Origin of the sequence: Bacillus sp. ISL-51 (genome assembly GCF_018613535.1) — a bacterium.
Classification (GTDB): domain Bacteria; phylum Bacillota; class Bacilli; order Bacillales; family Bacillaceae; genus Bacillus.
The window spans coordinates 114,254-171,672 of the sequence record NZ_JAGGQB010000004.1 but is presented as its reverse complement, the minus strand read 5'-3'; the positions used below and the strand labels follow the sequence as shown (position 1 = coordinate 171,672).

Here is a 57,419-nt window from a genome sequence, read left to right as displayed (position 1 = left end):
CAGATGATCGGCCAGGTCAACCGCTATATGTTTTACGCGATCATCGGCACGCTGATCATCACCATTTTGTTAAGCTGGCTGCTGTCTAAGTTTCACGTCAGACGGATTCAGACATTGCGTGACGCGACCGGAAAAGTGGCGTCCGGCGATTACGACATTTCCCTCAAGAGCAGCGGCAGGGATGAAATCGGCATGCTGGCATCTGATTTTAATATTATGGCGAAGAATTTAAAGCAGTCACGAGAGCAGATTGACCGCCTTGAAAAGCGGAGGCGCCAGTTTATCGCGGATGTCTCGCACGAACTGAGAACCCCGCTTACGACCATTAACGGATTGGTGGAAGGGCTGAACAGCAATGCCATTCCCGAAAAGGATAAAGAGAAGTGCTTCTCGCTGATCAGTGAAGAGACGAAGCGGATGCTGCGGCTCGTGAAGGAAAACCTGGATTATGAAAAAATCAGATCCCAGCAGATCAAGCTGGACAAGCTGAGTGTGCCGCTTATCGAGGTGTTTGAAATTATTAAAGAGCATCTCAATCAGCAGGCCGAAGAGAAACAAAACAAGCTGCTGATTCAAGTGGATGACGGGATAAAAGTGTATGCCGATTATGACAGGCTCATCCAAATCCTCGTCAACATTACGAAAAACAGCATTCAATTTACGCAAAACGGAGAAATCCGGCTGCGCGGTTATGAAGGCTATAAAGAAACGATTATCGAAATTAAAGACACAGGAATCGGCATTTCCAAAGAGGAAATCGAGCACATATGGGAACGATTCTACAAGGCGGACGTCTCCAGAACGAACACGGCTTACGGCGAATACGGCCTCGGCCTGTCCATTGTCAAACAGCTCGTCGAATTGCATAAAGGCACGATAGACATTGAAAGCGAAAAAGGAAAAGGCACGGCCTTTAAAATCCGCCTTCCGTTGAATACGAAAACTGAATAAGCATCAAATCGGCGGCCTAAAATGGCTGCCGTTTGTTTCATTTTGACTTCGGCAATTGCGCTCTGCCGAAACAAAGTTTGCGTGTTTTTCGGGATGGAAAGACACGGAAACGTGATAAAATAACTGTTAAACAGGTCTTGGATGGGGAGGGTGAAGGAATGAAGAGCGGGTTAATTCCTTCTTCAGCAGTCGGGCAGAAGATTAACGAGTGGTATCAATACATAAGAACATTCAGCGTGCCGGATGCAGAGATTTTGAAAGCCGAGATCAAACAAGAACTTGACCATATGGAGCCAGATTCCAACTTGGTGCTTTATTACTCACTCATGGAATTTCGTCATCAGCTGATGCTGGACTATCTGGAGCCGCTGGAAAAACTGAAGATTGAAGATCAGCCGAGCCTATCAGAAATCTTAGACAACATTGATAACAGCCAGGCCGGCCTGAAAGGGCTTCTGGATTATTACGTCAATTTCTTCAGAGGCATGTTTGAATTTGATAAAAGAGAATTTATATCGGCAATTACTTATTATAAACAGGCTGAAAAAAAGCTGGCCTTCGTGTCGGACCATGTGGAAAGGGCAGAGTTTTATTTTAAAGTGGCCGAAGCGTATTATTATATGAAGCAAACGTATTTTTCCCTGATACATATTAAAAACGCTTATGAAATTTATGTGGAGCAGGACACATATCATGTGAGAATCATCCAATGCCATTTCGTGTTCGGCGTCAATTTGATGGATGAAAGGCGCTTTGAACAAGCGGCGAAGCATTTTGAACACGCTTTAAAAATGGCCGAAAAAGAAGAAAAAGCGCAGCTGGTCGGAAGAGCGCTGTATAACCTCGGATTATGTTATTACAATCAAGACCGCATTGATTCCGCCATCCCGTACTTTGAACAAGCGGTTGATACATTTGAATCACACAGAATCGTCAATTCACTTCCTCAAGCTTACTTTCTAATCACACAAATTTACTTTAAACTCGGAAAAAATGCAAAAGCGGCGGAATATCACAAACGGGGTTATGAATATGCTAAAGAAACAGACGATCCCGATTACGCGGTAAAATTCGAATGGCTGCACGCTCTGTATCAGGCGAAACCGGACGAAGAAAAAATCAACACCTGTTTTCGCTACCTAGCAAATAAAAATTTGTACGCCGATATAGAGGATTTAGCACTAGAAGCAGCTAAATATTACTATGAACAAAAATGCTTTGAGATGTCTTCTTACTATTTTCTCAAAGTCGAAGAGGCAAGAAAACAAATACAAAGGAGTGAGGGTTTGTATGAAATTGAAATCTAAATGGTTTGTCATTTGTTTAGCGGCCGCCGCGATCTTTACAGCTGCAGGAGTAAGCCAAACTGACCAGGCTGAATTCCATGTAGCAGAAAGAGGAATGACGTAAGAAGAAAAGCCCCCTACAAAGGGACGGACTGCCTGGGAACAATCTCGGCAGTCTTTTTTATATTCTTCCTTGAAATGCTTTTAGTTACTAAAGTTCCCATCTTTCATTTTTAGATTGAATGTATCATAATCCTCTTTGTCAAAAGAGACAGTTACTCTAGCCACTCTTTCTGAATTTGGGTAAAGGTATAATTGCTGAGTGAATTTCAACCCTGAACGTCCAGTGATCCGGTAAATAAAGTTTAAAATTTTAAAACACTCTAAGTCTATTCCATCTTTTAAATGGTTCTTGATACTAATAGATACGATGTTATCAGTGATTTCAAATCTGGGTTTCCGGGGAGAAATATTGTTTATTTTACAAAGTCCCTTTACAGCCTGTTTAAACATATCTGAATCCCCACTGTTTTTCGCCAAAAAACTTCCTCCATTCCAATTATTCACTGAATATTACCATAAAAACAGCATGTATAGCTCTTCGGAATGGAAATTGTTTGCAGAGGCAGAGAGGAACCAAAGCCGCATAAGAAAACAAAAAAGAAGACGCCGCAGGATAATTTCCCGCAGCGCCTCCAATAGACGGAGTGATTTTAGAAACCGCCTACAAAGGCAGTTCCCACAATTACTAATAGGATAAACAACACAACAATCAACGCGAAAGAATTGTGATATCCTGACATTAGCTTCACCTCCATATTGTCTATACCATACTATATGTGAGTGAAGCTATTCTGTAAGGGATAATAGTGGACAGAGAAAAAAAGAGGCGGTTTCCTATGAGATTAAGACTCCTGCGAAAAATTCTTCATACAGCGCCTGAACCGCCCGTTTTTCCTGCTCTTCCTTGACGCCGAACATCATGCTCACCTCAGAAGAGCCTTGATTAATCATCTCAATGTTGATGTTCGCTTCTGATAACGCTTTTGATGCCCTTGCCGTTGTGCCGACATTATGGCGCATCGCTTCACCGACGACCATAATCAGCGCCAAATGGTGCCGGACGGTGACTTCATCGGCCTGAAGCTCTTGTTTCAGCCTTGCGACAAGCCTTTGTTCCAATGCAGGGTCCATTTGATTGTGCCTGAGAATAATCGTGATGTCATCAATCCCAGACGGCACGTGTTCATACGTTAAACCCTCATCCTCTAAAATCTGAAGGGCTTTGCGTCCGAAACCGATTTCTCTGTTCATTAAATATTTGCTTATGTACATGCTGCAAAAGCCCGTGTCGCTTGCGATGCCGATGACAGGTCCGTTTGTATGATCGCGTCTGCTGACGACACGGGTTCCCTTCGCGTCCGGGTTGTTCGTATTTTTAATCTGAACGGGAATGCCTGCCCGAAATGCGGGAATGAGCGCCTCATCATGAAAGACGGAGAAGCCGGCATACGAAAGCTCGCGCAATTCCCGATATGTCAGTTCATTGATTTCTTTCGGATTTTGAACGATCGACGGGTTGACGGAATAGACGGCGTCCACGTCCGTGAAATTCTCGTACAGGTCGGCTTTTAATCCGTTTGCGAGAATAGAGCCGGTGATATCAGAGCCGCTCCGGGAAAAGGTCAGGACGCAGCCTTCTTTGCTGTATCCGAAAAATCCCGGGAAAATGATCAGGCCTTCACGATTTCGCAGGCGGTACAAATGATCATAGGCTTCAGGAAGCACCTGCGCGTTGCCCGGCTCATTCGTCACAAACAGCCCGGCTTCCTTAGGGCTGACATATTCCGCTTTAACCCCCTGATGCCTGAAGTATGCCGCGACCAGCTTCGCATTGTTATCCTCGCCGCTCGCTTTAACCGCGTCCATATACTGTTCGGGATTGCTTTTATCGCCGTTTAAGAGCGTGAACAAGTCATCGCGGATTCTTTCAATAATAGAGGAATCCAAGTTCAGCTCACGCGCGATGCTTGCGTACCGTTCGATGACCGCTTCAGCAAGTTCGGGCGCTTTTCCTTTCTGCAAGTAATGCTCTGCACAGGCGATCAACAGATCCGTCACCTTTGTATCGTTCGAGAAGCGCTTTCCCGGCGCCGAGACGACTACTGCTTTTCGTGACGGATCAGCCGTCACGATGTGAAACACCTTTTCAAGCTGTGCCCCTGACGCGAGGGAGCTGCCTCCGAATTTTACAACTTTCATCATTTTACATCCCCTAATGTTTAAATTTTCTCACAAATTTAATTTTTATTATCTCTCTTTCATTCGTGTAAATCAAGGGGTTTTTCTATACTGGGTGAACATTTGTATTTACAGAAAGGAATATCAGCGTTGTTTGTCAGATTTACTTCCTGACAAGTGGGCATGTATTTGGAAAATATGATAACTGTCCAAACAATGGTTATAGAAAATCCTGCAAATTATTGATAGACTTATTGTAAAACAGTTAATGTACGAACCCGGGAAGACCGTTTGTGCACGCAAAACCATATTGACTATGCCCGGAAAGATGATAAGATTGTAATTGCAGTTGATAATGATAATCATTACGAGTCGGGCTGTATCGGAGTTGCCGTACAAGGGGTCTTACCGTTTGAGAAGGGTGCAGGGAGGCAGCATGAAGCTACGTTACTTACTTTTGTTACTGGCGGTATTGGCGGTTGCTTCTACCTTTATCGGAGTAGAAGATCTGTCGCCGCTGGATGTATTTCATTTAAATAAAGAACAGGCCGGTACATTATTTGACAGCCGTCTGCCGCGTCTGGTGAGCATTATTATCGCCGGCATGAGCTTGAGCATCTGCGGATTAATTATGCAGCAGATCAGCCGAAATAAGTTTGTTTCGCCGACAACCGCGGGAACAATGGATTGGGCTAGACTCGGCATTTTAATCTCATTAATGCTGTTTACTTCAGCGAGTCCGCTTACGAAAATGTTTATCGCTTTTATATTCGCTTTGGCAGGAAATTTCCTCTTTATGAAAATCCTCGAGAGAATCAAGTTTAATAATACGATTTTTATTCCTCTCGTCGGTTTAATGCTAGGGAATATTGTCAGCTCAATCGCCACATTTATCGCATATAAATACGATTTGATTCAAAATCTCTCATCATGGCTGCAGGGGGATTTCTCGCTGGTTGTAAAAGGCAGGTATGAGCTTTTATACCTGAGCATTCCGCTTGTGATCATTGCTTATGTTTATGCGGATAAATTTACCGTGGCGGGGATGGGAGAGAGCTTTTCCGTCAACCTCGGCCTGAAGTATAAACGGGTTGTGAATATCGGTCTGATCATCGTGTCGCTCATTGCCTCACTCGTGATTCTGACCGTCGGGATGCTGCCGTTTCTCGGATTGATCATTCCCAATATGGTTTCGATCTACAAGGGAGATAATTTGAGGAGCAGCCTCCCTCATACGGCTCTGTTAGGCGCCGTTTTTGTGCTGTTTTGCGATATATTGGGGAGATTGATTATTTTCCCGTACGAAATTTCAATCGGCCTGATGGTCGGAGTTATCGGCAGCGGCATCTTCCTGTATATGCTGTTAAGGAGAAAAGCATATGAGTCATAATAAAAAAATTACGCTGCTGGCGGCACTCGCCATGTTATGTATCGGATTATTTTTGTTTTACGGTCTGGGCAATTGGGAGTATTCACTGCCGAGACGCTGCTTCAAAGTGCTCGCCATGATGCTGACGGGCGGAGCGATCGCGTTTTCCACGGTGATCTTCCAGACAATTACGAATAACCGCATCCTGACACCGGGTATTTTAGGCCTTGATTCCTTGTATATGCTCATTCAGACCGTCATTGTTTTTCTGTTTGGATCAATGAATATCGTCATGATGAATAAGAACCTGAATTTCGCCATCTCCGTCGGGCTGATGGTTCTGTTATCTCTCCTTTTGTATCAGCTCATGTTTAAAGGGGAAGGGCGGAATGTGTTTTTCCTTCTTCTTGTCGGTGTCGTGTTCGGGACTTTGTTCAACAGCTTGTCATCGTTTATGCAGATGCTGATTGATCCGAATGAGTTTCAGGTGGTTCAAGACAAATTGTTTGCCAGCTTTAACAATATCAATACGGATCTTTTAGGCTTTGCCGGCTTGATATTCCTTCTTACCGGCATCTATGTCTGGCGGTTTACGCGGTTTTTTGACGTGCTGTCGCTGGGAAGGGAGCACGCCGTCAATCTGGGAATCGAGTACGATAAGCTGGTGAAACAAATGCTCATCGTAGTCGCCATTCTTGTTTCTGTATCAACGGCTCTTGTCGGGCCGATCATGTTTTTAGGGCTGCTCGTCGTCAATTTGGCGAGAGAGTTTTTGAAAACATACAGGCACACGTATTTAATCGCGGGCTCTGTCCTGATCAGTATGATCGCGCTTATCGGAGGCCAATTCGTGGTGGAGAAAGTGTTCACCTTTTCCACGACGCTGAGCGTCATTATTAATTTTGCCGGCGGGATTTATTTTATCTACTTGCTGTTAAAGGAGAATAAATCATGGTAGAGGTCAAAAATGTAAGCAAACAATACGGAGGGAAGATTGTCCTTGAGGAAACGTCTTTGGTGATACAAAAGGGCAGGCTCACCTCGTTTATCGGTCCTAACGGCGCCGGCAAAAGCACGCTGCTGTCTATCATGAGCCGGCTGATTAAGACGGATTCGGGAGAAATCACCGTCGACGGACAGGAGATCGGGGCGTGCAAAAGCAATGAACTGGCTAAAAAAATCAGCATCCTGAAGCAGGCGAACCAAATTAATATCCGGCTGACCATTAAAGACTTAGTCAGCTTCGGCCGTTTTCCCTATTCGCAGGGGAAGCTGACGGCTGAAGATTGGACGCATATTAACCAAGCCATCGGTTATATGAAGCTTGCCGATATTCAGGATAAATACCTCGATCAGCTGAGCGGCGGACAATGCCAAAGGGCGTTTATCGCGATGATCATCGCCCAGGATACGGATTACATTTTTCTCGATGAGCCGCTGAACAATTTGGATATGAAGCACTCGGTTGAAATGATGAAGCTTTTGAAGCGGCTTGTGAAAGACTTTGGAAAAACGGTCGTCGTAGTGATTCACGATATCAACTTCGCATCGGTATATTCAGACCATATCGTTGCCTTAAAAAACGGCCGTGTCGTAAAAGAAGGGCCTGCTGAGGAGATCATTGAGACCTCCGTGCTGGAAGAGATTTATGATATGACCATTCCGATTCAAGAGATTGACAGTCAGCGGATCGGTGTTTACTTTTCTTAATAACAGATGGGGTGAAGATAATGAAAAAATTCGCATTGCTATTCATAGCGCTCATAACGGTTTTCGTTGTTTCTGCGTGCGGAAACGGAAGCGCGGATAAAACATCCGGCAAATCAAAAAAAGATACAATCACGATTAAGGATGACCTGAACAAAGAAGGAGTCAACGTGCCGAAGAATCCGAAAAAGGTTGTTGTGTTCAACCTCGGAATGCTTGACACAATGGACGAACTCGGTTTACAGGACCATGTAGCGGGGCTGCCGAAGCAAAGCCTGCCAAAATACTTATCTAAATACAAAGATGATAAATACGCCAATACCGGAAGCTTAAAGGAACCGGATTTTGAGAAAGTCGCAGAACTTGATCCCGATTTAATCATTATTGCTCACAGACAATCTGATTCTTACAAAGAGTTTTCAAAAATCGCACCGACGCTTTACCTTGATGATGACTATACAAACTACGTTGACAGATTCAAACACAATACTGAAGTCATCGGCAAAATCTTTAATAAAGAAAACGAAGTGAAAGATAAAGTTGCGAAGATCGATCAATCCATTTCTGATCTGAAGAAAAAAACAAGCAAAATGAATAAAAACGGTTTGGTTGTGATGGCGAACGACGGTAAAATCAGTGCGTTCGGATCTAAATCAAGATACGGCTTCATTCATGACGTATTCGGCGTCAAACCGGCTGACAAGAATATTGAGGCCTCATTACACGGACAAAGCATTTCTTATGAATACATCGCCAAAACAAATCCAGACTACATGTTTGTCGTTGACCGCGGAACCGCGATCGGCACAACCTCTTCGACAAAACAAGTGGTTGAAAACGATTATGTAAAATCCGTTAACGCGGTGAAAAATAACCATGTCGTGTACCTTGACTCAGCTGTCTGGTATTTATCCGGCGGCGGACTGGAATCCATGGCGCAAATGGTGAAAGAAGTAAAAGACGGAATCGAGAAGTAAAAAAAGAACCCGATCACACGAGAGCTGTGATCGGGTTCTTTTGGTTTTAAATGAATTATTATCGTGTGACCGGCTGCTGCTCGGCGGGACGCGGTTTTTTCTTCAAGGTGAAGGATAGCAGGAAGCCTGCGAGCGCGATGCATGCGGCCACGATAAACGCGGCATTCATGCCGTGCAGGGCGGCGTTTGCCGGGCTGTGTGCATCTGCGTGCGCCGCCTGATTGCTCATCACGGAAACGAGCAGCGCCGTTCCGATAGAGCCGCCGACTTGTCGGACGGTATTGTTCATGGCCGTTCCGTGCGGGATTAAGTGGCGCGGCAGCGCGTTAATCCCTGCTGTCGTCACAGGCATCATAATCATCGCCGTTCCCAGCAAGCGGGCGGTATAAACGACGACGATCCAAATGAGAGACGTCGTATCAGTCAGATTCATAAACGGCAGAGAGGTGAGCAGGATGATGAAGAAACCGCCTATCGCCAGCCCTTTTCCGCCGATTCTGTCAAAAATCCGGCCGATAAACGGCGACATCATACCCATTACAATCGCGCCCGGCAGCAGCATTAATCCCGTATCAAACGCCGATACTCCTCTGACCTTTTGTGTGTAAAGCGGGAGAATGGTTTCCGTTCCGATCAGCAGAGCGAAAACGAGCGTACCAAGCAAGGTGGTCAGGCTGAAAATCCCAAAGGAAAACACGCGGAATTCCAGCATCGGTTTTTTGAGTTTCATCTGTCTTGTGATAAATAAGATGAGCGCAGCAGCCCCGACCAGAAGCGAGATCAGCACTGTGGAGCTGCCCCATCCGTATGATCCGACGCTTGAGAAACCGTACAGCAGCCCGCCGAACCCTAAGGTAGACAGGATGACTGATAAAATATCAATCTGTGTTTCTCTTAATGTCGTCACGTTTTTCATCAGGACAATCGCTAAGATTAAATCAATGACCGCCACCGGGAAGATGATATAAAACAAAGATCTCCAAGAGAATGCTTCGACAGCCCACCCGGAAAGCGTCGGGCCGATAGCCGGCGCAAATGAAATGACCAAGCCGACCATCCCCATGGCGCGGCCGCGTTTTTCAATCGGAAAAATCGTGAGAAATACCGTTTGCATAAGCGGCAACATAATCCCGGCGCCGGCTGCTTGGATGATCCGCGCCGTTAATAACACCGGAAAGTTTGGGGCAAAGGCGCCGACAATGGTTCCCGCCGTAAAAATACTCATAGCGGTAATCAGCAGGGTGCGGCTCGTGAATTTCTCAATTAAAAATGCGGTAATCGGTATTAAAATTCCGTTTGTCAGCATAAATGATGTCGTCAGCCATTGGGCTTTGTTGGCGTCAATATTGAAGTCAGTCATAATGTGCGGCAGCGCCGTGATTAACAGCGTCTGATTTAAAATGGCGACAAACGCGCCCGCCAAAAGAATTCCGACAATGACGGAGCGGTTATATGGTTTAGGTTCGATACTCGTATTCAAACAGATTCCTTCTTTCTTTATAGAATAAGCAGTGTTTTAACGGTTGCGAGCGGCGGCTGCAAAGGTCCGGTTTGCTCTAAATAACCGATGAGCGCTTTTAAGAGAAAGTCCCGCGGCTCTTCTTTGGCTGTTTCTTCCTCCAGCATGCACACCGCGGATGTCAGGCCGCAGACATCATATTTTTCCCCTGGAAGCACTGAAACGGTTTCTTTCAGCTCCTCCAGACTTTCTGCTAACAAGGCCGTTTTGTTTTTCGGCTGAAAGGAGGAAGCAGAGGTGACATAAAGGTCGATAATGTCCTGAGGCAAGGTGTTACCGGTTTGTCTGTTTTTGACGATGAGATTCAGATGGCGGATGATAAATTCCGTCAGCGGCGTCAGATCAAGAGGCTCTTCTTCCAGCTTAATTAACGTGATGCACTCTCTCAGCATGCCCTGCAGGACAATGACCAGCTCCCACACATAGGGCGTGATGCCTTCGCCGTACGTCTGAACTAATGAATCGCGGTGCCAGCAGATAAAGGTGGAACGCGCCCTGTGAATATGCCGTTTCACCCGCTCATTAATAGAGGAGGGGCTTCCGTACATCAGCATATTGAAAAACTGCTGGTTGCGCCTGAAGCCTTCAAGCTCAGCCATCAGTTTTTTGGCAAACCGTTCTTCGGGGGTCAGGCTTGTTTCTTCATTCAGCATGGAAGCCGTTGCGACCATCTGCTTTTGATTGAAATCCAGCAGCTCCAGCAGCAAATCTTCCTTTGATTCGAACAGCTTATATAAGGACGCTTTGGAAACTTTGCACTCCTCCGCAATCGCCTGCATCGAAACCGACGTAAAACTCTTCTCGGAGAAAAGCTTCCTTGCCGCCAGCAGAATATCCGTTTTCTTATCGTTCATGTGGCTATTTCCTTCCTTCGTAAACAATAGAAAACCCACTGGTTCACAGAAAACCAATGAGTACATGATGAAAATATTAACAAATGCATTCGAACGGTGTCAACGCTTTTGCCTGAGAAAAAGAAAAAACCTGCCGGATCAGATCCGGCAGGCTGTTATCTTATTTATCCGTCTTAAATCCTTGCTTTTCAAGCATTTCGCGAATATGAGGATAATAGAGCTGTTTGTAGTAGGCTGTGATGCCTTGTGACCAGTTTCTTGTTTCCTGTCCGTTGGTGCGCTGCTTCATGTACTCGGACATTTGCTTGTCATAGGCTTCAATATGTGTTCTTAAGTCTTCCTCTTGGTACGTTTCATGATGCAGTACAGCGGCTTGCGGCAGGCGCGGTTTTTTCGCAGAACGGTCTGCCGGGCGGCCGACGACGAGGCCTGAGACAGGGAAAACGTATTTCGGAAGCTTCAGCAATTCAATCAGTTCGTCCGGCTTGCCGCGCACGGCGCCGATCGGCACAGTGCCGAGGCCCATTGATTCCGCCGCAGCGGTTGCCGTTCCGAGCGCGATGCCGACATCTACGGCGCTGACAAGGACGGACTCTAATCCGTTCGTAATTTCAAGCGGTGTATCATTATATTCTTCAAGTGCAATTTTGGCGCGGTTAAAATCAGCGCAGAATAAAAGGAAAACCGGCGCTTGGTCAATCCATGGCTGTCCGCCGGCCAATTCGGAGATTTTCTTTTTTCTTTCTTTATCCCGCACCGCGATCACGGTAAACTGCTGTCCGTTAATGGAAGTGGGGGCAGCCTGTGCGGCTTGGATGATCAGGTCGAGCTCTTCTTCGGTTACCGGTTCATCAGTGTAACTCCGTATGGATCGGTGATCTGTTAATAATTGAAGCACTTCGTTCATGTCAGCCATCCTTTCGTTAGTCCGCCAGCTCTGTGCGAACGACATCAAGCGGAGCGTTCAGCAGTTCTTTTCCTTTTGCGACGAATCCTTGGAAATGCTCTGTTCCGTTATGGAATTTCATTGCTTCTTCATCTTTCCATTTTTCGAGCATGACGAACGTATTTTCTTCGCCGGCCTTTTCAAACAGATCGTACTGTACATTTCCTTCTTCCGCGCGTGAATGATGAACAAGCGATTGAGCCTCTCCTAAAAATTCCTCGCGTTTTTCTGGTTTTACTTTCATGTAAGCTTGTAAGACGATCATGACAATTCCTCCTGATTGGGTTTATTTGTTATAGTTCGAATATTATCGAACTAACTGTAACATGTTTAACGGCGTAAGGCAAAGAAAATACCCTCCTGCCTAAATTGTCACCCGCAGCTGATATGTGTTACATTTGATTTATGAACATTCCAAACCATCCTGAAACCAATCATTTGCAGCTGACAAAAGTTCTTCACGCTCTCAGTGATCCGCTCCGCTTAGAGCTGGTCAAGCAATTGGCTGAAACAGCAGAAAAAACGTGCAGCACATGCGCTGATATCCGGGTTGCGAAATCAACGCTGTCTCACCACTTCAAAGTGCTGAGGGAAGCGGGAATCGCCCAAGTGCGCATAGACGGGAAGCATCGCTATTATTCCCTGCGCAAAGGTGATTTACAAGAGGCGTTTCCAGGTTTGCTGGAAGCGGTGCTGCAAATAGAGCCAACCCGCTGGTAAACCAATCCCCGGAACCGGGGGTTTTTTTATGCTCCGAAAACCGCCCGATAAAGCCTTGTCACGCCTTCTTCGATATCGTTCTGCTTCAGGCGGGCGAATCCGAGGATCAGCTTCGGTTTTTCTGACACGCCGCCTGCTTCCAGCCGAAAACGGCTCATTGCGAACAGGTCAAGCTGTTGGGCAGCTGCGCGGGCCAATATGTCTTTTTCTGAACGGGCGCAGTCAAATTCAGTGACAAAATGCAGGCCCGCGTTCGCGCCTATTAAGGTGATTGTTTCTCCGAAAGCTTCTTCTAAAGCCGAAATGAGGCGCTCCCGTATGTCCTTATAATGCTGCTTCATTTTTTTTATATGCTTCTGATATTCACCGGAATCAATGAACTCCTTAAGCGCCAGCTGGGCAAGCGTGTTGCACGTATGCAGATCATACGTCCTTTGTTTGAATACCCGCAAAAGATCAGGCGGCAAGACCATATAACTTATGCGCAGGCCGGGAAGAAGTGATTTCGAAAATGTCCCCATGTAGATGACATTTTGAAATCGGTCCAGGCTTTGAAGCGCGGGGATGGTGTCCGCGTCATATTTAAATTCACTGTCATAGTCATCTTCAATAATGCAGCGGTTTTCTTGCTCAGCAGCCCAGTTCAAAAGCTGAATCCGCCGGGAAACGGGCATGATGACGCCGGACGGAAATTGATGGGACGGCGTGGTGATCAGCACATCGGGCCGGCGCCTGTCAATTTCCGTCATTGACATGCCTTTCTCATCAAGATGAATGGCAGCGGTCTGTTTTCCGAGGCTTTTCAATAGCCGGTACATCCTCATATAGCCCGGCTCCTCCATGGCGTACAGCGCGTCTTTTGGCAGCAGTTCGGTCAGAAGCTGCATCAGCATTTGCGTGCCCGCCCCGATCACGATCTGCTCCGGGCGGCATTTGACGCCTCTTGTTAAAGAAATAAGCCTTGAGATCGTTTCCCGCACCTCATATAAGCCTTGGGGATGGACGAGTTCACCGAGTGTGTGAAATGAGCGGGCCGCGGCTTTCTGCTCACAGCGGAACCAGCTTTTTAACGGAAAATGCGCCGTGTCCACGCTCATATGCGAAAACGAAATCCAGCCGCTCTTATCCGGTTCCTGCTCCTTTAAATCGTCAGGCAATGCCGATCCAAAAGGCTTCTCTTCATGATAAAACGTATCAATTTCTTCAACGAAAAATCCTTTTCTCTCAATGGCATATAAGTAGCCTTCCGAAAGCAGCTGCTGGTAGGCGGAATTCACTGAATTCACACTGACCTTTAACGTATCGGCGAGCTCCCGTTTAGAAGGCACCTTTGTGTGGGGCGGGAGGCTGCGGTCTAAAACGGCCGCTTTTATTTTCTGATAAATTTGCTGATAAATGTAATCCGCCGTTTCCGAATGATCAATCGACATCGTTATCATAACCCGGTCACTCCGTTTCATCTGATACCATGGAAAAATTAAAATTGGTACTTTTTATCATACCAAAAAGAAGTCAGAATGATAAGAAAACAGTGCAGGGGGATGAAATAGATGAGTCAAACAACAGCATCGGGAAGAACGACAGCCCAGTGGCAGGAAAAACGGGATCAATTTGTATCAAACGGCGTCGGCAACGGAAACCGCAGCATGGCGGTAAAAGGAGAAGGGGCGCTTTTATATGACTTGGACGGCAGAAAGTTCATTGATTTTGCCGGAGCGATCGGAACGTTAAATGTCGGCCATTCCCATCCGAAGGTGGTTGAGGCTGTGAAGAAGCAGGCTGAGGATCTGATTCATCCCGGCTTTAACGTCATGATGTATCCGTCCTATATTGAATTAGCCGAAAAGCTTTGCAACCTTGCGCCGGGGGATCATGACAAAAAAGCGATCTTCCTGAACTCAGGAGCGGAAGCGGTTGAAAACGCCGTGAAAATCGCCAGAAAATATACGAAACGCCAAGGCGTTGTCTCCTTCACACGGGGATTTCACGGGCGCACCAATATGACGATGAGCATGACAAGCAAGGTAAAGCCTTATAAATTCGGCTTCGGCCCATTTGCCTCAGAGGTGTATCAGGCGCCGTTTCCTTACTATTATCAAAAGCCCGCCGGGATGAGCAATGAGCAATACGATGACTTTATTATAAAGGCCTTTGATGATTTCTTTATCTCCTCAGCCGCGCCTGAAACCGTTGCTTGTGTCGTGATGGAGCCTGTTCAGGGCGAAGGCGGCTTTATTATTCCTTCGAAACGTTTCGTTCAGCATGTCGCTGATTTCTGTAAGGAACATAGCATCGTGTTTGTGGCGGATGAGATACAGACCGGTTTTGCCAGAACGGGCACGTACTTTGCGATTGAGCATTTCGGCGTTGTGCCTGATTTAATCACAGTTTCCAAATCGCTTGCTGCCGGACTGCCGCTCAGCGGAGTCATCGGGCGTGCGGAAATCCTTGATGCAGCGGCGCCGGGCGAGCTGGGCGGCACGTATGCGGGAAGCCCGCTCGGCTGTGCGGCTGCGCTCGCCGTACTGGATATTATTGAAGAAGAAGGTCTTAATCAGCGGTCAGAGGAAATCGGGCAGATCATTGAAGAGCAGGCGCTTGAATGGAAAAAAGAACACGCCTTTATCGGAGAAGTGCGCAGACTCGGGGCGATGGCCGCCATTGAAATTGTCAAAGATCAAGTTACGCGTGAACCGGATAAAGCTAAAGCCGCTGCTATCGCCAAAACAGCCAACGAAAACGGACTGCTTCTCTTAACAGCGGGAATCAACGGCAACATTATCAGATTTCTGACGCCGCTTGTGATGACGGATGAGCAGCTTGCAGAAGGCCTTGAGATTATTGAAGCAGCTCTGTAAGCTCATTGTTGGAAAGCTCAAGGATGAGTCTGCTATCATGAGAAGTAACACACATAGCAGAGAAAGGAATGTTCAATATGCCAGAACAATTAACGGTTTACAATCCGGCGACGGGAGAGGCGATCGAAAGCATCCCTCAGCAAACGGCTCAGGAAGTTGAAGAAGCGATTGAACGTTCACATCAAGCGTTTCAATCATGGTCTAAAACATCAGCCGGAGAACGTGCGTCACTTTTAAGAAAATGGTATGAGCTGATTGTTGAACATAAAGAAGAACTTGCGGAATTAATTACGAAGGAAAACGGGAAACCGTACCAAGAGGCGGTCGGCGAGGTATTATACGGGGCAGGCTACATCGAATGGTTTGCGGAAGAAGCGAAACGCATATACGGCAGAACGGTTCCTGCGGCGGCGGGCAAGCGGATTGTCGTCACGCGCCAGGCGGTCGGCCCGGTTGCGGCGATTACGCCTTGGAATTTCCCGAATGCGATGATCACAAGAAAAGCAGCGCCGGCTTTGGCGGCAGGCTGTACGTTCATCATTAAACCGGCAGAGGACACGCCGCTTTCTGCTTACGCACTTGCGCGTCTTGCTTATGAAGCGGGTATTCCGAAGGACGTGCTGCAAGTGGTGATAGGAGACGGAGCAGAGATCGGAAACGTCTTTACCAGCAGCCCGAAAATCCGCAAAATTACATTTACCGGTTCAACGCCGGTCGGCAAAATCTTAATGAAAAACAGCGCCGATACGGTAAAACACATGTCTATGGAGCTTGGCGGGCATGCGCCGCTGATCGTAGACGAGGACGCTGATCTTGATCTCGCGGTAAAACAAACCATGGCCTCTAAATTCAGAAACGCAGGCCAAACGTGCGTCTGCGCGAACCGTTTAATCGTTCACGAGTCCATTAAGGATGAGTTTGCGAAAAAACTGAGTGAAGAGGCGGCAAAGCTCAAAGTCGGCAACGGCCTTGAGGAAGGCGTAAACGTCGGACCGGTCATCAACAAAAAAGGCTTCGACAAAATCGTCGGCCAAATCAATGACGCCGTGGAAAAAGGCGCAAAAGTGCTGACCGGCGGAACATTTGACCAAAACGATGAGAAAGGCTGCTATTTCGTTACGCCGACTGTGCTGGCAGACGTGGATACATCCATGAACATCATGCATGAAGAAACCTTCGGCCCGGTTGCGCCGATCGTTACTTTCTCTGATATTGATGAAGCGATTAAGCTTGCGAACGATACGCCGTTCGGGCTTGCGGCTTATTTCTTCACAGAAAATTACCGCCGCGGCATTTATATTTCAGAACAGCTTGAATACGGCATTATCGGCTGGAACGACGGCGGCCCGTCCGCAGTTCAAGCCCCGTTTGGCGGAATGAAAGAAAGCGGCATCGGCCGTGAAGGCGGTACAGAAGGAATTGAGCCTTATCTTGAAACAAAATATATGTCTATCGGACTTTAATTTCTGTAAAGGAAAGCCCCGCTTCAAGCGGGGCTTTTTTGATTGTGCAGGCAGGGCAAAATACGTATTGCGCCGTGTATGCGCCCGTAGTATATTTCTCATATATGTTTTCTGAATGTTAAGACAAGGATGATGAAAGATGAAACAGGACATGGAAAAAAGGAGATCGATCGGGCTTCCGCTTGTGATTTCCATTATCGCGATTTCTTTTTCTGCAATTATCGTGAAATGGTCGGGGGCGCCTGCCTCAGTGTTGAGCATGTACCGTATGCTTTTTGCCGCTGTTTTAATGCTTCCGTTTGTTGCAGGAAAGCGGGAGGAATTTTTGGGCATCCGTATGAGAGAGTGGGCGCTTTTAGGGGTATCGGGCTTTTTCCTCGGTTTGCACTTTGTGCTGTGGTTCGGGTCATTAAAGCTGACAACCGTTGCCAGCTCGACGGTTATTCTCGCGCTGCAGCCGATCATATCCCTTCTCGGGGGATATCTGATCTATAGAGAAAAAACGAGCGGGCGCGCCCTTTTAATTATGTGTGCTGCCGTTATCGGTTCCGCCATGATCGGCTGGGGCGATCTCGGGCACAGCCGGGCGGCCATTTTAGGTGACGCGCTGTCATTTTTCAGCGTGATAGCAGTGGTTTGTTATTTGTTAATCGGACAGCAAGCGGTCAAAAAAGTGTCACACTGGGTGTACAGCTTTTGTGTTTTCTTATTTGCCGGCTTTTTTCTGGTGATCTATAACGTAAGCGTGTCCGCCCCGTTCAGCGGCTATGCTGCGAGAGAGTGGGGTATCTTTTTGCTGCTGGCCGTCATCCCGACGATGTCGCATGTCATTAACAATTGGCTCTTGAACTTTGTGAATGCGACCACTATTTCTATGAGTATTCTCGGGGAACCGGTCGGAGCGACGATATTTGCTGTGCTTCTGCTTGGAGAACGTGTAACCTCCATTCAAATGGCGGGAGGCGTGCTCGTTCTGTGCGGCGTCTTTTTCTTTTTACTGCTGCAAAGACAAGGAAGCGCTATAAAACATACTGCTTAAATTTTTATGCTTGCCGGTGAGATTCGCCGGCAGGCTTTTTTTATCTTGTTTAGAGAATAATCGATATGATTCCAGACAAAATAACAGCAAATACGATTGAAAGAAGGTCGCCATCATGGATATATTACTGGCTCTTCTCCCGGCTTTATTTTGGGGGAGCATCGTGTTATTTAATGTCAAACTGGGCGGCGGGCCTTACAGTCAGACACTGGGAACGACAATCGGGGCGCTTATCGTTTCGTTTGTGCTTTACCTGTTTGTCCATCCGGTGCTGTCGCTGCGCATTTTTATTGTCGGAATCGTATCGGGGCTGTTTTGGTCGCTCGGACAAAGCAATCAGTTAAAAAGCATCCAGCTGATGGGTGTTTCAAAAACGATGCCGATCTCAACGGGGATGCAGCTCGTCTCGACTTCTTTGTTCGGCGTTATCGTGTTCAAAGAATGGTCAACGCCTATCGCGATTACGTTAGGTATTCTCGCCCTTATTTTTATCATTGTCGGAATTGTGCTCACATCGCTGAATGATAAAAAGGGACAGGCGGACGGAGAACCGGGAGACTTGAAAAAAGGGATCGTTATCCTGCTGATCTCCACGCTTGGTTATTTAGTCTACGTCGTCGTTGCCCGGCTGTTCGGCGTATCCGGCTGGTCAGCGCTTTTGCCTCAGGCGATCGGGATGGTGATTGGCGGTCTGGTGCTGACGTACAAGCATAAACCGTTTAATAAGTATGCGATCCGCAACATTCTGCCGGGAATCATCTGGGCGCTCGGAAATATGTTTCTGTTCATCTCACAGCCGAGAGTCGGAGTTGCGACAAGCTTTTCATTATCACAAATGGGAATTGTCATCAGCACGCTCGGCGGGATCTTCATTCTCCGTGAGACGAAAACGAAACGCCAGCTGGTCGCCATCGCCATCGGTATTATTCTGATCATTGCGGCCGCGGTATTCTTAGGAATCGCAAAATCAAATTCATAACAAAACGCAGGAGGTTCGAATATGTATACGGATTTAAAGGGAAAAGTCGTTGCCATTACGGGAGCGTCATCAGGATTAGGAAAAGCGATGGCGATCCGTTTCGGACAGGAGCAGGCGAAGGTCGTCATTAACTACTTTAATAACGAAAAAGAAGCCCAAAACGTAAAAGAAGAGGTTCAAAAAGCGGGCGGGGAAGCGGCAGTCGTTCAGGGTGACGTCACAAAAGAAGAAGATGTCAAAAACATCGTGCAAACCGCGGTCAAGGAATTCGGCACACTTGATATTATGATCAATAATGCCGGCATGGAAAATCCGGTTCCTTCCCATGAAATGCCGCTTAATGATTGGAACAAAGTCATCAGCACCAACCTGACCGGCGCTTTTTTAGGAAGCCGCGAAGCGATTAAATACTATGTGGAAAACAATAGGAAAGGCAACGTCATTAACATGTCGAGCGTACATGAAATGATTCCGTGGCCGCTGTTTGTTCATTATGCAGCAAGTAAAGGCGGCATCAAATTAATGACAGAAACACTGGCTCTTGAATACGCGCCGAAGGGCATCCGTGTGAACAATATCGGGCCGGGCGCCATCAACACGCCGATCAATGCGGAGAAGTTTGCTGACCCCGTCCAGAAAAAAGATGTGGAAAGCATGATTCCGATGGGATATATCGGTGAGCCGGAAGAAATCGCGGCTGTCGCCGTCTGGCTCGCATCTGAGGAATCGAGCTATGTCACGGGCATTACACTGTTTGCCGACGGCGGAATGACGAAGTATCCGTCATTCCAGGCAGGACGCGGATAAGAAAAAAAGCGATCGCAGACTCAATATGAGCCGGATCGCTTTTTTTTACGCGCGTTTTTTCTTCAAAAGCGCCGCTATGGACAAGATAATGGCTGCGGCTGAAAGAACGATGGCCGCAATCTCAAGCGCTGATGTGCCTGATTTGCTTTCTTCCTTTGTTTGTGAAGCTCCGTGTGCATCAGTGACGTTCGCCGCTTTTGTGATTTTTGTAATCGAATGCGGTGTGTCGGCTTTTTCGTCTCCCGTCCATTCTACAATGCTGCCGTCTTTATAATATTGATAGGCATCCCAAGCCGCATCTTCGGTCTTTTCAGGGTTTTTTGCAACGAATGTGAATTGCTGGAATTGGCCGGGCTTAATGCCGCCTGCTGTTGCTTGCCAAGTGACTGACACGTTTTTATCATCATGTTTTGAAACAGAGGTTTTCCAGCCTGGAATCGGCTGATACTGCTGGAATTCAACACCCGAGGGCATTTTCAGCACAACCTTTGTGGTCGGTTCATTTTTTTCGACAGGCACTTTCATCGTGTACGTTTCCCAAGAGCCGGCAGCTGATTCCGCTGGTTTCACTGAAACGTGGGCGCTTGCCGAAGCCGTAAAGCATACGAGTGACATAATCACGGCCGAAATGAATGATAAAGCATTTTTTTTCAACATGAGACACACTCCTTAGTTTGTGGTAGTGAAGATTTGGTTGATCTCGTTAAAGTCGCTTGTCAGTCCGTGGACTTTGATTTTCCAGTTTCCTTTTTCAGTAATAGAAAGGTTATCAGCTTCAAATACGCCTTGCTTTGTCTTTTTCAAATCAAAGGTGCTTTCGTTTTTACTGCCGCTGAAGCCCGTCTGATATACGGTCACCGTGAATTGCTGAATATCTTTGACAAGCCGGCCGTTATGATCGGTGACTCTCACTTCAAATTCATTTTTACCCGGCTGATTCGGGCTGATACTGATAGACAATGTTTGTCCGCTGCCGATCATTTCTGAACCGTTAAACGGCTCCGGCGCCGGTGCCGGCGGGCTTGGCAGACTTGTGAACACAGCGGTTATAAACAATACCGCAATGCCGATCACCCATTCAGCCTTGACCGTCCGGCTGATGCTGCGCGTCTGCCGGTATTTTGTGATCCACACATGAATGCCGCCGAGCGCAAGCATAATAACAAACAGGCCGATTTTCACCAGAAGCGTTTTGCCGTAAGCGGTGTGAAAGAGCGAATCAAACGAGCGGATAATGAAAAATCCATTCAGCACGCCTGAGAACAAAAGCACGCCGACAGCACTGAATGCCCAAGGGGAGAACCGCTTGACCGTTTCCCGCGCTGCCGATTTATCGGGCTTTCTCCACTCTGGGGAAAGAAGCAGCACAAGCGCCGCCATTCCGCCCGTCCACACAGAGGCCGCTGATAAATGGAAAAAATCCATCGTGATGCCGACCGCTTTTTCTTCAATAACCGCAGCATGCCCGGCAAATGCCTTAGCCAAAAGCGATCCGAAAAAGAAGAGAAGCGGCGCCGTCCAGAATGTAAAAGAACGAAATTGTTTCTTTTTTAACACCGGAATCATGGATAAAACAAGCAGCACGTATAAGCCGATTTGAATCATCCAGATCGATCCGCCCGCCGTTTGCAGAAGCGTTTCTTTTATATAGCCAGGCTGAAAAGCGGCGCTCCACGAGCCTCCCGCATTTTCCTTCGTCTGAATCGGAAGCTGGCAGATCAGGGCCAGCCCTAACAAAGACAAGGAGACGATATACAGCTTGACGGTTCGCTTTGCAAGCGTTCCTGACAAGCCTGCCTTCGATCTGTACCAAAGAAGGTGGAAAAAAGCCGTTCCGATAAACAGAGAAAAGGCCGTGTACAAGATGCCGCGGTCGATTGCCGTTTCGGGATGAAGCGATGCTCCGGAAGCCGTTTTGTCTTGAAAGGCTCCGTCCGCTTTTCCGACGCTGAAAGGTATGACGCCGGAAACCGGATGCCCGTCGGCTGACACCGCGTTCCATTCTGCTCTGTAAATGTCATGCGGCAGTTTTTTTTGTAAAGCGGCGGTCATGACACGGTTATCATTTTTTTTCATTGCTGTCCGGCCCGTATCGACCCGTTCGCCGGATGAATTATACACTTTGATGGAATGGAAGCCTTCCTCGATCGGTTCATTAAACTGAATCTCGACCTGCTTCGGCGCTTGTTTTAACTCGCTGTTCTCACCCGGTGTTGAGCTTGTGATATAGGCATGGGCAAAGCTTGTTTTCGGAAACAAAACAAGGAACAGCAGAAGAATGAGCCACAGTTTATTTCGTCTCATGGCTGAAGACACCGTCCTTCCGGTTGGTTGTTGTTACGTCTTGGTGCAAGTGCATCCCTTTTGCCTGTCGTGTAAGATAATTTCCGCTGCCTGGTCAAATGTGCAAATGACCCCGCCGAACCCTTTTTGAAACCGTTTCGCGTAATCGAGCGTTGAAAAGGGAATCGCCTGCGGCTGGCAGCAGTGGAGATCGATTTCGGCGTGTAATAAAAAGTGCGCAGAGGCGGCCGTAATCGTCGTCTCCAGAAGAAAATCCTTACATATGACATGGGACACTTCTTCTTTTTTATCTTCATACCGCAAAATCGCGCAATGAATGCAGCACATCTGCTCGACGGCTTGCGAAGCAGTGATAAGCTGAACAGAATAGGAGTGCTGAATCGGCCGCAAGCAATAGCCGCATTGATTGGCGTTTTGCTCTGAAGCGGATGGGAGCGTAATGCCGCCGGGTGTTTTAATAATCCGGTTCGACTTAGCCAGCTGATTGACGTCTCTGTAAACAGTCATTTCAGAGACACCGAATCTCTCGCTTATATCAGAAATTTTTAACACGCTCTCTTGCTTCAGCCATTCAAGCATTTTTTGCTGTCTGTTAATCGGAAGCAATTCTGCATCCCCCTTTTTATGCGAATGAGTGATGATCCTCATTTTCAAGAGTAGATGTTTTCATCGGAGTGTACAAGAGCCTGATGATAAAATATGTGAAAATATGTTGAACAATCACAAGTTCAAAACGGCCGGGACATTCTTTGTTATAATAGAAGTATTGAATGGAGGAATAAAGATGAAAGAAACGACCTGCCCGAACTGCGGCAAGCCGATTACAGGCGACATGGTCAGATCCTCAATGATCCCGTGCCAGTTTCAATGCGGGCATTGCCATGTAAAGCTGCGTGAATATAAAGTGTCGGCTCCGATTATGGCGGTGGCGATCGCGATAACGGTGCTGTTGATTTATCTCGTGCAGATGGCCAGAACGGCTGTCATTCCGGTTTTTCCTGCCGCCCGGTATGTGCCGGCCGCCATATTTGCGCTCGTATGCGCGTATCCGGTGTTTATCGTGAGTGAGCGGTTGATTGCAAAACTGGTTGTTACGAAAGGACACATTATATACAGAAAGCGGTAAGGCACCTGAACAACAGGTGTCTTTTTTTATTTAAAAATTTGTCACAGTCTATGTGCCAAACTCCCCTTTACTTTTCATTGAATAGGGATTGTAAGCGTTTTATGATGAAGACACAGGGGAGAAACCAGTCCCCCGTGTCTTTTTTTATTTCATGATCAGACAGCAAAACAGGGAGGGAATATACATGCAGCAAGAACAGCAGCAATCAGGCGTAAAGGTTAAGATTCAGCGGTTCGGCAGTTACTTAAGCGGAATGATTATGCCGAACATCGGTGCGTTTATCGCGTGGGGAATTATCACGGCGCTGTTTATTCCGGCGGGATGGGTTCCGAATGCGCAGCTGAACACATTGGTCAATCCGATGATTACGTATCTGCTGCCGCTTTTAATCGCATATACAGGCGGAAAAATGATTTACGACCACCGCGGGGGAGTCGTCGGCGCGACGGCAGCCATTGGGGTCATTGTCGGTTCAGACATCCCGATGTTTTTAGGCGCAATGATTATGGGCCCGCTCGGCGGATATCTCATTAAACAAATAGACCGTTTATTTAAGGATAAAGTCAGACAAGGCTTTGAAATGCTGATCAACAACTTTACGGCCGGCATTATCGGAGCGGTGCTCACGATTATCGCGTTTTATGCGATCGGCCCTGTCGTTCTGTCTCTGAATAAAGTGCTGGCAGCCGGCGTGGAAGTGATTGTTCACGCGAATTTGCTTCCGATTGCAAGCGTTTTCGTTGAACCGGCAAAGGTACTGTTCCTGAATAACGCGATCAACCACGGTATTTTAAGTCCGATCGGAATCGAACAGGCCGCGAAAACAGGAAAATCCATTCTGTTTTTAGTTGAAGCGAACCCAGGACCGGGACTCGGAATTTTACTGGCATACATGTTCTTTGGAAAAGGCTCTTCAAAATCCACTGCTCCGGGAGCGGCGATCATTCATTTCTTCGGGGGGATTCATGAGATTTACTTCCCGTACATTTTAATGAAGCCGATGCTGATCCTTGCGGCGATTGCCGGAGGAGCAAGCGGACTGCTGACATTCTCGATCTTCAATGCGGGCCTTGTTGCGGCATCATCACCGGGCAGCATCATCGCCATTATGGCGATGACTCCTAGAGGAAGCTATTTCGGCGTGCTTGCAGGCGTCATTGTCGCAGCAGCCGTATCGTTTATCGTATCTGCGCTTATTCTGAAATCGTCAAAAGCGGGTGAGGAAGATCTCACAGCCGCTGCGGAAAAAATGCAGGAGATGAAAGGGAAGAAAAGCGAGGCAGCGGCCGCGCTGGCGGACAAAGAGGAAGAGCCGGCTGAACAGCCTGCCGACATTTCTGCTGAACAAGTCAGCCGCATTATCTTCGCTTGTGATGCAGGAATGGGATCGAGCGCAATGGGCGCCTCCATTTTAAGGAATAAAGTGAAAAAAGCAGAACTGGACATTGATGTCACGAATACGTCGATCAATAACCTGCCAAATGATGCGGATGTCGTCATTACGCACAAGGATCTGACAGATCGGGCGAAAGCCAAGCTGCCGCAAGCGGTGCACATCTCGGTTGATAATTTCTTAAACAGTCCGAAATACGATGAACTGATTGAAAAGCTTAAAAACTAATCAAACAGAAAGAGGGATAGCCCATCATGGAAGTATTAGCTAAAGCAAATATCAAACTGAATCAAACGGTAAAATCAAAAGAGGACGCAATCCGGTTAGCGGGACAGACGCTGATTGATAACGGCTATGTGAAAGACGGCTACGTGGCAAAAATGTTCGAACGGGAAGAAACGTCTTCCACCTTCATGGGGAACTTCATCGCCATTCCCCACGGCACAGAGGATGCGAAGGAGGACGTTCTTCATTCAGGCATCTCCGTCATTCAGATTCCTGACGGCGTCGAGTACGGAGAAGGCAATACAGCGAAGGTTGTCTTCGGCATCGCCGGAAAAAACAATGAACACTTAGACATTTTGTCAAACATCGCCATTGTTTGTTCAGAAGAAGAAAACATCGAACGGCTGATCAATGCAAAAACGGAAGAAGAACTGGCCGCTATTTTCAGCGAGGTGAACTGACATGATTGCCCTTCATTTCGGAGCGGGAAACATCGGGCGGGGCTTTATCGGCGCCCTGCTCCATCAATCCGGCTATGAGGTCGTATTCGCCGATGTCAACGAGTCGATAGTCAGCCTTCTGAATGAAAAGCGGGAATACACAGTTGAGCTTGCCGACGGCGGGAAAAAAACGGAAAAAATCGGCCCGGTTTCAGCCATCAACAGCGCAGTTCAAGAGGAAGAGCTGTACAGACTGATCAATGACGCGGCCATCATTACGACAGCGGTGGGGCCGGGCGTGCTGAAATTCATCGCCCCGTCTATCGCGGAAGGATTAAAGCGCAGAACAGCCTTTCAGCCTCTTAACATCATTGCCTGCGAAAATATGATCGGCGGAAGCAGCTTTTTGAAAAAAGAAGTTTATGGGCATTTAACGGAAGCTGAGCAGGAAAAATTGAGCCGGACGGTCGGTTTCCCGGATTCTGCGGTGGATCGGATCGTGCCGATTCAGCATCATGAGGACCCGCTGAAGGTATCAGTTGAGCCGTTTTTCGAATGGGTCATAGACAGAACAGGTTTTAAAGGCGAACCGCCGGTGATTGACGGGGCATTGTTCGTTGAGGATCTCACGCCGTTCATTGAACGAAAGCTCTATACCGTCAATACGGGCCACGCGGTCACGGCGTATGTCGGCTATCAGCGCGGATTAAAGACCGTAAAAGATGCGATCGATCACCCTGAAATCCGCCGTGTCGTTCACGCCGCCCTTTCAGAAACGGGCGAATACCTGGTGAAAACCTATGGCTTCAAGCAAACCGATCATGAGCAATACATTAAGAAAATTATCGGCCGCTTCGAAAACGAGTACATCACTGATGATGTGACGAGAGTAGCCAGATCTCCGCTCAGAAAGCTTGGGCCGAATGATAGATTAGCAGGACCGGCCAAAAAAATTAAAGAGCCGAACGCTCTGGCAGAAGGCATTGCCGCCGCCCTGCGTTTCGACTATAAGGACGATCCGGAGGCCGCCGAACTGCAAAAGCTTATAGCAGAGAAAGGCACGAGCGGCGTGCTTCAAGACGTCTGCGGTATTCAGCCGCATGAACCGCTGCACGGCATCGTGCTGAAAAAATTAAATCAGTAAAAAAAGCTCCGCGTCATCGGGACGCGGAGTTGTTTATATCCGGCCGTCAGTCAAGGACAGGGGCATCGCTGCCTCATCAGCGATGACAGACAGCGTTTCGAGAAAAAGCTGTTTATTGAAATGAACTGAATCCGGATTAGCAAAGCCGTGTCTGCCCTTGAACTGATACACCCGGAAACGCCTTTTCGAGCTGGCGGTTCTTTACAAACCGGTGATATGCCGTTTTTTCCTCTTCTAAATCATATACCTCCCGCTCTTCGAGAAGAATCGGCGTGATCACCTCAAAGCCCGCCTTTCTGACCAGCCGGGCCATTTTTTTCATATGGGCATTCTTTCCGTATATTTCATGAATCAGTATCACGAGCGGCTTCGCAGCCATCAATATCACCCTTTCAATCTCTTTTCCGTTATATCCTATCGGCGTTATAATAATGGAGAAAGGGATGAGGAAACTATGAATCAGAAGCTTTTGCCCCATCGCTATCCGTTCCTGCTGATTGACGGCGCAAAGGAAAGTGAACCCGGAAAACGTGCGGCGGCATATAAGCTCGTCAGCGAAAATGACTGGTTTATTACGGAGTCACAAAGGGAAATGCCGTTTTCGCTCGTGATTGAAGCATTGGCTCAAACCGCTGCATACGCCGGAATTACAGGTGAAAACAGCCTCGGCCTGCTGTCTGCGGTGAAGAAAGCGGAAAGATTAGGTGCCGCTGTGCCCGGAGACCGTCTGGACCTTTTTTTCGAAGTCACGCGGAGCAGACGCGGTTTTGTGTTCGGACAGGCGAAAGCGTCTGTGGACGGGAAGCCTGTCGCGGAAGCGGAGATCAGTATTTTTATTGAATCGCAGAAAAAATAGGATGCCGCTGTCCAAAAGGACAGCGGCTGACTGCGTCAAGCCTGTTATTTTGTATCGTAATCTCGTTCGCTTTGTGAATTGTCCCGCTGATCGTGCTTGTGTTTTTCATCGTTGGCGTTTTCTTTCAGCTCTTCCAGCGGAATCGGATCTGTTAAGTCATGATGTTCAGGATTTTCATTTACTTTGTTTTTCTGCTTTCTTTCTTTCATCCAACATCACCTCACCATTTGTTTTCCTCAACGGCGCCCTCGCCAAACGTCAGGGAGCGGGTTTTTGTCTGCGTGGGTATTATGTATTAAAATAGAGACGACTACATTATAAAAAGTGAGGTACATATATGCCGATACAAAGAGAAGACGCAGATATCAAACTGATTGCGATAGATATGGACGGAACACTGCTGAATGACGAGCAGCTCATTCCGGAGGAAAACCGGCGGGCAATCAAGGAAGCGGAGGCAAAAGGCGTTCACGTGGTCATCAGCACCGGCCGGACCTTGATGACGTGCCGTGAGCTGGCTGAGTCTCTTGAGCTGTCATCCTTTTTAATTACGGCAAACGGCAGCGAAATCTGGGATTCAAACTTTCAATTGATTGAGCGCAAGCTTCTCCATACGGATCATATTCAGCAAATGTGGGATTTGAGAAATAAGCACAACACGAATTTTTGGGCCTCTACTGTGGACAAAGTGTGGAGAGGGGAATTCCCTGAAACGATTACGGATCACCAGTGGCTCAAATTCGGTTTTGACATTGAGGATGACGAGGTTCGGAATGAAGTGCTGAATGAGCTGAAAAAAAACAAAGAGCTTGAAATCACCAACTCCAGCCCGACAAATATCGAAGTGAACGCCCTCGGCATTAACAAGGCGGCGGCACTGGCGAAGGTATCGGAAAAACTCGGCTTCACGATGGAAAATGTCATGGCCATGGGCGACAGCCTGAATGACATTGCCATGATTGAAAAAGCGGGTGTCGGCGTCGCGATGGGAAATGCCCAGGACATCGTCAAAGAAACCGCAGACTGGGTGACCGATATCAACACAGAAAACGGCGTTGCCAAAGCGATCCGGCATTGGGTGCTATAAGCAGAAAAGAGAGTCTCACCAGTGAGGCTCTCTTTTTTTATGCCGGCTAGGTCCATGGTAGGTTTTCTGACAAAACGATGTTCAAAGCCGTGAGAATTGTTATAATAAGAAGAAGTCCAATAATTCGGAATAGTTATTCCGAATAACGGAATAATAATATAATAAAGCGTTTTCATTATAGCGGGAGGGATTTTATGTTTCAGATTGACGTCAATTGTGATTTAGGAGAAAGCTTCGGCGCTTATCGGATCGGGCTCGATGAAGATATTCTGGAATTTGTCACATCTGCGAACATCGCCTGCGGGTTTCATGCGGGAGACCCCGGCGTCATGCGCAAAACGGTGGCGCTTGCAGCCGGCAAGGGCGTGAAAATCGGCGCTCATCCCGGGCTTCCTGATCTTCAAGGGTTCGGTCGGAGGCCGATCGCAATTTCTCCGGACGAAGCGTACGATATGACAATGTATCAGATCGGCGCGCTGTCAGGATTTTTAAAAGCCGAAGGACTCAGCCTGCAGCATGTAAAGCCGCACGGAGCCTTATACAATATGGCGGCGGTCGATCAAAAGCTTTCAGAAGCAATCGCCAAAGCCGTATACCGCTTTGATCCGGAGCTCATTCTTTTTGGGCTTGCCGGGAGCGAATTGATTAAAGCTGGAGAACAGATCGGGCTTCAGACGGCAAGTGAAGTATTTGCGGACCGCACCTATCAAGCGGACGGCACACTGACGCCGCGCTCACAGCCGGTCGCGTTAATTCAGGATGATTCAAAAGCCGTGCAGCAAGTCATTCAAATGGTCAAAGACGGAACCGTAACTTCCCAGCAGGGACAAGCTGTGCGCCTGCAGGCCGACACCGTATGTATTCACGGAGACGGCGCCCACGCGCTCACATTCGCAAAAACGATCAGAAAAGAATTACAAGCCGCCGGCATTCATATCAGTGCACTGGCACAGAACTGACCACAGAGGGAGGAAGACAGCATGGAGCAAAAAAAACAACCGGCAGTGAAAAAAGCGGGAACTTGGTCATTGCTGATGGGAGCTGCTTTCTTAATGGCAACTTCAGCGATCGGGCCGGGTTTTCTGACACAGACGGCTACTTTTACAAATACATTGGCGGCCAGTTTCGGATTCGTCATTTTAATCTCTATTATTTTAGATATATTTGCCCAAACCAATGTATGGCGGATTATTGCCGTTTCCGGAAAAAGAGGGCAGGAAATCGCAAATATGGTGCTCCCCGGGTTAGGCTATATCATCGCCACGATAATCGTTCTTGGGGGCCTTGCTTTTAATATCGGAAATATTGGCGGGGCGGGACTCGGCCTTCAGGTGCTGTTCGGCATTTCTCCCGAAACGGGCGCCGTTATCAGTGCGGTTATTGCCGTCCTCATTTTTATGATTAAAGAAGCCGGAAAAGCGATGGATCGGTTTACGCAAATCGCTGGGTTTATCATGATTTTATTAACGGTATATGTGGCTGTCACAACGGCGCCGCCGGTCGGCCATGCCATTGCCAAAACCTTTGTGCCCGATCATATCAGCGTGCTTGCCATCGTCACGCTTGTCGGCGGAACAGTCGGCGGCTATATCACGTTTGCCGGAGGCCACCGTCTGCTTGATGCCGGGATTAAAGGGAAGGATGCGATTCCCGAGGTCACAAAAAGTTCTGTAGCGGGAATTCTGATTACTTCTATTATGAGGATCGCTCTTTTTCTTGCCGTGCTCGGCGTCGTTTCGAAAGGACTGAATATTGACAAAAATAACCCCGCTGCTTCAGTGTTCCAGCTTGCGGCAGGAAATGTCGGTTATAAAATATTCGGATTAATTATGTGGTCCGCAGCCATTACATCGGTTATCGGAGCTGCTTATACGTCTGTTTCCTTTTTTAAAACGTTTTCTCCGAAAATCGAGAAGCATTCTAGAGGTATTATTATCGGCTTTATCATCGTTTCAACACTCGTTTTTATCACCGTCGGACAGCCTGCGAAAATTCTTGTATTTGTCGGATCTCTGAACGGATTCATTTTGCCGATTGCTTTAGGCACGATTTTATTTGCCGCACATAAGAAAAAAATCGTCGGCGACTATAGGCATCCGATCTGGCTGACTGTTAGCGGCGCCATCGTTGTTGCGGTAATGGCCGTTATGGGAGTTTATACATTATTTACACAATTGCCGCAGTTATGGAGCTGATGAGATGAAACCGCTTATGAGTGATATGAGTCCGCATGAAGTCAGGCTGCTGATTCGCAAGGAGCAGATCACCGGTCCGACTGCGGGAATGGCCGCTTCTTATGCGCAAGCCAATCTCGTCATTTTAAAAAAAGAGTCAGCTTTTGATTTTCTCTTATTCTGCCAGCGCAATCAAAAGCCCTGCCCGGTGCTTGACGTGACGGAAGCAGGTTCGCCCGTTCCGGCAATCGCCGCGCCCGGTGCCGACATCAGGACGGATTTTCCGAAGTACAGAATTTATGAACACGGTGTGCTCACCGAAGAGGTGACGGATATTACGCCGTATTGGAAGGATGATTTTGTCGGCTTTTTGATCGGCTGCAGCTTTTCATTTGAACAAGCGCTTATCAATCATCAAATTCCGGTCAGGCATATCGAGGAAGGTTCAAATGTTCCGATGTATAAAACCGATATCGGCTGTGTCCCGGCAGGTCCTTTTTCAGGAAAGATGGTGGTGAGTATGAGGCCGGTGCCGGAAAGGCAGGCCGTCCGTGCAGCGCAGGTCACGTCCCGTTTTCCCGCCGTGCATGGCGGACCCGTCCATATCGGAAATCCGAAAGGCATCGGTATCAGCGATCTGGACAAGCCGGATTTCGGAGATGCTGTCACTGTGCGTGAAGGTGAGGTTCCCGTGTTTTGGGCCTGCGGCGTCACACCGCAGGCCGTGGTGATGGAGGCCAAACCTGACATCGTGATTACACATTCGCCGGGGCACATGCTGATCACCGATATAGAGAATGAGTCGCTGGCCGTTCTGTAATAGAGAAAAAGATATTTTACAACGAGGTGATGACAATGATGCAGTATAGCGGCAATACCGCACTTGATATCCAGCCGCTCGGTGATTCCGCCGCTATCATCCGTTTTGGCGAAAAAATCAGCGAGCAGGTCAACGGCCGCGTTCATGCGGCAGCCGCTTGTATGGAAGAACGGCCGTTTCCGGGATTCATTGAATGTATCCCGGCCTTTACAAGCTTAACCATCTTTTATGATGTATACGCCGTCACCGAAATTCAGAAGGGTGTCTCACCGTTTGAACTGGTGAAAAAAGAAGTGGCGGAACGCCTGAGCGATCTTACGGCGGAGCAAAAAGATGGCCGCCGGATCATCGAGATCCCTGTTTGTTACGGCCGGGAATTCGGACCTGATTTAGAAGAGGTCGCCAAGCTTAACGATCTGACGCCTGAAGATGTCATCCGCATTCATACCGAAGGCGAATATCTTGTTTATATGCTTGGGTTTGCACCGGGATTTCCGTTTTTAGGAGGAATGTCTGAGCGGATCGCCGCCCCGAGAAAATCGTCGCCGAGACCCTCAATTCCAGCGGGTTCAGTCGGCATCGCCGGGCTTCAGACAGGTGTGTATCCGATTTCCACCCCAGGCGGCTGGCAGCTGATCGGCAGTACGCCGCTTAATCTGTTTCAGCCTGAAAAAAATCCGCCGAGCCTGTTAAGATCCGGTGACACGGTGAAATTCGTCCGAATCACAGCGGAAGAATACAGCCGCCGGAAGGAGGGAGCCAGTTGAGTATGAAAGTTTTGAAACCCGGCCTGCTGACAACGATCCAGGATACGGGCAGAACCGGTTATCAGAAATACGGCGTATTAGGAAGCGGCGCCATGGATACCATTTCCCTGCGCATCGCCAACATGCTCGCCGGAAACGAGGAAACAGAAGCGGGGCTTGAAATCACGCTCATGGGGCCGGGGCCTTCGTTTGAAATGACAGAACCTGCGGTCATCGCCGTAACGGGCGCTGAATTTGCCTTACACATTAACGGAGAGCCGGCCCCTCTGTGGAAGCCGGTTTTCATCAAGGAAAACAGCACTCTTTCATTTGGGCCGTGCAAGCTGGGAAGCCGCGCTTATCTCGCTGTTGCGGGAGGATTTGACGTGCCCGCCGTCATGGAAAGCAAAAGCACCTATGTCAGAGCGGGGATTGGCGGTTTTCACGGCAGAGCGCTGCAAAAAGATGACGAGTTGCCGCTCGGCAGCATGACACAGCTATCGAAAACCATAGCAGCCCGTCTGAGCCGCTTTGCCGGGCAGCGCGGTTTTTCAGCACCTGATTGGGCCGTCAGCCGCCGGGGATTTTTACCGCTGAAAAAAAATCCGGCTATTCGCGTTTTGGAAGGCACCCAATTTAACGCCTTTACCGAGGAGGCGAAAACGCGTTTTTATCATGATCCGTTTAAAGTCACACCGCAATCCGACCGGATGGGCTATCGGCTGAAGGGCGAACAGCTTGAATTAGAGGAGCCGCTGGAAATGGTGTCAGAGGCCGTGACATTCGGGACGGTGCAGGTGCCGCCGGACGGAAATCCGATCATTTTGCTGGCCGACAGACAAACGACGGGAGGCTATCCGAGAATCGCGCATATTATCTCTGCCGATCTTCCTCTCGTCTCGCAAATGATGCCCGGTGAACATATCACCTTCCGGCCTGTTTCAAGAGAGGAAGCGGAAATGCTGATTCTGCAAAGAGAAGAGCAGGTGAAGGAGCTGCAAGTAAGGCTTAAAATGGAATGGCTGACATAACAAAGGGGCTGAGAACGTGGAGAACAAAAACAAAACCGTAGTCAAATCAATGGAATTGCTTCATTTGTTTTTGACAGAGCCGAGTCTGACCTTAAATGAAATGGTATCACAGTCAAGGATGCCGAAAACCTCCGTTCACCGGATGGCCTGTTCATTGGAGGAAATGGGATTTCTCACCCGCGGCGCCGATGGCCGTTATCAATTGGGTCTGATTTTTTTACAGTTCGGGCAGCTCGTCTCCGAACGCCTTGACATCAGAAAAATTGCAAAACCTATCATGGAAGAGCTGTGCGTCGAAGTGGATGAGGCAGTTCAGCTTATTATGAGGGACGGCGATGAAGCCATTTATGTCGAAAAAATAGAAGGCACACAAACCGTTCGTCTCTATACGGCAATCGGCCGGAGATCCCCCTTGTACGCGGGAGCGTGCGCCAGAAGCATTTTGTCGTTTCTGCCAAGAGCTGAGATTGAAGCTTATCTTCAGCAGACAGAGCTTAAGGCGATCGGCTCAGGCACGATCACAGATCCGGCTGCATTGCTTCAATCGATTGAAACGTCATTAAAAACGGGGTATACACTCAGCTGCTCAGAATTGGAGAACTATACCGCGGCGATCGGAGCGCCGATTTTCAACCATGAAGGCAAGGTGGCGGCGGGGATCAGCATTGCCGGCTTTGAAGCCAGGTTTTCAGAGGACCGCCTGCCGTATTTAACGGATAAGGTCAAAAGCGCCGCGCAGCATATTTCTGAGAAATTGGGGTATTGACCGAGCCAATTTATCTTCACTCGCGTACATTACAATATCGACAGTAACGAGTGGAGGAAAGAAAATGGCACTTGTTTATACGGCGCTCGGCGATTCTTTGACCACCGGAAGGGGAGCCTGTCCGTTTTCAGCCGGCTTTGTTCAGCGTTTCGGGTGTATGATGGAAGAAGATTTACAGACAAAGATCGACATTTCTGTTTTTGCGAAATCCGGCCTTGAGACGGGAGAAATCCTGGGACTTATGTCTTGGCCGTATATTCAAAGGCGGATTCAAGCAGCAGATATGATTACGATCACAGGCTGTGGCAATGATTTAATCGATTCTGTTCAAACGTATCAGCAAACATCGGATGCCTCTATCTTTACCCGCGTGTCTGCGCATTGCCATGAAAATTTTGAAAAGATGATTGCCGGGATTGCCGACATAAAAGGAAAGCATCCGGCTCCTTATGAAATCCGCGTCTTCAATTTATACAATCCGTTTCCCAGCATCCCTATTGCTGAAAAATGGATTTCCTCTTATAATGCTCACCTCAGTACGCTCGCATCAGCGCCGCACGTGAAAATCGCCGATGTTCACAGCGCCTTCAAAGGAAAGCTGAACGACTATCTCTCCTTTGACCGCGTTCACCCTAACGGCAGGGGCTACGAAGTCATGGCCAGTGTCCTGCGGGGGCTCGGATACGGAAGCCTTGCCGCTTCTTAACAAAACGCGCTCCATTTTTTTGGGGCGCGTTTTTTTTGCGCTCCTTAAAACAAACTTAAAATTGCCCGTCTCTTGTTCTATATGCAAAAAAAGTACGCTAGAATAATGGGGGATAAAGACAGAAATAGAATTGTGTTCAAAAAACGAAGAAAAGAAAGGGTGGATTTTATTGCTGCGCGCCTTAAAGCTATCACTCGCTATGCTGATTATTATACTTGCGGCTGCCGCATTTACGTATGCAGAGCATACCTCAGTCATCCAGCCGATTATGCTTGTGTTTCTCGGTGCGGTCATGTTTATTCAAGGGCTGGAAGAAAAAAGAAAAGAAAACGACAGCTCGGGAAAATTTAATATGTACACCGCCGTTTTTGTATGGTCGATCTCCTTAATCGGTTTTACGCTTTACGCTATCTGATCATGATATATCCTGAAAATGCTCCACAGCGGGAAATGGTGAATAAAAACGGTGCAGCAAGGCTTTCCATTCCTGATACTCCGGCGATCCGCGAAAGCCTTTTGTATGATCCTCCAATGTCTCCCATTCTACAAGCAGCAAATATTTATGCGTCTCCTCCATACATTTGGACAAGGAATGGGACAGATAACCTTTCATGCCCGCTATAATCGGCTCCGCCCGGCGAAACGCCTCTTCGAATTCCCCTTCAAGACCTTCTTTTACATGCAGCATGGCTGCTTCTCTGATCATTCACAACTCCCCCTTTTTTTAATAGATAAATTGTATAGGAATATGGGCAAAGATTGCTAGAAAAATAAAAAAATTTTAAACTCTATATGAAAAAAATCCTTGCAAGCCTGATTTGGTTTAGGAGAAAATAACATTTGGAAGGCAGGGGAATAGATAGTGAAAAAAGGTATATACGTATTGCTTTTACTTGCAGGAATTATAGGATTGATCGGCTGTTCAAAAACAGAATCAGCCGAAGACAGAATGAAAGATTTCGTCAAAGATTGGAACGGCGGTCATTACGATAAAATGTACCAAAGCCTCACTCAGGATGAAAAGAAAAAAATATCCAAGAAGGATTTTGTGAAACGGCATGAAACCATTTATGAACAGGCGGGCGTCAAAAATCTGAAAGTCACTGCTGAAAAACAGGACGAAGACGATAAGAAAAAAGACGACCTCCAGCACATCGGTTATAAAGTCAGTATGGATACAAAAGCAGGAAAGGTCGCCTTTGAAAACACGGCCGTCCTGAAAAAAGAAAAAACTGATGATGGAGAATCATGGAACATCGACTGGAATCCTTCCTTTATCTTCAAACAGCTTTCCGACGACAAAACCGTGCAAATTGCAAATGAAGAACCGAAGCGGGGCCAAATTTACGACAAAGACGGAAAAGGACTTGCCGTTAATACAGAGGTGCCGGAAATCGGCATTATCCCTGGCAAACTCGGCAAGGACAAAGAAAAAGTGATCAAAAAACTGTCTGAAAAACTAGACCTTTCTGAAGACGATATTAAAAACAAACTGAATCAGAGCTGGGTAAAAGACGACGCCTATGTGCCGATTCAGAAGGTCAGACCTGACGACGAAAGCATGGTCAGCAGCCTGCTCTCATTAGACGGCGTCACGAAAACGAAAGTCAGCTCCCGCTACTACCCGTACGGCGAAAAAGCGGCCCACCTGACCGGATATATCAAAACCATCACTGCGGAAAAATTGAAAGAAACAAAGGAAGGCCAATACAGCGACACATCCAAAATCGGCACCGCCGGTCTTGAATTTGTATATGAAGACAAGCTGCGCGGCAAAACAGGATGGAAAATTTACGTTCCGCAAACAGGCGACGTCATTGCTGAAAAGAAAGCCGAAAACGGCCAGGATATTCATTTAACAATCGATATGAAAACCCAAACAAAGCTGTACGGCTCCATGAAGGATGACAGCGGAGCGGCGGTTGCCCTCGAACCGAAAACGGGAGAAACACTGGCGCTTGTCAGCGCGCCGTCTTACGACCCGAACGGCTTTATTTTCGGCTGGAGCGATAAAGAATGGAAAAAGCTGAACGAAGATAAAAACAATCCGTTTACAGCAAAATTCAACAAAACCTATGCGCCGGGCTCAACCATTAAACCGATTGCCGCGGCGGTCGGCCTGACGAACGGAACGTTAAAGGCTTCTGAAAAGAAAAAAATTACCGGCAAAGAGTGGCAAAAAGACTCAAGCTGGGGAGGCTATCATGTCACACGGGTATCAGAGCGCCTGAGTGAAGTCGATCTCGAAAACGCCTTGATTACGTCCGACAACATCTACTTTGCGCAAAATGCCATTGACGCGGGTGCAGATGCATTTACAAAAGGATTAAAATCATTTGGCTTTGATGAAGACATTCCGTATCAATTTCCGATAGAAAAGTCATCAATTGCTAACGGCAAACTCGATTCCGATATCCTGCTCGGCGATACCGGTTACGGTCAGGGACAGATGCAAATGTCTCCGCTGCACTTGGCAGCAGACTATACCGCATTTGTAACTGACGGAAATCTCGTCAAACCGACATTAGTCAAAGACGGCGTGAAAACACCGGAGATCTGGCACAAGCAAGTGGTATCCAAAGCAAATGCCGAAGAAATCACAAAAGGTCTGAGAGGCGTCGTTGAAGATCCGCGCGGCTCAGCATACCAGCCGGTCGTAAGCGGCATTACCGTAGCCGGAAAAACGGGAACAGCCGAGCTGAAGACGTCCAAAGAAGATAAAAACGGCAAAGAAAACGGCTGGTTCGTCGGCTACGATTACAAAAAGAAAGACCTGCTGATCGCAATGATGATTCAAGACGTCAAAAAACGCGGCGGAAGCCACTATGTCGTGGAAAAAGCAAAAAAGCAATTTCAGGACAAGTAAAAGACGATTTTTTCAGGACGAAAGGATAATAGGCCGCTGAAGCCGAATCAAAGAGCATGGGGCATTTCCTAAAAAGCACAATCACAGGCGGGGACACACAAAGAAAAAGGGGGATTTCACATGCGGCGTATTCAATTGGCAGAAGATCTGGAATTTTCAAGGGTCATACACGGGCTTTGGCGTTTGAATGAATGGAATTATTCGGACGGGGAGCTGCTCAATCTCATTGAATGGTGTATTTCCCAAGGCATAACCACCTTCGACCACGCCGACATATACGGCGGTTATACGTGTGAGAAGCTGTTCGGCGGAGCTCTTGCCCTTTCGCCTGCCGTAAGGGAACAAATAGAAATCGTCACGAAATGCGGGATTGTCATCAAGTCACCGGAACGGCCCGAAAACAGGTCGCATCAATATAATACGGCGAAAGCTCATATTTTAGCGTCTGCGGAGCAATCACTTTTAAACCTTAACACGGATTATCTGGATGTGCTTCTCATTCACAGGCCTGACCCGTTAATGGACCCGGAAGCCGTGGCCGAAGCATTTCACGCGCTGAAAAGCTCAGGCAAGGTCAGATATTTCGGCGTGTCAAACTTTAAAGCGCATCAATACAGGCTGCTGGAATCCTACTTGGATGAACCGCTTGTCACCAACCAAATTGAAATATCAGCCTATGAGCTGGAAAATATCCATGACGGCACTTTGGACTTCTGTCAGGAAAAACGCATTGCACCGATGGCATGGTCACCGCTTGCAGGCGGCAGCGTATTTGCCGGAACATCGGACAAAGACACCCGAATCCGTGCCGCGCTTGAGTCCGTCCAAGAGGAAATCGGAGCCGCTTCCATTGATGAAGTAATGTACGCCTGGCTGTTCACCCACCCGGCAAACATCATGCCGATCGTGGGGAGCGGAAAACAGAACCGCATTTCCGCCGCGATCAGCGCTTCGGAATACAAGCTCAGCCATGATCAGTGGTTTCGGATTTATACAAGCGTGCAAGGATACGATATTCCATAACACAAACAAACGCCCGGAAGATGATCATCTCCCGGGCGTTTATTCATGTGGTGTGCATTGTCAAAACAATAAGGTCAATTTGAAGTATAGACCGCCGTTTACAGAGAAACAAGCATCCCGACAGGTTATCTGACACACTTTTCTTTTTTCAATGCTGTCACACTGCTTCATGCCAAATTACCATTTATAAATGGTTGAATATGAACTGAAAGCGTTTTATATTATAAGGTACATCAATTTCCTCAGCAAACACAACCGCTATCCACTACCTCTCACAACTTGAAAATCTGGAGGGCGTCTCATGTATAAGACAGCGAGAGAACAAAAATTAATGAAGCATCTTTTACTGCAAAATCGGTACGAGACAGTACATGAACTGGCAGAAGCTTTGCAAGTCAGCACACGGACCATTCACCGCGAATTGAAAACGGTCAAACCGCTGATGGAATCATTCGGCCTGACACTTGATAAACAGCCGGGAAAAGGCCTTAAGGCTGTGGGGAGTTCAGAAGATAAACAAAGACTGATGGCTGATTTGTCCTATGAACAGAATGAATACAGCGCTGAGGAACGGAAGCTCTTAATTCTTTGTTCGCTATTAGAGTCTCAAGATCCGATCAAACTCTACAGTCTTGCGAATGAACTTCAAGTCACAAATGCGACGGTCAGTTATGATCTGGATGAGCTGGAGGCGTGGATTGCGCCGTTCGGCCTGACGCTTATCCGCAAAAGAGGTTTCGGCATTCAGCTTACAGGGCCTGAAAATGCAAAACGGAAAATCGTCGGCAATCTCATTGTCAACCGCCTTGATATTCAGAGCTTTTTGGAAGCGGTTGAATTGAATATTAAGAGAACACCCGGCTCAACAGAGAAAATGTTCGGCGTCGTGAACAAAGGGGAACTGTTGAAAATGGACCGGCTCTTATTTCAGCTGAAGGAAAAAATCGCATTGGCCTTATCTGACAGCTCCTATATGGCGCTTGCAGTTCATTTAACCTTCGCAATGGATCGGATCAGACTCGGCGAAACGATCACGATGGAGGCGTCGGAACTTGAGGCGCTTCAGCAGACGAAAGAATACGGCTCCGCGCTCGAAATGGCAAAAGAGCTTGAAAAAGCGTTCGGCGTTCTCATTCCGGAAGCTGAGATCGGTTATATCACGATTCACTTGCGAAGCGCCAACCGCAAATACAAAACTGAATTCAAGCCGCAGGAAATTGAATTCGAAACCGCTTTGCAAACAAAGCGGCTCATCTGCTTTATTTCTGAAAAAATCAAAATCGGCCTGACGGAAAACGGTTCATTATACGACGGTTTAATCGCCCACCTGGAGCCGGCCATCAACCGTGTGAAAGAAAATATCGACATGTACAACCCGATGACAGAGCAAATTAAGCGCGACTATTTTCTACTCTACATGGCGGTAGAAGAAGGGATGGAAAAATACTTTCCGGGACTGGATTTTTCCGATAATGAGATCGCTTTCATAGTTCTTCATTTCGGTTCAGCGCTGGAAATCAAAAGGGAAGAGGCGAAAATTAAGGCGCTGATCGTGTGTTCAAGCGGCATCGGTTCGTCTAAAATGCTTGCCTCAAGGCTGAAAAAAGAGCTTCCTGAAATCCGTTCCTTTGACATGTCTTCCCTCATTGAGCTGAAGGACCGCGATATCGGCGCATACGATATGATCGTGTCCACTGTCCCGATCCCGTATGAAAATATTGATTACATTATGGTCAGCCCGTTATTAGACGAGGAAGACGCTGATCAAGTCAAGCAGTACATTAAAAGGAAGATCCCGCTCATTCTTGATAAAAAACGAGGCAGGCAGTCAAGAGAAGAAAAGAAACCGGACACACCGGATATGCTGGAAGCCGCCGGACGTATGAGGCATTATGCAGCAGTCATCGAAGACGTTTTGCGGCATTTTTCAATCAGGCCCATCGAATCAAATATGGAATACGATCTGTTTTTGGGAAATCTGTTTCACATGCTGGAGGAAGAAGGCTATGTCCGTGACGCGCAAAAAACCGCGCTGCTGCTTGCTGAGCGTGAGCGGCAGGGAGGTCTTGGCATCCCCGGAACCGTGATGACACTTTATCATCTCAAAAATGAAGAAATTGTCACGCCTTTTTTCAAAATTTATGATTTGACGGCTCCATACAGTGTCAAAGGCATGGACGGAAACTCCCTTACCGTCACGCGCGCGCTGGTGATGATGGCGCCGGCTGATATGCCGGCTGAAGGAGCGGAAATTTTAAGCGCGGTAAGCTCGGCCATCATTGAATCAAAAGACAGCATGGAAGCCTTTCAGACCGAGGGTGAAGCTGATTTATATGAACGGTTAAACAGGCTGTTTTATCTCTTTATGCAGGAGAAATGGCAGCGGTAAACAGAAAGCACATGCCACTGGAAAGGCGTGTGTTTTTTTCGGCATGTATGAGGGTAAGGTGCAGGGAAGAAACTAAAAACACGGGACTATTATACCATTCTGAGGTGGAATAGTTCTAAAACAAAATTGTTTTACAAGTTATCTTTTTTGGTTTAAAATGGGTTGCGTGAAGAAGAAAATCTGACAGAGTTTTATGGGATTTATCAGTATGGGAGATGAAAATATGAAGACATTACAGCATCTGATTCTGCATGACATTCCAAATAGCGAAGAGATAGAAGCTGTAAAAAGCGGTGCGCATACCCTGAATTACGCAGAATATCGCAAACGAATCAACCAGCTTGCACAAGCGCTTCTAGATAAAGGCATACAAAAAGGCGACCGGGTGGCATTGCTTTGTAAAAACGGCCGCGCATCATCCATCATCATGTTTGCGGCGCTTGAAGTCGGCGCGGCAGTTGTGCCGGTCAGCTGGCAGTTAACACCTTATGAAATGAAAGGCATCTTATCAGCCTGTGAACCGAAAGCCATTTTTTACGGCACAGAATTCAAAGACATCATGAAAGAGGTGCTTCCTGCGCTTACATCATCGCTGCATCTGACGGTGGTGACGGGAACGGCTGAGGAAACAACGCCTGAATTTGACGCTTTGTTTACCAGCTCCGGCGAAACGCCTGATGTTGAAATGGTGTCTGAAAACGATACGGCATTGCTGATGTTTACGTCCGGCACAACAGGCAATCCGAAACGCTGCATGGTCACCCACGGCGGCATTTATAACTACGTGAAGTCCACGTTGGCGGGCAGCGTACGAATGCAGCACGTTCGTTTCTTAGCTTGTCATCCGAATTACCATACAAGCGCGATCATCTGTCAGATGGTCGGAACGGTGACCGGGACGACGTTTATCATGACGGACACTCAAGACCCTGTTGAAAACTTAAAGCTTATTGAAAAAGAAAAAATTCAAACTGTTATGGCGCTGCCGGTCTATTACACATACCTGCTCAAAGAATGGGAAAAGCACCAAACTGATTTGTCTTCAATTGTTTATATGCTGACAGGCGGCACCAAAGTGCCAAGCAGTCTCATCCAGCAGTATTACGATATCGGCATTCCGCTCATGCACGCCTACGGAAGCACCGAAGCATGGGGCATCAGCTCATGGAATCCGCAAATGGGCATGGATAAAGCGGCCTCTGCAGGAAAACCGATGGAGGAAGTCGATGTGCGGATTGAAGATCCGGAGACAGGCGAAGTGCTGCCTCAGGGCTCAATCGGAGAAGTTGTCGTTACAAGCCCGTTTTTATTCAAAGGCTATGAAGACAACGAAGAAGCGACACAAAAAGTATTAAAGGATGGCTGGTTCCGCACAGGAGACTCCGGCTATGTGGATGAGGATGGATTTATCTATATCACCGGACGTTATAAGGACGTCATCATCTACGGCGGAGACAATATTTATCCTGACCAGATTGAAGAGGTTATCCAGCAAGTTCCGGGTATTCTTGAAACGGCTGTAGTCGGTATCCCTGATCCGCTTTACGGCGAAAAACCGAAAGCATTCATCGTGACAAACGGCAGTGAAGATCTGACAGAAGAAGAGGTTACCCGTTACTGTCAAGAACGGCTTGCTGCCTTCAAAATTCCGGAAATCGAGTTTGTCAGCGAACTTCCGAAAAACAATCTCGGCAAAGTGAAAAAAGACGTATTGCGCAAACAAGCGGTGCGTTCATAAGAAAAACCCGGCATCCCGCCGGGTTTTTTTATGCGTTCCATGTGAAACATTTTTCTCCAAAAACGTTTTCGAACTGTTCTTTCATGTTTAATCCGCAAATGCGCGAGGTAGACAAGAAATATGCCAGCGAACAAAAAGGAGGAACATGACATGGGAAACTATCCGAAAGAATTTCCTGCGGAAACACAGAACCGCCAGCCCGGAATCGAGAGCGAAATGAATCCGGCACCTGTATATGAGGACAAAGAATATAAAGGCGCAGATAAATTAAAAGGGAAAACTGCCCTTATCACCGGCGGAGACAGCGGCATCGGCCGCGCCGTGGCAGTGGCTTACGCTAAAGAAGGCGCAAATATCGCCATCGTCTATTTTGATGAACACGGAGATGCGGAAGATACAAAAAAACGTGTTGAACAAGAAGGCGTGAAGTGTCTGCTGATCTCTGGCGACGTCGGCGAGGAGGAGTTTTGCAATGAAGCGGTTGAAAAAACGGTGAATGAATTCGGGCGTCTCGACATTCTCGTAAATAATGCCGCAGAACAGCACCCGCAAGAAAGCATTAAGGACATTACAAGCGAGCAGCTTCACAGAACCTTTCAGACAAACTTTTACTCGCAATTTTATTTGACTAAAAAAGCAATTGACTATATGAAGCCGGGCAGCTCTATTATCAATACGACCTCAATTAATCCGTACAGAGGCAACCCGCAGCTGATTGACTATACAGCAACAAAAGGCGCAATTAACGGGTTTACAAGATCAATGGCCCAAGCGCTTGTCAAGGACGGAATCCGTGTCAACGCCGTAGCGCCGGGGCCGATCTGGACACCTCTTATTCCGTCCACATTCTCAGGAGAATCAGTCGCTTCCTTCGGCCAAGATACGCCGATGGGGCGCGCCGGCCAGCCTGTCGAGCATGTCGGCTGCTATGTGCTGCTTGCTTCTGATGAATCTTCCTACATGACAGGGCAAACGCTGCACGTCAACGGCGGCGGCTTTGTGACCACATAAGGGGGCGAGAGCATGGGGACCTCAAGACGTGACGTTAATGCGTATTTTCAAAAAGCGGGAATCGTTCTGACTGATGATGAAATCGAGGACATTCAGATAATGGATTACGGCTTAGGCAAGCTTCAAGAAACGGGGCTCCAGCTGTTTATTTACGTCAATACCGATCGGTACTGCTCTAAAGAATTGGTGCTGTTTCCGGGCCAGACGTGCCCGGAACACCGCCATCCGCCCGTTAACGGCGAAAAGGGGAAACAAGAAACCTTCCGCTGCCGGTGGGGCAAGGTGTATCTTTATGTGGAAGGGGAAGAAACGGAACATCCGAAAGTTCTCCCGCCCGAAGAAGATCGGGAATATTACACCGTCTGGCATGAGATTGTGCTGGAGCCGGGCGGACAATACACCATTCCGCCAAATACGAAACATTGGTTCCAAGCGGGAACAAAAGGAGCGGTCGTTACCGAAATGTCTTCGACAAGCACCGATGACCATGATATATTTACCGATCCGCGTATTTAAGGATGGAGCTTATAAGCTCCATCTTTTTTATGTGGAAAAAAATGAAATAAGAAGTATAATGGCTAATAAAGGAAAGAAGGTGCGGCTATGTTTTCTTATCAAATAGATGAGAATCTCACCATCAGACTGCTCACACAGGAAGATACGAACGAATTATACACGGTGATTAAGCGAAACCAAAAACATCTCAGCGAATGGCTCAGCTGGGCTGAAGAGCTGGCTGATATCGACACATACCGCAATATACTCATACCGGAATGGCGTTATAAATATGCAGAACAAAAAGGATTTGATGCAGGTATTTTTTTAAAAGGCCGTTTTTGCGGCATGATCAGTATGCACAATCTGGATACAGCCAACCATAAAGCGGAAATCGGCTATTGGCTTGATCAAAATGATGAAGGAAGAGGCATTATTACTGCCTGCTGCCGAGCTGTCATTGCCCATGCTTTTTGTGATCTCGGGCTGAACCGCATCATGATCTGTACTGCTGAGAAAAACGCCAAAAGCAGAGCCATTCCGGAACGCCTCGGGTTCAGAGGGAGGGCTTGACGAGAGAAGGCATTTTTGTGCAAGGCACATATCATGATTCAGTCAACTACAGCATGCTGAAGCGGGAGTGGAATACGGATAAATAAAAAGAGCACACTTCTTGGTTTAATTGTCTTCCCGTTGTGGAAAAGTAAAAGCGGAGACGTTAAAAAGGAGTGATTCTTCATGAATCAGGATGAAATTAAACAAAAAGTGCTGGAAGTGCTGGATCATCATAAAATCGGTTCGCTTGCTACCGTAGAGCAAGGTAAGCCGCATTCCCGTTATATGACATTTTTCCATGACGGCTTAACGATTTACACGCCGACAAGCAAGGAAACACATAAGGCGGAAGAAATTGAAAACAACCCGAATGTCCATATTCTGTTAGGCTATGACTGTGAAGGCTTCGGCGATGCTTATGTGGAGGTTGCCGGAACAGCTAAGCTCAACAATTCAGAGGAATTGAAAGATAAGCTTTGGAGTTCAAAATTGGAGCGCTGGTTCGACGGAAAAGACGATCCGAACTTGGTGATTCTTGAAATTAAGCCGCAGCAGATCAAGCTGATGAACGCCGGTGAAACTGCGCCGGCCGAGCTGAAGATTTAACAGATTTGATCATTCAGGGGCAGTCTGTTATAATTAACCACTAGGTACCAAACATGCAAATAAAAAAGAAAGTAAACTTCTTTTTTCTGTTTTATAAAGAAGCTTCAGGCTTCAATGTACAGCTTGAAAAAAGCTGAGCTTATTCTTTTCCTTCTGGACATTCGCCCCTAACGAAGAGATGGAAAAAAGACTTTTTGTTTTACAATTCACACCGGCGCGGCTTCGGAGCCGCAGTGACGATTGAGAGGTAGGGCTTTCGTTGTCTTGTGTTCAAGAAATTCCATGGTGTTTACTTTCGAACGATGATTCTGTCGGAACAATCAATAATGAATCTGCCCCGCGGGCTAAGGCGGGAAATATAATCTTTATTTGCTTAGAAAAGAATAAGACAAACCGCACCGGCCAAGCCGGGCGGTTTTTTATTTTTACATATCCGAAACTTCGTCCGCTTTTAGAGAGTCTAATCAGTATGAAGAAGCTGGAGGAAAAAGAAATTGCACGTTTTCACATCACAAGTACTGTTCATTTTTTGCTTTCTGCTGTTAATTCACTCTATTGAAACGCTTGCCTACGCCACGAGGCTTTCAGGCGCAAGAGTCGGATTTATCGCATCCGCTCTATCCTTATTTAATGTCATGGTCATCGTATCGCGCATGTCAAACATGGTGCAGCAGCCGTTTACCGGGCATTTAGTTGATGCCGCAGGGACAAATGCGCTGTCTGTCGTGGGCGCGCAGTTTCGGTTCTTAATATTCGGATCAACCGTCGGAACGCTGCTCGGCATCTGCCTGCTCCCGACATTCGTCGCCTTATTTTCACGGGCGATTATTCATTTGGCGGACGGCGGCGGGTCCGTGATGCAGGTATTCAAAAAAGGATTATCGCTGAATGGGCTGAAGCATGCCCGATCCTATATCAGAATGCCGTCTGTTTCCTATTTAAAAGGCCTTCAATTCCGGATGATCCCGAAACGCCTGTTTGTCATTAATATGGTCATTACATCGATTTACACGATCGGGGTTCTGTCTGCACTGTATGCCGGCCTTCTGGCGCCGGAGCACAGCACGACGGCCGTCATGGCATCCGGCTTAGTCAACGGGATTGCGACCATGCTTTTGGCCGTGTTTGTTGATCCGAAAGTATCCGTCCTCGCCGATGATGTGGCGAAGGGCAAACGAAGCTATGTCCATTTAAAGTGGACATCCTTGACAATGGTGACATCAAGGGTGGCGGGCACGCTGCTTGCCCAGCTCGTCTTCATTCCCGGCGCTTATTATATTGCCTGGGTGACACAATGGATGTAACGGGTGCAAAAAAGCTCCTCTATGAAAAGAGGAGCTTTTTTTATTTATAGTTTCTCAGGCCGCGGTCATAAAAAAAGTTGCCGAACGGAATGAAAGCCGCGATAAACCCGGCGGCTGACCATTTGAACGGCCATTTGACAGAAAACGCCGCATAAGCCAGCACAAACAAATATACAATAAACAATCCGCCATGAATGGAGCCGGCAATGGTGACGGCGAGCGGATGATGTGCCCAATATTTGAGCGGCATCGCAATAAACAAAAGCACTAAAAGCGACATGCCTTCGATAAATCCCATCGTGCGAAGCCTGCCGATTGGCGTTTGAAGCATAAAACAACCTCCTTACGGACATCTATTTCTCTATACTATAAGCGAGGGGCCGTCCAAATATGACGGTTTTGCCATCATTTTCGAAAAACCGTCATATTTTAAGCAGCTGCTCTTGTCATTTTACTTATTTCTCCTGATAATAAAGCCAAAAGGGTAAGGAAGGACTACGGTCATGAAACTGGATAATATTGATCTGAGCATCATTAAGGAGCTCCAAAGAGACAGCCGTCTGTCCATGAGAGAGCTCGGCAGAAAAATTAAGCTGTCAGCGCCGTCCGTAACCGAACGGGTCAGGCAGCTTGAATCTTTCGGCGTCATTAAACGTTATACATTGGAAATTGATCAAAAGAAAATCGGGCTTCCTGTATCTTGTATTGTAGAAGCGACAGTGAAAAACGGAAAATATGATCAGTTTAAAACCTACATTCAATCCATTCCCAATATCGAATTTTGCTTCCGCGTTGCCGGAGCGGCGTGTTATATGCTGAAAATCAATGCGGACAGTCTGGAAGCGATCGAACAATTTATCAACCGCACCTCTCCGTATGCCCAAACCGTCACCCATGTCATTTTCTCAGAAATTGACACGAAAAACGTCCTCGATTAGAGAGAGCGTGAGGAAGTCTGTTATAATAACAGGATGATTGTGAAAGAAAGAGAAGTGAAAAGCATGTCAAAAACAGTTGTATTAGCTGAAAAACCTTCAGTCGGACGGGACTTGGCCCGCGTTCTGAAGTGTCATAAAAAAGGAAACGGATATCTTGAAGGCGACCGCTACATCGTCACATGGGCGCTCGGGCATTTGGTGACGCTTGCTGACCCTGAAGGATACGGCAAAGAATATCAATCATGGCGGCTTGAAGATCTGCCGATTATTCCGGAGCCTCTGAAGCTCGTTGTCATTAAAAAAACAGGGAAGCAGTTCAATGCGGTCAAAGCCCAGCTTGCCCGAAAAGACGTAAGCCAGATCGTCATCGCGACAGATGCAGGACGGGAAGGGGAGCTTGTCGCCCGCTGGATTATCGAAAAGGCGCATGTTCATAAACCGATCAAACGGCTGTGGATTTCCTCGGTGACTGATAAAGCGATCAAAGAAGGGTTTCAAAAGCTCCGCAGCGGCAAAGAGTACGAAAACCTGTACCAATCCGCCGTCGCCAGAGCGGAAGCGGATTGGATTGTCGGAATCAATGCGACCCGCGCACTGACAACAAAATTTAACGCGCAGCTGTCATGCGGACGTGTCCAGACGCCGACTCTGGCCATGATCGCGAAACGGGAAGCGGATATTCAGGCGTTTACGCCCGTCCCTTATTACGGGCTTCGCGCGGCAGCCGATCATATGACGCTGACGTGGCAGGATAAGAAAACAAAGCAGACAAGAACGTTCGACCAAGCGGTGACAAGCCGTTTGGCAAAAGAGCTTCAAGGAAAACAGGCTGTCATTTCAGAATTGAAGAAAACAGCGAAAAAAAGCTTCGCTCCCGGTCTTTACGATTTAACGGAATTACAGCGTGACGCTCACAAGCGCTTCGGCTTTTCAGCGAAAGAAACGCTGTCCGTTCTGCAAAAGCTGTATGAGCAGCATAAGCTTGTCACATACCCGCGGACGGATTCCAGATTTCTTTCCGCTGACATCGTGCCGACATTAAAGGACCGTTTGAACGGCATGGAGGTCAAACCTTACGCCCAATACGTCAATCAGATTTTAAAACGCGGCGTTAAAGCGCATAAAGGATATGTCAATGATGCCAGGGTATCGGATCACCATGCCATCATTCCGACAGAGGAACCGCTAATTCTCTCAAGTCTCAGTGATAAGGAACGCAAGCTTTACGATCTGATTGCCAAACGTTTTCTCGCTGTCTTAATGCCGGCGTTTGAATATGAAGAAACCAAGGTGATTGCCGACATCGGCGGAGAAACGTTTACCGCAAAAGGCAAAACCGTTCAGTCTCCGGGCTGGAAAGCCGTCTATGATATGTATGAGGAAGACGATGACCATGAGGACGACAAGGACCAGACGCTCCCGTCTCTTCAGCAGGGACAGCGCCTTTCTGTCACCTCGCTGAAAGAAACAAGCGGACAGACGAAACCGCCGGCGCGTTTTAATGAAGGAACGCTATTATCCGCGATGGAGAACCCGAGCGCTTTTATGCAGGGAGAAGAGAAAAACCTTGTCAAAACGCTGGGCGAAACCGGAGGACTCGGCACAGTCGCCACCCGCGCCGATATTATTGAAAAACTGTTCAACAGCTTTTTAATTGAGAAAAAAGAAAAAGATATTTTCATCACGTCAAAAGGAAAGCAGCTCTTACAGCTCGTTCCTGAAGATTTAAAATCACCGGCTTTGACTGCCGAGTGGGAACAAAAGCTCTCCGCCATCGCAGCGGGCAAATTGAAATCCGCGGTCTTTATTAAAGACATGAAATCATACGCGGGTCAAACGGTGAAAGAAATCAAAAACAGCAGCCAAACCTTCAGGCATGATAACATTTCCGGAACCGCCTGCCCTGAGTGCGGAAAAATGATGCTGAAGGTCAACGGCAAACGCGGCACGATGCTCGTGTGCCAAGACCGGGAATGCGGGAGCCGGAAAACGCTGGCCAGAAAAACAAACGCCCGCTGCCCGAACTGCCATAAAAAAATGGAGCTCCGCGGCCAGGGCGAAGGCCAAACCTTCGCATGTGTATGCGGCCACCGCGAAAAATTGTCCGTCTTTGAAAAACGCAAGGCGAAAGATAAGGGCGCACGCGCCTCGAAGCGAGACGTTTCATCTTATATGAAAAAACAAAACGATGAACCGATTAACAACGCACTGGCAGAGCAGCTGAAAAAGCTGGGTCTTGATAAATAAAGCAAGAGGAAGGCAGCATTTATATAAATGCTGCCTTTTGTTGTGCTTTTCTCTGTCATTCCTCTCATTTTTCAGAGTACATCCCATTTTTACCAATATGAAAAAAGTGCTAGTAATCTGGGAACCTTTCTTATATAGTAGAAATACTTTGTGAAAAAATGAGATTTTGGTATAAAAAGGTGATCGGAAATAGGGGGATTGGCTGTGAAACAATTCGGTTTGTGTGTCATTTTACTTTTCATTTCCATTGGGGTGACGGCGGGCTGCGCAGAGGCCGGCACATATAAACAGACGGCTCTTGAACCGTCGGGACCGCTTCAGCCGGCAGAGCACTTTATCTATCATAAGCTGATGAACGGCGAGGGGATGATAAAGACGAATGTATCCGATGACCCGTTATATTTATCTGAATCACTCGGATTATGGATGGAATTTTTGCTCGGCAGGAAGGATGAAGAGCATTTTCAAGCCCAATATCGGCTGTTAATCGATACATTTCTAACCAAAAACGGGCTCGTGACGTGGAAGATTGAGAAAAATAAAGCCGGCGGCACGAATGCTTTAACCGACGATTTCAGAATTATGGTATGTCTGAACCAAGCCGCCTCTCTATGGGGAAACAGCGAATACGGTCAAACGGCCCAGCAAATCGGAGAATCTCTGAAAAAATACAATACGAACGGCGGATATTTTGCGGACTGTTATGATGCCGATTCCGGCTCGGCTTCAAAGACCGTTACGTTATCATATGTACATCCGGAGGCGTTACAGGTTCTGAAGGAAAAGGGAATCATTGATGAAAAAACGGAAGAGCAGAACCTGAACGTTCTCTATCTTGCGCCTCTGGAAAATGGTTTTCTGCCGAAATCGTACAATACCGAAACAAAGGAATACAAATACGACAGCGAAGTGAATGTCATTGACCAGCTGTACGCCGCCGTGAATCTGAAACGGGGGGATGACAAGGCCGCCGTTTTGTCAAAATGGATTACACAGGAATTCAAGTCAAACGGAAAGCTGTACGGACGGTACAGTGCAGACACGAAAGAGCCGTCGGTTCAATACGAATCACCATCGGTTTATGCCCTGGCTATTCTTTTCTTATTAGAGCAAAAAGGAGATCCGGCTGTCATCAAATCGTTTTATGAAAGAATGACTTCATTTGAAACGCTGGACCCGCTGAAACCTGATTATGGAGGATATATGAGCGGCGGGGATACCCACTCTTTTGATAACCTGCTGCCGCTTTTGGCTGAAAGGAAATTGTTTAATGAAAATATCATTCAATGAATCACAAAAACTATGCAGTTATACAGCTGTTTTAATAGCGGCACTGGCCTTCTTTATTTATTATGTGCCGCAGCAGCAATCAGAAGGGCTCCTCATCACAAGCATGACATTGGTTGTGATCGGAGCCGGAATATGGTTCGGGACGATCTATGCGCTCGTCATCACCTTGATCATTTTATTTGTTCTCGGCAGTCTGCTGCTTTGGTTTCAAACCGGCAGCATTGTGCTGTTTGCTCCGGCTGAAGGATTTCAAATGCTTGTCATCTGGGGTGCGGCGCTTTTGCTGTTTTCCTATATGTCAGGCAGAATTCACGACTTGGCGAAAGGCCTGCAGCGCTCAGTGAAGCGGCTGCGGAAAGAGATGACAAGCTTTGTAGCGGTAGACAGAGTCACGGGTTTTGACAACCAGAAGCGAATGAAGCTGGAGCTTTCTGAAGAAATGAAACGGGCGGAGCGCTACGGCAATTCCTTCGTCTTTCTGCTTTTGCACATGCATTATTTCAAGGAATTTAAATCCCTCTACGGAGAAAAAGAGACCGATCGGCTGCTGGCGTTTATCAGCCGCCAAATCAGATCAAGCGTACGGGAAACCGACAAAAAGTTCCGGCCGTCTGACGAACGGTTCGGAATCGTGCTGACTCATACACCGGAAGAAAACATGCCGGCCGTTCTGGCGAAGCTGAAAAAAGAATTGGATACGTACCGGCTTCAAAACGGAAAATACGTATCCATTACCTTCCGCGTATGCTATCTGCCGTACCGAAAGGATTTGAAAACGGCGGAGCAATTTTTAAATGAACTGGAAAACGAGATGATGATGAATGAACTATAAATGGATACGTCTCTTTTTGGCCGCGCTGCTTATATTCGCGGCGGCATATGTTCCCCGCACGGCGGAAGCAAAAAACAGGGATGACGGAATTCTCATCATCTATACAAGCTTGGATGGCAAAGAAACCGCTAATGGCAAAATGCTTGATTTGCTCGCCGGCCATTTCTCATCTTCTGTCACCGTTAAAAGCGATCATGACCTCACAGACGCCGATCTCAAAGGAAAAAGCCGCGTCATTTATTACGGAGAAACGAAAAAAAGGCTGAGCCGGCAGTTTGTTTCTCTCATCAGCAAGATGCCGCAGCAGCTCGTCAGCATCGGTTACAATGCGGAGCAGTTCCGCCAATTTGCGGGCTTATCGTTAACAGAAAAAGAAAATGTATATCGCATTTACAGTAATGAGGAAAAAACAGACCTCTCACTGCAAAAAGGAGCGGATGTGTCCGGCGTATCGGGAATAAAGGGAAAAGCCCTCTATACGTACCGATCCAGTGACGGCAAAACACACCCTTTTATGTGGAAAACGGACAGCTCAAACTATTACTTCGGCCATACGAATCTATTAAACGATTCTCTCCTTACGGCGAAAGAACTGAGAAAAGTGTTTGGAGAATCGCCGGGGAGCACGCTTCTCTATTTGCGGCTTGAAGACATCAGCCCGATGTCAGATGAAAAATTGCTTTACAAAGCGGGCGCCTATCTGCATAAAAGAAACATCCCGTTTATCATGGCCGTTATTCCGGTATATCTGAATCCGGAAAACGGAGAAAAGGTATACCTGTCTGACAAGCCGAGAATGGTGAACGTGTTGAAGAAACTGCAAAAAATGGGCGGCAGCATCATTATTCACGGATATACACATGCATACCGCTACAGCGAAACGGGAGAAGGCTTTGAATTTTGGGACGCCAAGGCCGATCAGCCGATCACCTCGGAAAATGCGGATGATCCACCCGTGAAGCTCGAAAAGGAGCAGGACTTTCCGAATGGAAAATATTACCAAACGTACGCCGAGCCTTTCCGGGAAAAAGAAAACATCTATACGAGGACAAAGCTTGAACAGGCGATTGACGATTTAACACAGCTGGGCCTTTATCCGCTATCCTTCGAAGCCCCGCACTACACAATGTCCGAAGAAGGCTACAGCATCGCGTCCTCTTATTTCTCAAGCGTATTCGGCCAAGTGCAGCTCAGCGGCACAACATGGAAAACCTCGGGTACGCCGCCATTTGTCTCAAAGCCCGAAATGCTGCACGGGATGACGCTTTATCCTGAAACGATCGGCTTTGTCAACGCGTCGAAAGAAAATCCCTTCGGAGACATGGAAAATAAAATCTCTCAAATGATTGACTTTGAAGGCGGAGTTGCGGGAGGGTTTTATCACCCGTATCTCGGCATGAAATACTTGCCTGAGCTCATCAATCAAATGGAGCGCATCCCTAATGGCGAATGGCTCGATTTGAAGAAAACGAAGCAAACGGTAACGTCTGACAGCGTTGAGATCAAAACGAACGGGGACGGAACCATTCACGTGCAAAACAAGATTCATCCTGTATGGGCATTTTTCGGGCATCATCAGCAGACGCCGCTGGAAAAAGCGCTGTGGATTCTCTCTGGCGTGGTGTTTTTGTTCGTCGTTATGTTTGCCGGTTATACTCTCTATTTGCGCGCCACATTAAAAAAACGAATCTTTAAGGAGAGAAGAAGCCTTGAGTAACATTCTGTTTTTTATCTCACTAAGCTTAATATGGGTGATGCTTCTCTATCACATGTTTCTGATGCAGGGCGGTTTCAGGCATTATATGACCTTCGAGCGGAACATTCCGAAATGGCGCGGGAATATGGGAGAGCTTCCGAAGGTCAGCGTTCTGATTCCGGCGCATAATGAGGAGGTCGTCATCAGGCAGACGCTGAAGGCGATGGTAAATTTGTATTATCCGAAAGACCGGCTGGAGATTATCGTCGTCAATGATAACTCATCCGACCGGACGGGGGAGATTGTCAGCGAATTTTCCCGGCAATATGACTTCATTAAAATGGTTATCACAAAGCCGCCCCATGCCGGAAAAGGCAAATCCTCGGCGCTGAATTCAGGTTTTGCCGAAGCGAACGGCGAGGTCATCTGCGTATATGACGCGGACAACACCCCCGAAAAAATGGCGGTCTATTACTTGGTTCTCGGACTGATGAATGACGAGAAGGCGGGGGCTGTTGTCGGGAAATTCCGTGTCATTAACGCGGCAAAAACGCTGCTGACGAAATTTATCAACATTGAAACGATCTGTTTTCAATGGATGGCGCAGGGCGGCAGGTGGAAGTGGTTCAAAATCGCTACTATCCCGGGAACAAACTTCGCCATTCGCAGAAGCATTATTGAACAGCTCGGAGGATGGGATGAGAAGGCGCTGGCAGAGGATACCGAGCTGACCATCCGCGTCTATAATCTCGGCTATCATATCCGCTTTTTCCCGGCGGCGGTGACGTGGGAGCAGGAGCCTGAGACGTGGAAGGTCTGGTGGCGCCAGCGGACAAGGTGGGCGCGCGGCAACCAATACGTCGTCCTCAAGTTTTTATCCCAATTTTTCAAGCTGAAACGCAAACGGATTATCTTTGATTTATTTTATTTCTTTTTTACGTACTTTCTGTTTTTCTTCGGCGTGATTATGTCAAACACGATCTTTGTCATCAATCTGTTTTATGATCTGCATTTATCAGTCGGATTTTTGGCCATGATTTTGTGGATACTAGCCTTTTTCCTGTTTATGACCGAGGTTATGATCACATTAAGCATCGAAAAAACAGAAATGAACAAACAAAACTTCTTTATCGTGTTTCTGATGTACTTTACATACTCTCAGGCTTGGATCGTGCTTGTGATTTACTCGTTATTTACAGAAATCAAGCACCGATTATTCAAGCAGGAAGTCAAGTGGTACAAAACGGAGCGATACAATCAAAATAAAAGCGGGTGACCTTTTTGAAAAAAGCGATCATATTGATAACAGGCCTTTTGCTGCTGGCGGTGAACGGGGAACCGGCCGCAGCCCAAGAGCTGAAAACGGACGGTTCCATTCTCGGAAAAAGCATCAGCGCCAAAGATAAGCAGCAGGCGCTGACGAGTGATCTGATCACGCTGTACGGAGCTAAAGACAGCTCGCAGCTGACTTATCAGATTCCGGCAGGCGCTTCCGATGCCAATCAGTCACTGGTGATTGATTATGAGGCGTCGAACTTATTAATTTCTCCATCTTCTTTAACCATTGCTATAGATCATGAGCCTGCCAAATCCATAAAGCTTGACGGTGACGCCAAGCGGAAGTCAGTGAAGCTCAATCTCAGCAAAAGCCAGTCTGCCCAGGGCTATCACAATGTCTCATTGAACTTCTACGGCGTGTTAAAAGAAGGAGTCTGCGTAAGGCAGGATACGTCTGGAAACTGGATTAAAATTTATCCGGACAGCCGGCTTATGCTTTCTGAAACCAGCAAGTCAAAAGGAGCGGATCTCAGTCATTTTCCGTATCCGTTTGCTCAATCAGGCAATACGGGTGAAGAGACCGATATTATTATTCCTGACAAACCAAGCTCAGCAGAGGTTGAAGCCGCAGTAAAAACAGAAGGCTTTCTGAAAACGGCCGACAGCAAGCTGAAGGTGTCATATGTGAAGGAATCCGACGCTGCGAAGATCGATAACCCTTCGATTGTGATCGGCACCGACGATCATTGGAACGGCAACATAAAAGAGCTTTTCAAACAAGGAAACATCAAAGCCGAAGAAAACAAGCTCCTTCTCGCTGAACGGGTGCTGACCGCTAAGGATAAGCGCCAGCCCGTCTTGTTTGTCACGGCAAAGTCGGATGAGCCGCTGGCAAATAAAATCAGCGTCATCACAGACAAAACGTATACAGGCCAGCTGGGCGGAGCCACATTGATGATTGACCGGCTTCAGCCGGCTGCTGAGAAGACAAGCAATAAACTGACATTAGAAGACTTCGGGGCGGGCGATGTGACCGTCGGTTCAAACAAAACGTCGTCAGAGCACTTCTTTTACCCTGCGCTGGCGGTTGTTGATAAAGACGGGCAGATAAAATTGTCTCTCAAACTGAAGACGTCAGAAGCCGTTCAAACGAAGGCGGATGATTCCGGCTCAGAAAAGGCCGAGCTTAATGTCATGATCAACGGGCAGCCGAATGCGGTCCGTCTTCATGACCTCGGCAATAAGGATAAAGACGGCTTTTATCACGTCTCACTTCCGGTAGATCCGAAGCTGCTGCAAAGCAACAGGTATATTGATTTACAATTTGTTACATCCGGTTTAAAAGAAAATAATCCGTGCATTGACCATGATGAAAATAAATGGGTCTATATTGATAAAAGCAGCACGCTGTCTTATCCTGTAAGCGATACAGCGCAGAAAGCCGATTTTGAGCATTGGCCGCTCCCGTTTGCGGATAACCAGAAGGAAAAAACAGTCATGGTCATCCCGGACGGCGTGAGCATGAGGAAGCTTGAAGAGCTTTCTCTATTGATTGACTCATTCGGAAACAGCGCCCAGCAGTCGTTTTCGTTTACTGTGAAAACAGCATCAGAGATGAAGGAAGCGGACGCCAAGGGGCACAATGTCCTGTTTATCGGCGGCTTACAGCAATTTCCGCTGCTGAAGGCAAAAGCATCTGAGCTTATCGTGCCGTCAGATCGAAACGGGACGTACAATGTATCAGAATTCCAGATGCTGAACGAAACGACAAAACAAATCGCATTCACGCAAAAATCGCCGTGGGACGGAGATTACAGCATCGCTGTGTTTGCTCCTCTATCAGGCAGCGGCACGGCCGTCACAAAAGAACTGATCAGCTTTTTAGACAGCAGCAGCGAAGCCGCGACGGTTATTAATGAAACGAACAGCCAGCAGCTGTTTTCGAACCATCAGCAGATCAAGTCTGACAGCAGCGGCCAATCAGCTGGCGTCAGCAATCCGGCTTCAAAAGTGAACGTCATGTATATCGTCCTTTTCGCCGCGCTTATCATCATTGCGGCCGTATTGATCTGGTATACGTCAAGAAGGAAAAAGAGAAAAGCTGATAATGAAAAAAATGAAGGTTGACTGCTATAAAAGAGGCTGATGACAGCCTCTTTTATTTGTATTTTTATTTCCATTTTTGGCGGAAGTTTTTTTATTTTCGAATCGGCATAAAAGCCTCTTTACAACCCGGTGATACGGGAGTATGATCTCTTTTATAATCTATATCGCTTAATCTGAAATCAGAGCGGGGGAACCAATTTTTGCGGCGCATTAAGCCGCTTGGGGTGAATCCTTTTTAGGTAGGGCCAACTCTCATCAGCCCGAATCCGTCAGCTAACCTCGTAAGCGTTTATGAGAGGAGATGAATGAAACCTGTGCACGTTTAGGGCGCAGGGGCATCCGTTTGCCTCTGTGTTTTTTTGCTGTGCTGAAATTTAGCATGCAATCAGCATAAGGAGACATGATAGCAGTAATGGATTTGTAAATCAAACGGAAAATGAAAAAAGGGGAAGACAAGAAATGTACCATTCAATCAAAAGATTTTTGATTGGGAAACCATTAAAATCACAGG

General features: G+C 47.4%; 57 protein-coding genes, 2 pseudogenes and 1 riboswitch (2 of these 60 running past the window's edge). Of the genes and pseudogenes, 44 read left to right on the top strand and 15 right to left on the bottom strand.

The annotated features are described in order from the left end of the window. The 3 genes from yclK to phrC all read left to right on the top strand — a co-directional run. Positions 1-951, top strand: the 3' portion of a protein-coding gene (gene yclK / locus J7E26_RS04615) for a two-component system sensor histidine kinase YclK (protein ID WP_214801802.1). 477 nt of this gene lie to the left of the window's left edge; the window shows 951 of its 1,428 coding nt (coding positions 478-1,428); its start codon lies beyond the left edge, outside the window; its stop codon occupies positions 949-951. Positions 952-1,109: 158 nt separating this feature from the next. After that, positions 1,110-2,258 carry a response regulator aspartate phosphatase gene (locus tag J7E26_RS04610; protein WP_214801800.1) on the top strand — a complete coding sequence of 383 codons (1,149 nt, stop codon included), beginning with the start codon at positions 1,110-1,112 and terminating at the stop codon, positions 2,256-2,258. Continuing rightward, the gene (gene phrC, locus J7E26_RS04605; RefSeq protein WP_013351005.1) at positions 2,242-2,361 is read left to right on the top strand and encodes a phosphatase RapC inhibitor PhrC; all 120 of its coding nucleotides are present in this window, start codon (positions 2,242-2,244) and stop codon (positions 2,359-2,361) included. Before J7E26_RS04610 ends, phrC begins: the two co-directional genes overlap by 17 nt. An 80-nt stretch (positions 2,362-2,441) precedes the next feature. Here the strand turns inward: phrC and J7E26_RS04600 are convergent, their stop codons facing one another. From J7E26_RS04600 to J7E26_RS04590, 3 genes are all read right to left on the bottom strand, one after another. After that, on the bottom strand, positions 2,442-2,777 hold the full coding sequence (locus tag J7E26_RS04600) for a hypothetical protein (protein ID WP_214801797.1): 336 nt from the start codon (positions 2,775-2,777) through the stop codon (positions 2,442-2,444). A gap of 173 nt (positions 2,778-2,950) precedes the next feature. Beyond that, positions 2,951-3,040, bottom strand: a complete 90-nt coding sequence (locus tag J7E26_RS04595) for a YjcZ family sporulation protein (RefSeq protein ID WP_285288994.1) — start codon at positions 3,038-3,040, stop codon at positions 2,951-2,953. A 94-nt stretch (positions 3,041-3,134) separates the two neighbouring features. Next, positions 3,135-4,499, bottom strand: a complete 1,365-nt coding sequence (locus J7E26_RS04590; RefSeq protein ID WP_214801919.1) for an aspartate kinase — start codon at positions 4,497-4,499, stop codon at positions 3,135-3,137. Between the two features lie 415 nt (positions 4,500-4,914). Here J7E26_RS04590 and J7E26_RS04585 point away from each other — a divergent pair, with 415 nt between their 5' ends. Genes J7E26_RS04585 through J7E26_RS04570 form a run of 4 tightly spaced genes read left to right on the top strand, consistent with a single transcriptional unit; the run spans position 4,915 to position 8,531 of the window. Continuing rightward, positions 4,915-5,868 carry an ABC transporter permease gene (locus J7E26_RS04585; RefSeq protein ID WP_214801793.1) on the top strand — a complete coding sequence of 318 codons (954 nt, stop codon included), beginning with the start codon at positions 4,915-4,917 and terminating at the stop codon, positions 5,866-5,868. After that, positions 5,858-6,805, top strand: a complete 948-nt coding sequence (locus J7E26_RS04580; protein ID WP_214801789.1) for an iron chelate uptake ABC transporter family permease subunit — start codon at positions 5,858-5,860, stop codon at positions 6,803-6,805. The genes J7E26_RS04585 and J7E26_RS04580 overlap by 11 nt, the downstream gene beginning before the upstream one ends. Then, positions 6,799-7,557, top strand: coding sequence for an iron ABC transporter ATP-binding protein (locus tag J7E26_RS04575; protein WP_214801786.1), 759 nt, complete (start codon positions 6,799-6,801; stop codon positions 7,555-7,557). Before J7E26_RS04580 ends, J7E26_RS04575 begins: the two co-directional genes overlap by 7 nt. 20 nt (positions 7,558-7,577) lie before the next feature. Continuing rightward, positions 7,578-8,531, top strand: coding sequence for a siderophore ABC transporter substrate-binding protein (locus J7E26_RS04570; RefSeq protein ID WP_214801783.1), 954 nt, complete (start codon positions 7,578-7,580; stop codon positions 8,529-8,531). A 58-nt stretch (positions 8,532-8,589) separates the two neighbouring features. Here the strand turns inward: J7E26_RS04570 and J7E26_RS04565 are convergent, their stop codons facing one another. The 4 genes from J7E26_RS04565 to J7E26_RS04550 form a co-directional block, all read right to left on the bottom strand. Continuing rightward, positions 8,590-10,011, bottom strand: a complete 1,422-nt coding sequence (locus J7E26_RS04565; RefSeq protein WP_214801778.1) for an MDR family MFS transporter — start codon at positions 10,009-10,011, stop codon at positions 8,590-8,592. Positions 10,012-10,028: 17 nt separating this feature from the next. Continuing rightward, positions 10,029-10,904 (bottom strand): TetR/AcrR family transcriptional regulator, encoded by an 876-nt coding sequence (locus J7E26_RS04560; RefSeq protein WP_214801774.1) that lies wholly within the window; start codon positions 10,902-10,904, stop codon positions 10,029-10,031. Between the two features lie 160 nt (positions 10,905-11,064). Continuing rightward, positions 11,065-11,811: an NADPH-dependent oxidoreductase gene (locus J7E26_RS04555; protein WP_214801772.1), complete on the bottom strand. Its 747-nt coding sequence runs from the start codon at positions 11,809-11,811 to the stop codon at positions 11,065-11,067. Between the two features lie 16 nt (positions 11,812-11,827). Continuing rightward, entirely contained in the window at positions 11,828-12,115 is a 288-nt protein-coding gene (locus J7E26_RS04550; protein WP_214801769.1) for a putative quinol monooxygenase, read from the bottom strand. 140 nt (positions 12,116-12,255) lie between these two features. Between J7E26_RS04550 and J7E26_RS04545 the strand changes: the two genes are divergently transcribed. Further along, positions 12,256-12,570 (top strand): ArsR/SmtB family transcription factor, encoded by a 315-nt coding sequence (locus J7E26_RS04545; protein WP_214801766.1) that lies wholly within the window; start codon positions 12,256-12,258, stop codon positions 12,568-12,570. Positions 12,571-12,596: 26 nt separating this feature from the next. On the opposite strand, the gene gabR is transcribed toward J7E26_RS04545, so the two are convergent. Then, entirely contained in the window at positions 12,597-14,009 is a 1,413-nt protein-coding gene (gene gabR, locus J7E26_RS04540) for a MocR-like transcriptional regulator GabR (protein ID WP_214801761.1), read from the bottom strand. A 111-nt stretch (positions 14,010-14,120) separates the two neighbouring features. Between gabR and gabT the strand changes: the two genes are divergently transcribed. The 5 genes from gabT to gdh all read left to right on the top strand — a co-directional run bounded on the left by gabT (position 14,121) and on the right by gdh (position 19,716). Beyond that, positions 14,121-15,428, top strand: a complete 1,308-nt coding sequence (gene gabT / locus J7E26_RS04535; protein ID WP_214801758.1) for a 4-aminobutyrate--2-oxoglutarate transaminase — start codon at positions 14,121-14,123, stop codon at positions 15,426-15,428. Between the two features lie 77 nt (positions 15,429-15,505). Next, the gene (gene gabD / locus J7E26_RS04530; protein ID WP_214801755.1) at positions 15,506-16,891 is read left to right on the top strand and encodes a succinate-semialdehyde dehydrogenase; all 1,386 of its coding nucleotides are present in this window, start codon (positions 15,506-15,508) and stop codon (positions 16,889-16,891) included. 139 nt (positions 16,892-17,030) lie between these two features. Further along, positions 17,031-17,930, top strand: coding sequence for a DMT family transporter (locus J7E26_RS04525; RefSeq protein ID WP_214801752.1), 900 nt, complete (start codon positions 17,031-17,033; stop codon positions 17,928-17,930). Positions 17,931-18,045: 115 nt separating this feature from the next. Further along, positions 18,046-18,909 (top strand): RhaT/GlcU family sugar-proton symporter, encoded by an 864-nt coding sequence (locus tag J7E26_RS04520; protein WP_214801748.1) that lies wholly within the window; start codon positions 18,046-18,048, stop codon positions 18,907-18,909. Positions 18,910-18,930: 21 nt separating this feature from the next. Next, on the top strand, positions 18,931-19,716 hold the full coding sequence (gdh, locus tag J7E26_RS04515) for a glucose 1-dehydrogenase (RefSeq protein ID WP_214801745.1): 786 nt from the start codon (positions 18,931-18,933) through the stop codon (positions 19,714-19,716). Positions 19,717-19,761: 45 nt separating this feature from the next. Here the strand turns inward: gdh and J7E26_RS04510 are convergent, their stop codons facing one another. From J7E26_RS04510 to J7E26_RS04500, 3 genes are read right to left on the bottom strand one after another with little or no spacing between them, the layout of a single operon-like run. Then, positions 19,762-20,373, bottom strand: coding sequence for a YcnI family copper-binding membrane protein (locus tag J7E26_RS04510; protein ID WP_214801740.1), 612 nt, complete (start codon positions 20,371-20,373; stop codon positions 19,762-19,764). Positions 20,374-20,385: 12 nt separating this feature from the next. Next, entirely contained in the window at positions 20,386-22,020 is a 1,635-nt protein-coding gene (locus J7E26_RS04505) for a copper resistance CopC/CopD family protein (RefSeq protein WP_214801737.1), read from the bottom strand. Between the two features lie 33 nt (positions 22,021-22,053). After that, positions 22,054-22,626 carry a DeoR family transcriptional regulator gene (locus J7E26_RS04500; protein WP_214813167.1) on the bottom strand — a complete coding sequence of 191 codons (573 nt, stop codon included), beginning with the start codon at positions 22,624-22,626 and terminating at the stop codon, positions 22,054-22,056. Between the two features lie 178 nt (positions 22,627-22,804). On the opposite strand from J7E26_RS04500, the gene J7E26_RS04495 reads away from it, so the two are divergent. The 4 genes from J7E26_RS04495 (at position 22,805) to J7E26_RS04480 (ending at position 26,348) form a co-directional block, all read left to right on the top strand. Further along, positions 22,805-23,146 carry a hypothetical protein gene (locus J7E26_RS04495; protein ID WP_214801733.1) on the top strand — a complete coding sequence of 114 codons (342 nt, stop codon included), beginning with the start codon at positions 22,805-22,807 and terminating at the stop codon, positions 23,144-23,146. Between the two features lie 184 nt (positions 23,147-23,330). After that, complete coding sequence (locus J7E26_RS04490) at positions 23,331-24,767, top strand: PTS mannitol transporter subunit IIBC (protein WP_214801731.1); 1,437 nt, start codon at positions 23,331-23,333, stop codon at positions 24,765-24,767. 26 nt (positions 24,768-24,793) lie between these two features. Beyond that, positions 24,794-25,225, top strand: coding sequence for a PTS mannitol transporter subunit IIA (locus tag J7E26_RS04485; RefSeq protein ID WP_214801729.1), 432 nt, complete (start codon positions 24,794-24,796; stop codon positions 25,223-25,225). Position 25,226: 1 nt separating this feature from the next. Beyond that, positions 25,227-26,348, top strand: a complete 1,122-nt coding sequence (locus J7E26_RS04480) for a mannitol-1-phosphate 5-dehydrogenase (RefSeq protein ID WP_214801727.1) — start codon at positions 25,227-25,229, stop codon at positions 26,346-26,348. Between the two features lie 184 nt (positions 26,349-26,532). Here the strand turns inward: J7E26_RS04480 and J7E26_RS18595 are convergent. Then, positions 26,533-26,727, bottom strand: a pseudogene (locus J7E26_RS18595) (dienelactone hydrolase family protein); the annotation flags it as partial. Positions 26,728-26,802: 75 nt separating this feature from the next. Here J7E26_RS18595 and J7E26_RS04470 point away from each other — a divergent pair. Beyond that, positions 26,803-27,204 carry a 3-hydroxyacyl-ACP dehydratase FabZ family protein gene (locus tag J7E26_RS04470; protein ID WP_214801725.1) on the top strand — a complete coding sequence of 134 codons (402 nt, stop codon included), beginning with the start codon at positions 26,803-26,805 and terminating at the stop codon, positions 27,202-27,204. A 44-nt stretch (positions 27,205-27,248) separates the two neighbouring features. Here J7E26_RS04470 and J7E26_RS04465 read toward each other — a convergent pair whose 3' ends face one another. After that, positions 27,249-27,413, bottom strand: a complete 165-nt coding sequence (locus tag J7E26_RS04465) for a hypothetical protein (protein ID WP_156476741.1) — start codon at positions 27,411-27,413, stop codon at positions 27,249-27,251. 128 nt (positions 27,414-27,541) lie between these two features. Here J7E26_RS04465 and J7E26_RS04460 point away from each other — a divergent pair, with 128 nt between their 5' ends. From J7E26_RS04460 to J7E26_RS04420, 9 genes are all read left to right on the top strand, one after another. Next, positions 27,542-28,291, top strand: a complete 750-nt coding sequence (locus J7E26_RS04460) for a Cof-type HAD-IIB family hydrolase (protein WP_214801722.1) — start codon at positions 27,542-27,544, stop codon at positions 28,289-28,291. Positions 28,292-28,485: 194 nt separating this feature from the next. Further along, complete coding sequence (locus tag J7E26_RS04455; protein ID WP_214813163.1) at positions 28,486-29,250, top strand: 5-oxoprolinase subunit PxpA; 765 nt, start codon at positions 28,486-28,488, stop codon at positions 29,248-29,250. A gap of 21 nt (positions 29,251-29,271) precedes the next feature. Continuing rightward, positions 29,272-30,486, top strand: a complete 1,215-nt coding sequence (locus J7E26_RS04450) for an NRAMP family divalent metal transporter (protein WP_214801716.1) — start codon at positions 29,272-29,274, stop codon at positions 30,484-30,486. A gap of 25 nt (positions 30,487-30,511) precedes the next feature. Beyond that, complete coding sequence (locus tag J7E26_RS04445) at positions 30,512-31,285, top strand: putative hydro-lyase (protein WP_214801917.1); 774 nt, start codon at positions 30,512-30,514, stop codon at positions 31,283-31,285. Between the two features lie 35 nt (positions 31,286-31,320). After that, entirely contained in the window at positions 31,321-32,052 is a 732-nt protein-coding gene (pxpB, locus tag J7E26_RS04440) for a 5-oxoprolinase subunit PxpB (protein ID WP_214801713.1), read from the top strand. Positions 32,053-32,054: 2 nt separating this feature from the next. After that, a complete protein-coding gene (locus J7E26_RS04435; RefSeq protein ID WP_214801916.1) occupies positions 32,055-33,062 on the top strand; it encodes a 5-oxoprolinase subunit C family protein in 1,008 nt (335 codons plus the stop codon). 16 nt (positions 33,063-33,078) lie between these two features. Continuing rightward, positions 33,079-33,828 (top strand): IclR family transcriptional regulator, encoded by a 750-nt coding sequence (locus J7E26_RS04430; protein WP_214801710.1) that lies wholly within the window; start codon positions 33,079-33,081, stop codon positions 33,826-33,828. Between the two features lie 64 nt (positions 33,829-33,892). Then, positions 33,893-34,534, top strand: coding sequence for a GDSL-type esterase/lipase family protein (locus J7E26_RS04425; protein WP_214801707.1), 642 nt, complete (start codon positions 33,893-33,895; stop codon positions 34,532-34,534). 169 nt (positions 34,535-34,703) lie between these two features. Then, complete coding sequence (locus tag J7E26_RS04420) at positions 34,704-34,949, top strand: YczI family protein (RefSeq protein ID WP_061522853.1); 246 nt, start codon at positions 34,704-34,706, stop codon at positions 34,947-34,949. Here the strand turns inward: J7E26_RS04420 and J7E26_RS04415 are convergent, their stop codons facing one another. Beyond that, positions 34,950-35,240, bottom strand: a complete 291-nt coding sequence (locus J7E26_RS04415; protein ID WP_214801705.1) for an antibiotic biosynthesis monooxygenase family protein — start codon at positions 35,238-35,240, stop codon at positions 34,950-34,952. A 156-nt stretch (positions 35,241-35,396) separates the two neighbouring features. On the opposite strand from J7E26_RS04415, the gene J7E26_RS04410 reads away from it, so the two are divergent. The 9 genes and pseudogenes from J7E26_RS04410 to J7E26_RS04370 all read left to right on the top strand — a co-directional run bounded on the left by J7E26_RS04410 (position 35,397) and on the right by J7E26_RS04370 (position 46,521). Next, on the top strand, positions 35,397-37,400 hold the full coding sequence (locus tag J7E26_RS04410; RefSeq protein WP_353618088.1) for a penicillin-binding transpeptidase domain-containing protein: 2,004 nt from the start codon (positions 35,397-35,399) through the stop codon (positions 37,398-37,400). 120 nt (positions 37,401-37,520) lie between these two features. Next, positions 37,521-38,423 (top strand): aldo/keto reductase, encoded by a 903-nt coding sequence (locus tag J7E26_RS04405; RefSeq protein WP_214801701.1) that lies wholly within the window; start codon positions 37,521-37,523, stop codon positions 38,421-38,423. 301 nt (positions 38,424-38,724) lie between these two features. Then, positions 38,725-40,812 (top strand): BglG family transcription antiterminator, encoded by a 2,088-nt coding sequence (locus J7E26_RS04400; RefSeq protein ID WP_214801697.1) that lies wholly within the window; start codon positions 38,725-38,727, stop codon positions 40,810-40,812. A gap of 223 nt (positions 40,813-41,035) precedes the next feature. Continuing rightward, positions 41,036-42,550, top strand: coding sequence for a class I adenylate-forming enzyme family protein (locus J7E26_RS04395; protein WP_214801694.1), 1,515 nt, complete (start codon positions 41,036-41,038; stop codon positions 42,548-42,550). Between the two features lie 150 nt (positions 42,551-42,700). After that, a complete protein-coding gene (locus J7E26_RS04390; protein WP_214801691.1) occupies positions 42,701-43,561 on the top strand; it encodes an SDR family oxidoreductase in 861 nt (286 codons plus the stop codon). A 12-nt stretch (positions 43,562-43,573) separates the two neighbouring features. After that, complete coding sequence (locus J7E26_RS04385; protein WP_214801688.1) at positions 43,574-44,077, top strand: D-lyxose/D-mannose family sugar isomerase; 504 nt, start codon at positions 43,574-43,576, stop codon at positions 44,075-44,077. An 87-nt stretch (positions 44,078-44,164) separates the two neighbouring features. After that, positions 44,165-44,788 (top strand): annotated as a pseudogene (locus tag J7E26_RS04380) (GNAT family N-acetyltransferase). Between the two features lie 6 nt (positions 44,789-44,794). Beyond that, positions 44,795-45,217, top strand: coding sequence for a pyridoxamine 5'-phosphate oxidase family protein (locus J7E26_RS04375; RefSeq protein WP_214801681.1), 423 nt, complete (start codon positions 44,795-44,797; stop codon positions 45,215-45,217). Between the two features lie 494 nt (positions 45,218-45,711). Continuing rightward, complete coding sequence (locus tag J7E26_RS04370) at positions 45,712-46,521, top strand: lipid II flippase Amj (protein WP_214801678.1); 810 nt, start codon at positions 45,712-45,714, stop codon at positions 46,519-46,521. Positions 46,522-46,561: 40 nt separating this feature from the next. Here J7E26_RS04370 and J7E26_RS04365 read toward each other — a convergent pair whose 3' ends face one another. After that, positions 46,562-46,852: a DUF3817 domain-containing protein gene (locus J7E26_RS04365; protein ID WP_214801675.1), complete on the bottom strand. Its 291-nt coding sequence runs from the start codon at positions 46,850-46,852 to the stop codon at positions 46,562-46,564. Positions 46,853-47,024: 172 nt separating this feature from the next. Here J7E26_RS04365 and lrpC point away from each other — a divergent pair, with 172 nt between their 5' ends. From lrpC to J7E26_RS04325, 8 genes are all read left to right on the top strand, one after another. Then, complete coding sequence (lrpC, locus tag J7E26_RS04360) at positions 47,025-47,459, top strand: transcriptional regulator LrpC (protein ID WP_061528972.1); 435 nt, start codon at positions 47,025-47,027, stop codon at positions 47,457-47,459. 63 nt (positions 47,460-47,522) lie between these two features. Further along, positions 47,523-49,706 (top strand): DNA topoisomerase III, encoded by a 2,184-nt coding sequence (locus J7E26_RS04355; RefSeq protein ID WP_214801672.1) that lies wholly within the window; start codon positions 47,523-47,525, stop codon positions 49,704-49,706. Positions 49,707-49,910: 204 nt separating this feature from the next. Next, positions 49,911-50,996, top strand: a complete 1,086-nt coding sequence (locus J7E26_RS04350) for a lipoprotein YdaJ (RefSeq protein ID WP_214801669.1) — start codon at positions 49,911-49,913, stop codon at positions 50,994-50,996. Continuing rightward, the gene (locus J7E26_RS04345) at positions 50,977-51,828 is read left to right on the top strand and encodes a diguanylate cyclase domain-containing protein (protein ID WP_214801666.1); all 852 of its coding nucleotides are present in this window, start codon (positions 50,977-50,979) and stop codon (positions 51,826-51,828) included. Before J7E26_RS04350 ends, J7E26_RS04345 begins: the two co-directional genes overlap by 20 nt. Then, complete coding sequence (locus J7E26_RS04340) at positions 51,818-53,545, top strand: DUF2334 domain-containing protein (protein ID WP_214801663.1); 1,728 nt, start codon at positions 51,818-51,820, stop codon at positions 53,543-53,545. The genes J7E26_RS04345 and J7E26_RS04340 overlap by 11 nt, the downstream gene beginning before the upstream one ends. Beyond that, entirely contained in the window at positions 53,538-54,800 is a 1,263-nt protein-coding gene (locus J7E26_RS04335) for a glycosyltransferase family 2 protein (RefSeq protein ID WP_214801660.1), read from the top strand. The genes J7E26_RS04340 and J7E26_RS04335 overlap by 8 nt, the downstream gene beginning before the upstream one ends. A gap of 5 nt (positions 54,801-54,805) precedes the next feature. Then, a complete protein-coding gene (locus J7E26_RS04330) occupies positions 54,806-56,929 on the top strand; it encodes a cellulose biosynthesis cyclic di-GMP-binding regulatory protein BcsB (protein ID WP_214801656.1) in 2,124 nt (707 codons plus the stop codon). 134 nt (positions 56,930-57,063) lie between these two features. Then, positions 57,064-57,211: riboswitch (cyclic di-AMP (ydaO/yuaA leader) on the top strand. Between the two features lie 156 nt (positions 57,212-57,367). Then, positions 57,368-57,419, top strand: partial view of an APC family permease gene (locus tag J7E26_RS04325; RefSeq protein WP_214801652.1) — the 5' portion only. Its footprint extends 1,769 nt past the window's final position; only the first 52 of its 1,821 coding nucleotides appear in the window; its start codon is at positions 57,368-57,370; its stop codon lies beyond the right edge, outside the window.

What these genes read in the sequence shown, in the direction of transcription:
- J7E26_RS04465 (WP_156476741.1), bottom strand. Translation starts at nt 27,413, where the DNA reads ATGAAAGAAAGAAAGCAGAAAAACAAAGTAAATGAAAATCCTGAACAT.
- J7E26_RS04405 (WP_214801701.1), top strand. Translation starts at nt 37,521, where the DNA reads ATGCGGCGTATTCAATTGGCAGAAGATCTGGAATTTTCAAGGGTCATA.
- phrC (WP_013351005.1), top strand. Translation starts at nt 2,242, where the DNA reads ATGAAATTGAAATCTAAATGGTTTGTCATTTGTTTAGCGGCCGCCGCG.
- J7E26_RS04510 (WP_214801740.1), bottom strand. Translation starts at nt 20,373, where the DNA reads ATGTTGAAAAAAAATGCTTTATCATTCATTTCGGCCGTGATTATGTCA.
- lrpC (WP_061528972.1), top strand. Translation starts at nt 47,025, where the DNA reads ATGAAACTGGATAATATTGATCTGAGCATCATTAAGGAGCTCCAAAGA.
- gdh (WP_214801745.1), top strand. Translation starts at nt 18,931, where the DNA reads ATGTATACGGATTTAAAGGGAAAAGTCGTTGCCATTACGGGAGCGTCA.
- J7E26_RS04570 (WP_214801783.1), top strand. Translation starts at nt 7,578, where the DNA reads ATGAAAAAATTCGCATTGCTATTCATAGCGCTCATAACGGTTTTCGTT.
- J7E26_RS04520 (WP_214801748.1), top strand. Translation starts at nt 18,046, where the DNA reads ATGGATATATTACTGGCTCTTCTCCCGGCTTTATTTTGGGGGAGCATC.
- J7E26_RS04435 (WP_214801916.1), top strand. Translation starts at nt 32,055, where the DNA reads ATGAAAGTTTTGAAACCCGGCCTGCTGACAACGATCCAGGATACGGGC.
- J7E26_RS04455 (WP_214813163.1), top strand. Translation starts at nt 28,486, where the DNA reads ATGTTTCAGATTGACGTCAATTGTGATTTAGGAGAAAGCTTCGGCGCT.
- gabR (WP_214801761.1), bottom strand. Translation starts at nt 14,009, where the DNA reads ATGATAACGATGTCGATTGATCATTCGGAAACGGCGGATTACATTTAT.
- J7E26_RS04385 (WP_214801688.1), top strand. Translation starts at nt 43,574, where the DNA reads ATGGGGACCTCAAGACGTGACGTTAATGCGTATTTTCAAAAAGCGGGA.
- gabT (WP_214801758.1), top strand. Translation starts at nt 14,121, where the DNA reads ATGAGTCAAACAACAGCATCGGGAAGAACGACAGCCCAGTGGCAGGAA.
- J7E26_RS04415 (WP_214801705.1), bottom strand. Translation starts at nt 35,240, where the DNA reads ATGATCAGAGAAGCAGCCATGCTGCATGTAAAAGAAGGTCTTGAAGGG.
- J7E26_RS04595 (WP_285288994.1), bottom strand. Translation starts at nt 3,040, where the DNA reads ATGTCAGGATATCACAATTCTTTCGCGTTGATTGTTGTGTTGTTTATC.
- J7E26_RS04610 (WP_214801800.1), top strand. Translation starts at nt 1,110, where the DNA reads ATGAAGAGCGGGTTAATTCCTTCTTCAGCAGTCGGGCAGAAGATTAAC.
- J7E26_RS04575 (WP_214801786.1), top strand. Translation starts at nt 6,799, where the DNA reads ATGGTAGAGGTCAAAAATGTAAGCAAACAATACGGAGGGAAGATTGTC.
- J7E26_RS04470 (WP_214801725.1), top strand. Translation starts at nt 26,803, where the DNA reads ATGAATCAGAAGCTTTTGCCCCATCGCTATCCGTTCCTGCTGATTGAC.
- J7E26_RS04460 (WP_214801722.1), top strand. Translation starts at nt 27,542, where the DNA reads ATGCCGATACAAAGAGAAGACGCAGATATCAAACTGATTGCGATAGAT.
- pxpB (WP_214801713.1), top strand. Translation starts at nt 31,321, where the DNA reads ATGATGCAGTATAGCGGCAATACCGCACTTGATATCCAGCCGCTCGGT.
- J7E26_RS04445 (WP_214801917.1), top strand. Translation starts at nt 30,512, where the DNA reads ATGAGTCCGCATGAAGTCAGGCTGCTGATTCGCAAGGAGCAGATCACC.
- J7E26_RS04545 (WP_214801766.1), top strand. Translation starts at nt 12,256, where the DNA reads ATGAACATTCCAAACCATCCTGAAACCAATCATTTGCAGCTGACAAAA.
- gabD (WP_214801755.1), top strand. Translation starts at nt 15,506, where the DNA reads ATGCCAGAACAATTAACGGTTTACAATCCGGCGACGGGAGAGGCGATC.
- J7E26_RS04555 (WP_214801772.1), bottom strand. Translation starts at nt 11,811, where the DNA reads ATGAACGAAGTGCTTCAATTATTAACAGATCACCGATCCATACGGAGT.
- J7E26_RS04585 (WP_214801793.1), top strand. Translation starts at nt 4,915, where the DNA reads ATGAAGCTACGTTACTTACTTTTGTTACTGGCGGTATTGGCGGTTGCT.
- J7E26_RS04375 (WP_214801681.1), top strand. Translation starts at nt 44,795, where the DNA reads ATGAATCAGGATGAAATTAAACAAAAAGTGCTGGAAGTGCTGGATCAT.
- J7E26_RS04390 (WP_214801691.1), top strand. Translation starts at nt 42,701, where the DNA reads ATGGGAAACTATCCGAAAGAATTTCCTGCGGAAACACAGAACCGCCAG.
- J7E26_RS04580 (WP_214801789.1), top strand. Translation starts at nt 5,858, where the DNA reads ATGAGTCATAATAAAAAAATTACGCTGCTGGCGGCACTCGCCATGTTA.
- J7E26_RS04550 (WP_214801769.1), bottom strand. Translation starts at nt 12,115, where the DNA reads ATGATCGTCTTACAAGCTTACATGAAAGTAAAACCAGAAAAACGCGAG.
- J7E26_RS04505 (WP_214801737.1), bottom strand. Translation starts at nt 22,020, where the DNA reads ATGAGACGAAATAAACTGTGGCTCATTCTTCTGCTGTTCCTTGTTTTG.
- J7E26_RS04495 (WP_214801733.1), top strand. Translation starts at nt 22,805, where the DNA reads ATGAAAGAAACGACCTGCCCGAACTGCGGCAAGCCGATTACAGGCGAC.
- J7E26_RS04480 (WP_214801727.1), top strand. Translation starts at nt 25,227, where the DNA reads ATGATTGCCCTTCATTTCGGAGCGGGAAACATCGGGCGGGGCTTTATC.
- J7E26_RS04525 (WP_214801752.1), top strand. Translation starts at nt 17,031, where the DNA reads ATGAAACAGGACATGGAAAAAAGGAGATCGATCGGGCTTCCGCTTGTG.
- J7E26_RS04560 (WP_214801774.1), bottom strand. Translation starts at nt 10,904, where the DNA reads ATGAACGATAAGAAAACGGATATTCTGCTGGCGGCAAGGAAGCTTTTC.
- J7E26_RS04345 (WP_214801666.1), top strand. Translation starts at nt 50,977, where the DNA reads ATGAAAATATCATTCAATGAATCACAAAAACTATGCAGTTATACAGCT.
- J7E26_RS04490 (WP_214801731.1), top strand. Translation starts at nt 23,331, where the DNA reads ATGCAGCAAGAACAGCAGCAATCAGGCGTAAAGGTTAAGATTCAGCGG.
- J7E26_RS04355 (WP_214801672.1), top strand. Translation starts at nt 47,523, where the DNA reads ATGTCAAAAACAGTTGTATTAGCTGAAAAACCTTCAGTCGGACGGGAC.
- J7E26_RS04425 (WP_214801707.1), top strand. Translation starts at nt 33,893, where the DNA reads ATGGCACTTGTTTATACGGCGCTCGGCGATTCTTTGACCACCGGAAGG.
- J7E26_RS04395 (WP_214801694.1), top strand. Translation starts at nt 41,036, where the DNA reads ATGAAGACATTACAGCATCTGATTCTGCATGACATTCCAAATAGCGAA.
- J7E26_RS04590 (WP_214801919.1), bottom strand. Translation starts at nt 4,499, where the DNA reads ATGAAAGTTGTAAAATTCGGAGGCAGCTCCCTCGCGTCAGGGGCACAG.
- J7E26_RS04365 (WP_214801675.1), bottom strand. Translation starts at nt 46,852, where the DNA reads ATGCTTCAAACGCCAATCGGCAGGCTTCGCACGATGGGATTTATCGAA.
- J7E26_RS04340 (WP_214801663.1), top strand. Translation starts at nt 51,818, where the DNA reads ATGAACTATAAATGGATACGTCTCTTTTTGGCCGCGCTGCTTATATTC.
- J7E26_RS04485 (WP_214801729.1), top strand. Translation starts at nt 24,794, where the DNA reads ATGGAAGTATTAGCTAAAGCAAATATCAAACTGAATCAAACGGTAAAA.
- J7E26_RS04450 (WP_214801716.1), top strand. Translation starts at nt 29,272, where the DNA reads ATGGAGCAAAAAAAACAACCGGCAGTGAAAAAAGCGGGAACTTGGTCA.
- J7E26_RS04400 (WP_214801697.1), top strand. Translation starts at nt 38,725, where the DNA reads ATGTATAAGACAGCGAGAGAACAAAAATTAATGAAGCATCTTTTACTG.